Consider the following 56,467-nt stretch of genomic DNA (forward strand, 5'->3'; position numbering starts at 1 on the left):
CAGCCCGGACGAGCGGCAGATCGACGGCCTCGGCGGGGCGCATCCGCTCACCAGCAAGGTCGCCGTGATCTCGCCCTCGACCGATCCACGGGCCGACGTCGACTATCTCTTCCTCCAAGTCGCCGTCGACCGTGCGGTAGTGAGCGATCGTCAGAACTGCGGGAACATCCTCGCCGGCGTCGGCCCGTTCGCCGTGGAGCGCGGGCTGGTCCCGGCGGGGGAGGAGGAGACCTCGGTCCGCATCCGCATGGTCAACTCCGGGGACCTCGCTACGGCGACCTTCCCGACGCCCGGCGGCCGGGGCGAGTACACGGGTGACGCCGAGATCTCCGGGGTGCCGGGCACCGCCGCCCCCATCGTACTCGAATTCCCGCCCGGCGACAGGAAGTTGCTGCCCACCGGCAACGTCCGGGACATGATCGACGGCATCCCCGTGACCTGCGTGGACAACGGCATGCCGACCGTCCTGGTCCATGCGGACGACCTCAAGGTCACCGGCCACGAGTCGCCGAAGGAGCTGGAGGTGGACGCCGCGTTGGCCGACCGTCTTCGTGAACTCCGCCTGAATGCAGGCGAGTTGATGGGCCTCGGCGACGTGTCCGACACCACCGTCCCCAAACTCACCCTCCTGGCCCCACCCCGCCACGGCGGCGCGATCACCACCCGCACCTTCATCCCGGTCCGCTGTCATACGTCGATAGGCGTGCTCGGTGCGGCAAGCGTCGCCGCGGGCCTGCGCATGGCGGGCGGCGTCGGCACGGACATCGCACGGCTCCCCGACGGCGACCGCATCCGCATCGAACACCCCACAGGCTTCCTCGACATCGAGAGCAGCCTCGGCACCGACACCACCGGCCTGCCCACCGCCCGCCGTACGGCAGTCGTCCGTACGGCACGCAAGATCTTCGACGGCACCGTCTTCCCCAGGGCCGTCGCCCGACCCACGGGAGGTCACCGATGACCCCGCCCCTCGGCGACATCGCCCACATCGGCCACACCCAGCTCTTCACCCCCGAACTGGACGCCAGTGTCGCCTTCTTCACCGACTATCTGGGTCTGACGGTCAACGGCCAGGACAGCGACACCGTGTACCTGCGCACCTACGACGACTACGAGCACCACAGCCTGGTCCTCACCGCCCGCGACCGGCCCGGCCTCGGCCGGCTCGCCCTGCGCACCTCCAGCGAGGAGGCACTTCACCGCCGTATCAAGGCGGTCGAGGAGTCGGGCGGCACCGGAAAGTGGGTCGAGGACGAACCCGGACTCGGCAGGCTCTACGTCACCGCCGACCCGGACGGCCACGAACATGCCCTCTACTGGGAGAGCGAGCACTACCGGGCCCCCGAGGAACTCAGGCCCGCGTTGAAGAACCAGCCGCAGGCCAAGCCCAACAGGGGAGTCGGCGTACGGCGGTTGGACCACATCAACTTCCTCGCCGCAGACGTGCTCGCCAACGCCGAGTTCCAGGAGCGGGTGCTGGGGGCCCGCCCCACGGAGCAGATCCGGCTCGACTCCGGGAAGATCGGGGCGCGCTGGCTGACCTTCACCGACAAGTCGTACGACGTCGTCTACACCGCGGACTGGACCGGTTCCGCCGGTCGCCTGCACCACATCGCCTTCGCGACCGACACCCGCGAGGAGATCCTGCGTGCCGCCGACCTCGCCATCGACTCCGGCGTGTTCATCGAGACGGGCCCGCACAAGCACGCCATCCAGCAGACGTTCTTCCTGTACGTCTACGAGCCCGGCGGCAACCGCATCGAGCTGTGCAACCCGCTCACCCGCCTCGTCCTGGCCCCGGACTGGCCGCTGATCACCTGGACCGAGGCCGAGCGGGCCAAGGGGCAGGCGTGGGGTCTGAAGACGATCGAGTCCTTCCATACGCATGGGACCCCGCCGGTCGCCTGAGACGGCCCAAGCCCTCTTTCCGGACGCCACATTCAAGGATGCCGGATTGTCGCTGAGATTGTTGACAAAACTGTTGACTCTCTCGCTCCCGGCTCCTTAGCGTCTGGCGCACAACGCACGAGAGGAAAACAAGGATGTCCTCCGCCCCCTCCCCGACCGCTCGCATCGGCAGGCTGGCGATACTCGCCGTGGGCCTCTGCTGGCTGGCCGTCCTCTTCGACGGCCTGGACATGTTCATCTACGGCTCGGTGCTGCCCCACATGCTGGCGGAGAAGGCCCTCGGTCTCACCCCCGACCAGGCCGGTGACCTGGGCAGTTACGCCACCTTCGGCATGCTGGTCGGCGCCCTGACCGCGGGGACCGTGGCCGACCGGATCGGCCGCAAGAAGCTGATGGTGGCCTGTGTGGCGCTGTTCTCGCTGGCCTCGGGGCTGTGCGCGATGGCGACCAGTGTCGGCGTGTTCGGCCTCGGTCGGACGCTCGCCGGCATCGGCCTCGGCGGTCTGCTGCCGACGGCGATCAGCATGGTCTCCGACTACGCCCCACGCGGTCGCGGCGCCCTCGCCATCGGCATGCTGATGACCGCCCACCACGCGGGCGGCATCCTCTCCGCCTACGTCGCCCTGTGGGTCGTGGAACCCCTCGGCTGGCGGGCCGCGTTCTGGTTCTGTGTGCTCCCGCTGCTGTTCGTGCCGGTGCTCGCCCGCTCCCTGCCCGAGTCACTGAGCTTCCTGGTCGCCAAGGGCCGCACGGAGGAGGCGCGCGAGTTGGCCGGCCGTTACGAGGTCGAACTGCCCGTCGCCCCGGCCGACAAGCAGGCCACGGGCGACCGCTGGACCTCCCTCGCCAACCTCTTCCGGGGCGGCGAGTGGACCCAGACCCTCCTCTACTGGCTGGCCTCCTTCGGCGGCCTGCTCCTCGTCTACGGCGTGGCCACCTGGCTGCCCACCCTGATGCGCGGCGAGGGCTACAACCTCGGCTCGGCGCTGACGTTCGTGGTGCTGTTCAACCTCGGCGGCATCGTCGGCATGCTCGTCGCCGGACGCGCCTCCGACCGGTTCGGCGCCCCGCGGATCTCGGCGATCTGGTTCGCGCTGACCGCCGCCGGAGTCTTCCTGCTCAGCGTCCACATGCCACTGGCGGTCACCTTCACGGTGGTGTTCCTGACCGGCGTGTTCCTCAACAGCGCGCAGACCATGATCTACGCCACCGTCTCGATCGGCTCCCGCCCCGACAGCCGCGCCACCGCCGTGGGCTGGACCTCCGGAATGGGCCGCTTCGGCGCCGTGTTCGGGCCGTGGCTCGGCGGCCAGTTGCTGGCCGCCGACAAGGGCGACTGGGGCTTCACCGCCTTCGCCCTCGCGGGTCTGTCGTCCATGGTCTTCATCGGCATCGCCGCACTGCGCGGCGCGAGGCGGACGACCGCGAGCGACCGCGACCAGCAACTGATCGGCGCGCACTGACCGACGGATGCCGAACTCGGGAACGAGGCCGGACACCGTCATATCTATTGGTCCGTCATATGTACTGATGGTCCGAACTGGGATATTCGACGCTCTCGCGTATTGTTGCGTCATATGCCCGCTGTGACGCGTGGCGGCTCTCGGGATGTCCGGGGCAAGTGAGTTGAACGGTGAAGGGGGACGGGGGACGTGGTGGCACTTCTCGCGGTGGTGGCCGTCGTCGGATACATGGCCAAGGCAGGCCTGCCCTGGTGGGTGGTGGCCATGGTGGCCCTCCTGACGGCGGGCTTCGCCGCGGGGGTGAACGGGAGCCCGACCCGGGGGACCAGGAACCCCACCACGTCCGGCGCGGCGGATCAGCACACGATCCCCGTGTTCGACCACGAGCCGACCGCCCCGCCCGTCTCCGTGAACGCGGGGACCGCCGGCCCGGACGACTGGGACGTCCAGGCGCCGGCCGGCACGGCGGACCGCGCTCTCAGGTGAGGCGACTCCCCGTGGCCTCGCGCAGGTGCCGGGCGATCAACGCATAGGTCTCCCGCGCCTTCACGTCGTCGTTCCCGTCGTATCCATGATCGGCGCCGGCCACGTCATGGTGCCCGACCAGCGCCCCCGCCGCCCGCAGCCGCCCGGCATACCGCTCGCCCTCGGCCCGGAGCAGATCGTGCTCGGCGGTGATCACCAGCGCCGGTGCGATGCCCTTGAGGTCCGCGGTGTCGGAGGGGTGGGCGGGCGACACGAGCGGGTCGCTGCGCCGCCGCACATCGGGGACGTACGAGGTGTCGAAGACGTCGGCCATCCAGGGCCGCAGCATCGGCCTGGCGATGGCGGCACGCTTGTCCCGGGCGTCCGTCGCCAGATCGAGCGGGGGATAGTGCAGCACCTGGAGCGCGACCGAGGGCCCGCCCTCGTCGAGCACCTGCCGCGCCACGGCCGCCGCGAGCCCACCACCGGCGCTCTGCCCGCCCACGGTGAGCCGCCCACCGTCCCACCCCTGCTCGGCCCCCTGCTCAGCGACCCACCGCACGATCTCGTACGCCTGCCGGGTCGGTGCCGGAAACGGATGCTGCGGCGCCACGACATAGTCCACGTTGACCACGACCACCCCCGCCTCGGCGGCGAGGAACCGGCACAGCGGGTCGTCCACCTCGGTCAGCGTCATGACGTAGCCGCCACCGTGGAAGTTGATGTGCACCGGCGGCGCGGCCTCGGCGGTCTCAGGGGTCTGAGGGGCCTCGGGGAGATACACGGTCGCCCGTGCGGGTGCGACCGATGTGGGGATCGTCAACTCGCGCACTCTGCGCGGGAATTCGGGGAACCGCGCATGCGAGGCGGCGGCGGAACCCCGTCCTGCGGAGCGCCGGTCCGCCATGACGGTCGCACGCTGCATCGCCTTGGCGACGAAGTTGGCCACCGCGGGCCGGGCCAGGAGAGACATGGGGCTCCAGAGGTATATTGAGTTCGGCAATTGTAGGTGACGACAATTATTGGTCAAGGGGTCGGTCCGGGCGGGGTCGGAGCACGCATGAGGTAGGGTTGACCTGCATGATCACGCGGTTCTCCGCGGGACACGCACCGGGACGTGGCGCAGCTTGGTAGCGCACTTGACTGGGGGTCAAGGGGTCGCAGGTTCAAATCCTGTCGTCCCGACTTTACGAAGTCGCAGGTCAGGGCCGTTTCAGAGAAAATCTGAAACGGCCTTTCGGCTTGGCGTTCCAGCGGCGCGGTGCCACGCTCCCGACAGGTGCCGGGTGACGACCGCGCTGAGTGTGCGCACGCCCCGGGTCGAGCCGGGGTCGATGCCCGTGAGTTCGCGGACCCGGCGCAGGCGGTAGTCCAGGGTCCGGGTGTGGACGTTGAGGGCGTTCGCCGCGGCGCCTCGGTGCATGTCGTGGTGGTAGTACGCCTCGAGAGTGGCGAGGAGGTCGGGGCCGGTCTCCAGGTGACGGGCCACCGTGCGGAGCCAGTCGTCGATGAACGGTACGTCCGTGACGGCGAGTTCGACGAAGACATCTGCCAGGGTGTGCGGCCGCAGCCGGGTGGACGACGCCCGGCGCAGCGGGGCTGCCCGACTGATCCGGCGGGCGCGGTCCAGGGCGTCGGTCAGCTCCGGCAGTGGTGCGGTGGCCGTGCCGACGGCGCAGGGGCGGCCGAGGGCGTGGGCGAAGCCCTGCACGAGATCCGGCAGGTGGGCGGGGGTGAGGTCGGGCAGGAGGTCGGAAGCGACGTGTGGTGGTGCGTCTTCCGTAGCGGTGGCGCCCGAGAACAGGGGAAGCAGGGCGATCAGCTCGCCGCTCCCGTCGCGGCCCTCCGGTCCCCATATGACCGGCGCCTGGTGGCTCTTTATCAGTGCCTCGATATCGTTTTCCAGGAAACGATCGATGGTGGGCCGGTCCGGAAGCCGGAACACCGTCACCGCGTAGTGATCCGGCAGTTCCATGTCGACGGCCGCGGCGAGTTCCGTCGAAATCGGATCTCCGTTCAGCAATGACCGGGCCAGCAGGGCGACCTGCTCGGCATACGGAATTCGGCGGCGCAGTACGCGCACGAATCCCTGGCGGTAGGCGTCGATGCCGCGTTCGCCCTGTGGGGCGAACCAGGTCATCATGCGCATGAGTTCGTCGACATCTCCGCCGTGCTGGGTCTCGGTCGCCTCGTTGATCTCGCGCAGCATGAGTGCGGTGTGCACGCGTAGCACCCGCTGCCGCGCGTCGAGCGACAGTCCGGCATCTGCTCGCAGTTCGCCCATCGACGCGATGTAGCCGAGATCCTCTCCGGTCAACTCGCTGTTGTGTGGCGACAGTTCGACGGTACGGCGCCGCAACCACATCGAGTGTTCCAGCGTCTCGGCCCGTGCCCGAGGGTCCTTGTCCAGGAACCCGAACTCCGGGATCTCGCGTGTGTATGTCTCGACCTCACGGCTGGCGTTGGTCGACGCCTGCCGGGCCAGCTCGGCGAAGAGGCTCCCCATGAATGTGAGCATCTCATTCAGGGGTGATGGGTCGGCAGGGGGGATTCGGACGGCGTTCATCACTCCGCACAAAACGGTGGCAAGTATATCGACCAGGCTTTTGTCACAGTGCGCAAAATTCCCGGATCGGGGCGTTCTCGCCGACCCTTCTCCTTGTGAAGGAAGTGTGAAGCGGCCTTAATGGGGGCCCGTGGGGAATTCTCAGCCGGGCGCCTCGAGCGGCGCTCGCCCAAACGGGAGGGAAACTTCGATGAAAGCAGGCACGCGAAAGAGAATCATGGCGGCGGTCGCGGTCATGGCCACGTCGACGGCACTCATGCTCGGCACACCGGGCACCGGCTCGGCCGCCCCCGCCGCCACACTCAGCCTGCGTGCGTTCGGCATCAGTGGCGACGGCACCCTGATGGCCACGTTCACGACCGACCGGCCGCAGGTCCTCGACTGGGTCAGGACCGTCACCGGCCTCAGCAGTGACACGGGCCTGATCGGGATCGACTTCCGGGTGCAGGACGGCCTGATGTACGGCGTCGGCAACAAGGGCGGCATCTACACGATCAAGACCCCGCCGGCCACGACGGACGTCGTCGTCACCAAGGTGTCCCAGCTCCAGTACGCGCTGCACGGCGCGAACTTCGGCGTCGACTTCAACCCGGCGGCCGACCGGCTGCGTGTGATCAGCGACAACGGCCAGAACCTGCGGCACAACCTCAACGACCACACCACCATCCAGGACCTGAACCTCACCACCCCGCCGACCGAGGGCACGACCAAGGGCGTCTCGGCCGCCGCCTACACGAACAACGACCTCAACGCGGCCACCGTGACCACACTGGCCGACATCAACACGAACACCGACCAGGTCGTCCTCCAGTCCCCGGCGAACAACGGCACCCTCGCCCCGACCGGCAGCCTCGGCGTCGACGCCGGGATCAACGCCGGCATGGACATCTACAGCACCCTGTCCGGCGGGAAGACGGTCGACAACGCCGCCTTCGCCTCCCTCACCCCGTACGGCGCCACCACGCCCTCGCTGTACAGCATCAACATCTTCACCGGCCAGGCCACCTCCATCGGCCAGTTCCCGCTGAACATCACGGACCTGGCCATCTCCCTCACCGGATCCTGATCCCCGGCCGTCGGCCACACCCTCGCCGCGGCCCGGCCACCACCGGACCGCGGCGAACCGGCATGGTGGACGGGGCATGCCCCGATCCGATCCAGGCCCTTGATCGTTTGCCGTCTCAGGCTCAGGCTCAGGCTCAGGCTCAGTCTCGGTCGAGCGGCAGCTCCGCCCAGCGTCGGCTCGTCCCGTCGGAGTGCACATGGACGCCGCAGTGGGCCGACAGCGAGGTGACGATGTCCAGGCCGCGACCGTGCTCGTCCGGGTCGAGCGGGGCAGTCGGCAGGCAGCCCACCGGGGTCGCGGGGCCCATGTCGGTCACTTCGACGCGTACGGCCTCGTGGTTGTCCGGGTAGCTGCGTGAGAGCCGCAGCGTCGCCGGGGGCAGGGCGTGGACGATCGCGTTGGTGAGGAGCTCCGAGACGACGAGGAGTACGTCATCGGCGAGGTCCGTGGCCAGGTTCCAGTCGGCGAGGACCGTACGTATGCGGCGACGTATGCTCGACACGGCCCCCGGGGCGTGCGGCAGGGCGAAGACGTGCTCGGCTTCCCCGCGCGGCGCGGCGTCGAGCTGCGCTGTGATCATGTGTCCTCCTCCGGGGAAGCTGCGCCGGCCGCCCACCGGCCGACTAGGAACGCTAAAGACGGAAATGTGAGCCGTCAACGAACATCGGTCGGCATTACCGAACGACAGTCCCGAATCGGCCCCAGCGGGACTACCATCGGCTCATGGCGGGCCCAGTCCAGTCGATAGAGCGGGCGGCGGCGATCCTGCGGCTGCTCGCCAGCGGGTCCCGTCGGCTGGGCCTCGGGGAGGTGGCGTCGTCGCTGGGGCTCGCCAAGGGCACCGCCCATGGCATTCTGCGCACCCTGCAACACGTGGACTTCGTGGAGCAGGACCCGGCGACCGGGAAGTACCAGCTCGGGGCCGCTCTGCTGCACCTCGGCACCAGCTATCTCGACGTCAATGAACTGCGCTCGCGCTCCATCAACTGGGCCGACGCCCTGGCCGCCCGCAGCGGGGAGGCCGTCCGGCTGGGCACACCCCTGGAGGGCAGGGTGCTCGTCATCCACCACGTCTTCCGGCCCGACGACACCCTCCAGACCCTGGACGTCGGCGCACTGCTGCCGCTGCACGCCTCATCCCTCGGCAAGGTCCTGCTGGCCTTCGGCGTCACCCCCGTCGACCCCCTGCTGGAGGCCGAACCGGAGGCGTACACCCGGCACACCCTGGTCCACCCCGAGCAGCTCAACCGGGCGCTGGGCGAGATCCGGGATCTCGGCTGGGGCGCCGAGGTGCAGGAGATGAGCATGGGCGAGGCCGGAATCGCCGCGCCGATCCGGGGACAGGGCGGCCTCGTGGTGGGCGCGATCGGGGTGTCCGGTCCCGTCGAGCGGATCTGCGACACCAAAGGCCGGCCGCTGCCGGCCCTGATCACCGTGCTCCGGGAGGCGGCACGCGCGATCTCCAGAGACCTGGGCGCGGCCCGCTGGTAGGTCTGCGGCGGCTGAGCGACACATCGGAAGGCAGGGCCGATCATGGTTGACCGGTATGTGATGTCCATCGACCAGGGCACCACCTCCACCCGATGCATCCTGTTCGACCACGGAGGGCGCCTGGCCGCGGTCGCGCAGCGCGAGCACCAGCAGTACTTCCCCCGGCCCGGCTGGGTCGAGCACGACGCCGTCGAGATCTGGCGCAACCTCCAGCGCGTCGTACCCGAGGCGCTCTCCAACGCGGGCATCGACGCCGGGCAGATCTCCGCCATCGGCATCGCCAACCAGCGTGAGACGTCCGTGCTCTGGGACCGGCGCACCGGCGTCCCCCTCGGCCACGCCATCGTCTGGCAGGACACCCGCACCGCGCCGCTCGTCGAGGAACTCCTACAGGACCCGGGAGCCGACTTCTTCCTCGAACACTGCTGTCTGCCGCCCTCGACCTACTTCTCCGCGCCCCGTATCCGCTGGCTGTTCGACAATGTCGAGGGGCTTGAGCAGCGCGCCCGTGACGGCGAGGTGCTCTTCGGCACCATCGAGAGCTGGCTCATCTGGAACCTCACCGGCGGCCCCGACGGCGGTCTGCACATCACCGACGCCACCAACGCCAGCCGCACCATGCTCATGGACATCCGCACGCTGACCTGGGACGACGCGCTCATGGACTTCTTCGGCGTGCCGCGCGTGATGCTGCCGGAGATCCGTTCCTCCGCCGAGCGCTACGGCGAGGCCCGCGCCCTGCTGCCCGGCGTGCCCATCACGGCCGCCCTCGGCGACCAGCAGGCGGCCCTGTTCGGACAGACCTGCTTCTCGCCGGGCGAGGCGAAGTGCACCTACGGCACCGGCAGCTTCCTGGTGATGAACACCGGCACCGACCTCGTACGGTCCCAGCACGGGCTGCTCACCACCGTCGCGTACAAGATCGGGGAACAGCCGACCGTCTACGCCCTCGAAGGCCCCATGGCCGTCACCGGCTCGCTCGTGCAGTGGTTCCGGGACCGGCTCGGCCTGATCCACAGCGCCCCCGAGATCGAGACGCTGGCGCGCACCGTCGAGGACAACGGCGGCTGCTACATCGTCCCCGCGTTCTCCGGACTCTTCGCACCGCATTGGCGCAGCGACGCACGCGGCGTCATCGTCGGCCTCACGTCGTACATCACCAAGGGCCATCTGGCCCGCGCCGTCCTGGAGGCCACCGGCTGGCAGACCCGCGAGGTCGTCGACGCCATGAACGCCGACTCCGCGCTCGCCCTGAAGCAGCTCAAGGTGGACGGCGGCATGACGTCCGACCACCTGCTCATGCAGATCCTGGCCGATGTGCTCGACGTGCCTGTCGTACGGCCCCTCGTCCACGAGACGGTGTCGCTGGGCGCGGCCTACGCCGCCGGGCTCGCGGCCGGCTACTGGCCCGACCTGCAAGTCCTGCGCCGCAACTGGCACATGGCCGCCCAGTGGCTGCCGGACATGGATGCCGAACGACGGGAGTGGGAGTACGAGAGCTGGAAGCTGGCCGTCGAGCGTTCGCTGGGGTGGGTCCGGTCACCGCGGCGGCCCTGACGAGCCGGTGGTGGTCCGTGCGACGGTTCGGCCCAGCGGGTCTGCCACCGTCCGCAGACCCGCTGGGTGCACGCCCCCTCAACTCGCTCAGCGAGCGACCAGCAGCCCCCGGCCGCGCAACACCCTGCGCTCCAGCGGGCTGAAGATCAGCAGGTCGATGGCGATGCCGACGAGCAGGATCAGGAAGATCGCCAGGAACACCTGGGACATGCTGCTGTTGTTGCGGCCGTTCTCCAGCAACTGGCCGAGCCCGACACCGAGATCGGGCGAGGAGGCGATGATCTCGGCGGCCATCAGTGATCGCCAGGAGAACGCCCAGCCCTGCTTCAGACCCGCCAGGTACCCCGGCAGCGCCGCCGGCATCACCACGTGCCGCGCCTCGCGCAGACCCGTCGCGCCCAGGGTGCGCCCGGCGCGCAGGAACAGCGGCGGGATCTGGTCGATGCCCGCGACCAGGCCGTTGGCGATGGACGGGACCGCGCCGAGCAGGATCACCGCGTACATCATCGAGTTGTTCAGGCCGAGCCAGAGCACGGCCGGCGGCACCCAGGCCACCGACGGCAGCGACTGGAGACCGGACAGGATCGGCCCGATCGCCGCGCGCACGAACCTCACCCGTGCCACCAGCAGACCCAGCGGCGTCCCGATGGCCAGCGCCAGCAGGAAGCCGAGCAGGCCGCGTGAGACCGACGTCCAGATGTAGTCGAGCAGCGTGCCCTGGAGCCAGGACTCACGCACCTCGCCCCAGACATCGCCCGGCGACGGCAGTTTGTACTCGGGCACCACCTCGGCCCACACCAGCAACTGCCAGACCACCAGCACCAGTGCCACGGCGGTGACGGGCGGCAGCACCTTGCGGACCAGGGTCTCGCGCAGCGACGTACGGCCGACCTGCACCGAGTCCAGCGCGTCGAGCCCGGCCTCAAGCCCGGCCAGATCCCCGTCGCCGTCCTTACCGGCGTCCTTGTTGTCGACGTTGATGTCAGTGCCGGCCATGGCGGCGGATCTCCCCACGCAGTTCTTCGGTGATCTCGGTGGACAGCTCGGCGACCGCGGTGTCCTCCAGGCGGCGGGGCTGCGGGATGTCGACCGTCCACTCCCGGGCGATACGGCCCGGACGCGAGGACAGCAGGACGACTCGCTGGGCCAGCTTCACCGCCTCACGCACGTTGTGCGTCACGAACAGCACCGACAGGCCGGTCTCCCGCCAGATCCGGGTCAGCTCGTCGTGCAGCACATCCCGAGTGATCGCGTCCAGCGCGGCGAACGGCTCGTCCATCAGCAGCAGTCGGCTGTCCTGGGCGAGCGCCCGCGCCAGGGCGACGCGCTGGCGCATACCGCCGGACAGCTCGTGCACCCGCTTGCCGTACGCCCCCTTCAGCCGCACCAGTTCGAGGAGTTCCTCGGCACGAGAGCGCCGCTCCGCCTTGGCGACCCCGCGCAGCTTCAGGGCGAGTTCGATGTTCTTGCCCGCGGTCAGCCACGGGAACAGCGCGTGCTCCTGGAACATCAGGGCGGGCCGCCCGTCCGTGCCGATCGAGCCGGCGGACGGCAGGTCGAGACCGGCGACCAGGTTGAGCAGCGTGGACTTGCCGCAGCCGGAGGCTCCCAGGAGGGTGACGAACTCGCCGGGCGCGACATCGAGGCTGATGTCGTCCAGGACGAGCTGCCGTCCGGCCGGGCCGGCGAAGGACTTCGAGACGTGGTCGATACGCGCGGCGTACTCCACGGACGCATCCGTGGCGGTGGCCTGGGCGAGGGTGGTGGCCATGGTCGTCACCTCCTGAGAACTCTGCGGATGGGGCTTACTTGGCGCCGAGACCGGCGTCGTCGACCTCGGGTTCACCCTCGGCCTTGAGGACCTTGTTCAGCGGCGCGAGGTCGTAGATGCCCTTCAGATCGGGCTGCTCCAGCAGTCCGGCCTTGACCGCGTGCTGCGCCTCCGAGTCGAGGGTGGCGGCCAGCGGGTCGTCCAGGAAGGTGATCGACTTCCAGGCCGGGTCGATGACCTCGGCGGGCAGCGCCTTGCCGGAGAGCTTCTCCAGGGCCTTGTTCGCGGAGGCCTTGGCCTTGTCCGGGTTGGCGTTGATCCACTTGTTGGTCTTCACCGAGCCCCGCAGCACGGCCTCGACGACGTCCGGGTGCTCCTTCAGGAAGCTCTGCGACACGATGATGTTCGTGATCACGAACTTCTTGTCGGGCCACAGGTCGGACTCGTCGAGCAGCACCTTCGCGCCCTCGGCGACCAGCTTCGAGGCGGTCGGCTCGGGCACCCACGCACCGTCGATCGAGCCCGACTTGTAGGCGTCCGGGGTGACCTTGTTGTCGGTACGGACGACGGAGACATCGCCCTTGCCGCTCTCCGCGTCGACCTTCCAGCCCTGCTCGGAGATCCAGTTCAGCAGCGCCACGTCCTGGGTGTTGCCGAGCTGAGGGGTGGCGATCTTCTTGCCCTTGACGTCCTTGAGGGACTTGATCTTCTCCGGATTGACGACGAGCTTCACGCCGCCCGAGGCCGAACCGGAGATGATCCGCAGGTTCTTCCCGGCCGCCTTGGTGTAGCCGTTGATGGCGGGGGAGGGGCCGATCCACCCGATGTCGATGGACCCGGAGTTCAGCGCCTCGATCTCGGACGGGCCGGCGTTGAACGTCGACGGCTTGATCGTGGTGCCCCCGAGCTCCTTCTGGAACAGGCCCTCCTGAACGCCCACCAGCGCGGTGGCGTGCGTGAGGTTGGGGAAGTAGCCGATCTTCACCTCGTCGACGGAGAGCTTCTTCGCGTCCGCCGCGACCTGGGTCTGCTTGTCGTCGGCGGTGGACTCGGCGCCGTAGCCGCAAGCGGTCAGCAGCAGGGGGAGCGTCGCGACGACGGCGAGGGTGCGCAGGGCGGGGAGCGGTCTTGCGGCAGACACGGAGGTGTCCTCTCGATGGTGAGCGATCAGGGACGTACGTGGACGGGCTCAGCGGACGGACTCAGACGAGTCGACAGATGGCGCTGGACGTACGGCCGAAGTCGATATGGCGACGAGAGGTCAGACCGGGCAGCGGCGGAGCTGTGCGACGGCTCGTGCGCATGACTGCCCCACCCCCACTGTTTCCTAGTTTTCCTACCTGGTTGATGGGGATCGTGGCAGAAGGTTGCGCTCACCCCAAGAGGCTGTTCATATAGTGGACATCATCATCTCATCCCCCGAGAAGCGAGAGCTCAGGGCACGCAGCAGCGCCCGCGCCACCGCGTCGTTCTGCCGGAAGGCGGGCGCGTCGGTACGAGGGCGGGCGAACGCGGCGACGGCCCGGCTGTTCGTCGGGGCGCCGAGGGCGATACGGCGGGGGTGGCTGCCGCCGAGGGACGGGTCGAGGACATGGCCGTCCGTGGGGGAGACGGCGAGCAGTCCGGAGCGGTGGGTGTGGGCGAAGTCGGCGATGACCTCCTCGGTGAGGGCGCCGGCTCGGTGCAGGGCCCGCAGCAGCGGGTCCTCCGTGCGGTCCAGGGCAGGGCCCGGCAGATACGCCTCGATCAGGGCGGTGGCCCGGACGGTGTGCCCGGGCACGGTGGGACTGGTCGCGGTGAAGGTGCCGGTCCCCTCGTCCGTGCCGATCTGGACATGCGCGCCCAGGAAACGGACGATCCCCGCCCGGGACAGGGCCAGCAGCTGGCGCAGCCGGAAGCCGGGCGGGCCGGAGGCCAGGAAGCTGAAGAACCCGCGCCACCAGCCGTCGAGTTCGTCGGCGACGGACCGCGCGGTCAGCCGCCCGGCGGCGACGAGGCGCGGCAACTGCCCGTAGATCGAGAGCAGGGCCAGGAACGCCCCGAGATCGGCGCTGAACTCCGCGTCCTCGCGACGGGCGACATCCTGGGCGATGTATTCGCGCAGGTGGTCCTGGAAGGCGTCCGGCGTCGGGAAGGCCAGGCCGTCCAGGGGATGGTCCAGCGCCTCGAAGTCCAGACGGTCCGCCGGATCCGGTACGGCCCCCGCGACCAGGGCGGTCATCTCCATGCCGTACCAGTCCAGACGGTCGTACGCGGCGAGGAACTCCGGCCAGGGGAGGGCGGTGCGCTCCGGGTGTGCGTGGAACAGCTCGTGATAGTGGCCGAAGCCGATCTCCTTGGCCATCAGCGGCCACACGTCCCGCCGCAGATCCAGCGGCCGGTCCTCGGCGAGCAGCGCGTCGACCGCCTCGGGCCCGAAGTGACGCGGCAACGGCGGCCGGGGGCCCTGGAGCCGGTAGCGGGTCTTGGAGTGGTACGGCACTCCCCGCCGCGATCCGACGTGCAGCACCGGCTCACGGCCGGACGGGAGGTAGGTGAGGGTGCCGTCGGGCCCGGTGCGGAAGGTGCCGCCGCGGCCCTCGGTGAGCAGGGACATCAGATCGACGAAGGCGAGCCCGAAGCCGCGCAGGATGACATCCTCGCCGGGGCGCAGGGCGGACAGGTCGGCGTCGGCCGAGAACTCCGGCGGCAGATGGAAGCGGCCGTGGCGACGGGCGAACGCGGCGTGCTCGCGGTGCTCGGCGGCGGGCGTCGAGCCGATGTGCCCCTGGGCGAGAACCACCAGGTCGGCGACGAGCGGCGCGGCCCGGTCGGCCAGGTGCACCAGCTGTGCGCCGTCCGGCGGACCGGTGACGGCGGTCGCGGTGGTGCGGTGCCACTCGACCGTGACGGTGGCCGGCAGCTCGGCCAGCGCCCTGCGGAACACCCAGTCCAGATAGGCGCTCTGGGCACGGCGGGTGGCGAAGCCGGCCCCGTCGAGCGTGCGCAGTTCGGCGAGCACCTCGGGGTCGGCGGGCTCGGCGTACGGCGCGTGGCGCGGGCCCCGGCCGGCGAACTGGGCCGCCCACTCGGCGAGCGAGGGACCCGGCCGTACCGGTCCCTCGATCGTGGACGACTCGTCGGTGAACATGGTCACGTCCTCCGCCATGGAGTTCATCCGCAGCAGTGCCGACTGCTCCTGGCGCCAGATCCGCCCGGGGCCGGGGGGATGCGGGTCGATCAGATGGATGGCCAATTGCCCTGCGGAGTCCCACAGTTCGGGGGCGTTGGCGGCGATGCGCTCCAGCAGACCCGTGGCGCGCGGGCCCGCGCCGACGACGACCAGGACGGCCGCGGCGGGGGTGCCGCTCATCGGTCACCGCCGATCACCAGGCGTGCCGCGGTAGCCTGGGCCGCCTCCGTCTGCCCGGCGTCCACGGAGAGGATGCCGCCACGTACGACCTCGGCGGCGTAGGCGCTCTCGTGCAGGGTCAGGCCGATGACGGTCAGCCACAGGGAGAGCAGCAGGCCGTCGAGGACGGCGGCGGTGGTGAAGTAGCGGCCGACGACGTCCCATTGGAAGGCGTCGTTGCGGACGACGGAGTTCAGCAGCATCGCGAAGAGCAGCAGGGCGAGGGCCGCGGTCAGCCATCGGCCGGGGTGTCGGCGTGGCACGATCCGTGGCAGGTCGTCGGGGGTTTCAGGTGGCCGCGAAGTCTTCGTGGCAGGGCGGGGCGTGACTTCGGGTGATGTGACCATGGGGTGGCTCTCCGGGGGGAGGGAAACGCAGGCGTGGGTGACCCGGGGCAGCGGGCTCCCGCCGGGCATGGGTGTCGTCACGCTTGCCGCGTCCCTCAACGCGGCCGAAGAGGCGACCGCCGAGGGCGGTGCCGATCCGCCGTCGATCGTATGTGCCCCCGGCACATAAGTGTCAACAGGGGGATGTGAGGTGGTCCGGGATCCGGGCGCCGCTTGACGCCCGCCACGATGTACTGCTCAATTGATCGCATGAACGCCCAGCAGCGCTTGGTCACGCGCGATCACATCGATTTCGGTCGAGTGTGGTCCGCGGCGTGTTGCGTCTGACTCGGCAGCGGGCCGTCTGACCGGTCCTTCCCTCCCTCGGTGACCCCGTCGCGGGCCGAGCTCCCTCTCCACGCGCGCTGCCGCAAGCCCTCATCGACGTCCGCCGTCGTCACGCCCTCACCGTCCACCGTCTGACGGCTCATCACCCATGCCCGCACACAGGGCGGTTCAGCCACGCCTTGTCGTCCGCCCGTGCGCCCGCATTCCCGAAAGGTCACGTCCATGCCCGTGGAGTTCCTCGGCATCGCCGCCACCAACGACGGCTCCGAAACCACGCCGCGCTCCGGCGCCGCCTTCGACAAGGACTACACACTCCGGCTCGCCCGGGCACACGAGGACCACGACTGGGACCGGGTGCTGTTCGCCTACGGCTCCGGCTCGCCGGACCCCGCACCGGCCGCCGCGTACATCGCGAGCAGGCTGGACCGGCTCCAGATCCTGCTCGCCCACCGCCCGAACGTCTCGTACCCCACCTTCGCCGCCAAGACCTTCGCCACCCTCGACCGCATCAGCGACGGCCGGCTGACCGTGCACTTCATCACCGGCGGCAACGACCACGAACAGGGCCGCGAAGGCGACACCCTGACCAAGGACGAGCGCTACGCCCGCACCCTGGAGTACATCCGCATCGTCAAGAAGATCTGGACGACCCACGAGCCCTTCGACCACGAGGGCGGGCACTACCGCTTCCACGACTTCGTCAGCGATGTCTTCCCCGTCCAACAGCCCCGCCCCGGAGTGTCGTTCGGCGGCTCGTCGCCCGCCGCGTACGCCGCCGGAGGCGCCGAGGCCGACATCTACTGCCTGTGGGGCGAGCCCCTCGCCGAGACCGCCGCGCAGATCGAGAACGTCAAGGCCGCCGCGAAGGCCGCGGGCCGCACCGACGTCCCGCGCATCCAGGTCGCCTTCCGCCCGATCATCGCCCCGACCGAGGAACTGGCCTGGGAGAAGGCCCACCGCACGGTCGGCGCCATCCGCGAACGGCGAGAGGCCGGACTCGTACGACACCACCGCAGCGGCGCGCCCCAGAACACCGGTTCGCAGCGGCTGATCGCCATCGCCGAGGCGGGTGAGCGCTACGACCGTGCCCTGTGGACCCCGACCGCCGCAGCGACCGGAGGCGCGGGCAACTCCAACGCCCTCGTCGGCACCCCGGAGACGGTCGCCCAGGCCCTCCTCGACTACTACGACCTCGGCGTCGACATCCTCTCCGCACGCGGCTACGACCTGCTCGGCGACGCCATCGACTTCGGCCGGCACGTCATCCCGATCGTCCGCGAGGAGGTCGCCAAGCGCGACGCCGAACGCGCGGTACGCCTCTCGGCGGTGAACGCATGACCTCCGCACCTGAGTTGACGGTCATTCAGGTGCCCGTCTCCGACCCGCGCGTCGAGCCGCTGCTGCGCGAACTCGGCCACGAATACTCCACGCGCTACGGCAAGGACGCCCACGCCGAGATCGCCCGCTACCCCGACGAGGAGTTCACCACGCCGTACGGCGGTCTGCTCCTGCTGTTGCTGGAGCGCGGCGAGCCGGTGGCGGGCGGTGCCTTCCGGCGCCACGACGCGGCCACGGCCGAGCTGAAGCGCATCTGGACCCACTCCGCCCACCGGCGCCGGGGACTCGCCCGGCGTGTGCTCGCCGAGTTGGAGCGCGAGGCCCGCGCACACGGCTACCGCCGCGTCTACCTCACCACCGGCCCACGCCAGCCCGAGGCCCGCGGCCTCTACCTCGCCACCGGCTACACACCCCTCTTCGACACCGAGGCCGACCCGGAGACCATCGGCCCACTGCCCTTCGAGAAGCACCTCGCGGTGCGGGAACGCACGGGAAAGGCCCCCGACCAGTGAACATCCGCACGATCAGAGCCCGATTGCGCGGCGCCGCCGCCCAGGCCGCGCCCACCGACGACCCGGTCGCCGCCGTACGCGAGGCGGGCACGCCAAGGGTCGGCAGCTCGGTCGGGTTCCCGCCGGGGGCGTACTACCCGAACGGCACGGACAAGGGGCCCGCCGGTCAGGACATCGACCTCGCCGATGCCGTGGCCAAGGTGCTCGGCGTGCGGCTGGAGCGCCAGGACGCCTCCTTCGAGACGATCCTGCCCGCCCTCGGCAGCGGCAAGTACGACTTCGGTACCGGCAACTTCGGGGTGACGAGCGAGCGCCTCAAGACCATCGACTTCGTCACCTACATCAACGACGGCCAGGGCTTCGCGGTGAAGAAGGGCAACACCGAACTCAAGTCGAAGGTCACCTACCCGCCCGAGCACACATGAGTGCCGTCCTCGCCGACCACACCGCCAAGCTCTGGGCCGCCGAAGCGCCGGCCGACGCCGTGGCCGCCGAGGGGCGGAAGCTGCACGACGACCCGGACGCGGTCACCTGGCAGGCGCGCGGCGAGTTCGAGGTCGGGTGGCCGCGGTCAAGGCCCGCGCCACCGCCTCCGCCGAGGGCCTCGACCGCTTCTGGCGCAACGTCCGCACGCGCCCACCCGTCGCCCGACCCCCGCTGAAAGGTCCTCCCATGGCCACCATCCTCTCCGTCTCCGGCAGCCCCTCCGCCACCTCCCGCACCGCCCGCCTGCTGCGCCACCTGGACGACCGGCTCAGCGCCCAGGGGCACGACGTGATCCCGCTCGACGTCCGCACCCTCCCGGCCGAGGCCCTGCTGCACGCCGACTTCCGGCACCCGGCGATCGTCGAGGCCACCGCCCTGTTCGAACGCGCCGACGGCATCGTGATCGGCACACCCGTCTACAAGGCCGCGTACTCCGGCCTGCTGAAGTCGCTCCTCGACCTGCTCCCGCAGTACGCGCTCGCGGGCAAGACCGTCCTGCCGCTGGCCACCGGAGGGACGACCGCCCATGTCCTCGCCATCGACTACGCCCTGCGCCCGGTGCTGAACTCCATGGGCCCCGCCCACATCACCCCGGGCTGGTTCACCCTCGACAAGGACATCAGCGTCGGCGACGACGGCAGCCTGGCCGTCGCGGCGGGCCCCGCCGAGGCCCTGGCCCAGGTCACGGACCAGTTCTCGGTCGTCCTCGGTGGCCGTCCGACCCTGCTGGCGGCCACAGGATGAGCGCCGCGACCGTGATCGCCGACGACGCCGAGGCCCTCGCGGTCGCCGCTGAACCGGCCGCCGAGTTCCGCAGGGACGCCGCCGAACGGGACGCGCGACGCCGACTGCCGCACCCGGAACTCCAGCGGCTGTCCGCCTCCCGGCTGCTCGGGGTGACGGTGCCCGCGGAGTTCGGCGGCGCGGACGTCCGTACGGAGACACTGGCCGAGGTCTTCCGGGGCGGGCACGACCCATGTGCAGGACATCCGCACCCGGCTCCGGCGGCGCCCCGACGGCTCGTCCGTCCTCGACGGCGTCAAGCACTACTCGACCGGCGCGCTGTTCGCCGACTGGATCCCCGTCCTCGCCCGCGCCGACGACGACAACCTGCATGTGGCGTATGTGCCGCAGGACGCGCCCGGCCTCACCGTCCAGGGGCTCCGACTCCACGGCGCGGTCGCCCAGTTGCTGCACGCCGCCATCGACGCGGGCATCGCCTCCGGCGTGCTGTCCGAGGCCGTGGAGTTCGTCCGCACCAAGAGCCGCCCGTGGTTCGAGAGCGTCGGCGAAGGACACGCCACCGCCGCCGAGGCCTCGATCGCCGTGGCCACCGCCAAGGTGACAGCCGCGGAGGCCGCCGTGGAGGCCGGCAGCACCCTATTCGAGGTCGTCGGCACCCGGGCCGCCCTCGACTCCCGCGGCCTGCACCGCCATTGGCGCGACGCCCGCACTCACACCCTGCACGGACTCCTGTAAACCCGCGAATCCTCCAACGTGAGCCGCGAACCCCTCGATCGGAGAACCCCCATGTCCCTCACCTTCCACTGGTTCCTGCCCACCAACGGCGACAGCCGCCACGTCGTCGGCGGTGGCCACGGCACCCCCGCCACGGAGTCCGGGCGTGACCGGCCGCCGACGGTGGCCTACCTGAGCCAGATCGCCCGCGCCGCCGAGGACCTGGGCTTCGTCGGCGCCCTCACCCCGACCGGCGCCTGGTGCGAGGACGCGTGGCTCACCACGGCCATGGTCAGCCAGAACACCGAGCGCCTGAAGTTCCTGGTCGCCTTCCGGCCCGGCTTCGTCTCGCCGACGCTCGCCGCGCAGATGGCGTCCACCTTCCAGCGGCAGAGCGGCGGACGGCTGCTGCTGAACGTGGTGACGGGCGGGGAGAGCCACGAGCAGCGGGCCTACGGCGACTTCCTCGACAAGGACGACCGCTATCGCCGTACCGGCGAATTCCTCCAGATCGTGCGCGGGCTGTGGGAGGGCAAGACCGTCGATCTGCACGGCGAGCACCTCCAGGTCGAGGACGCGCGGCTGGCCCGCGTGCCCGACCCGGTGCCCGAGGTGTACTTCGGGGGCTCCTCGCCCATCGCCGGGGAGATCGCCGCCCGGCATGTCGACGTCTATCTCACCTGGGGCGAGCCGCCCGCGCAGGTCGCGCAGAAGATCGCCTGGATCCGGGGGCTGGCGGCGCAGCAGGGGCGCACCCTGCGCTTCGGGATCAGGCTGCACGTCATCACCCGTGACACCTCGGAGCAGGCCTGGGCCGAGGCGAACCGGATCCTCGACGGCTTCGCCCCCGAGGACATCCGCGCCATCCAGGCCGGGCTGGCCCGCAGCGAGTCCGAGGGACAGCAGCGCATGCTCGCCCTGCACGGCGGCGGCAACCGCGAACGGCTGGAGATCCACCCCAACCTATGGGCCGGTATCGGGCTGGTGCGCGGTGGCGCGGGCACCGCCCTGGTCGGCAGCCACGACGAGGTCGCCGAGCGGATCAAGGAGTACCACGCCCTCGGCATCGACGAGTTCGTCCTCTCCGGCTATCCGCACCTGGAGGAGGCGTACTGGTTCGGCGAGGGCGTCCTGCCCAGGCTCCAGGCGGAGGGCCTGTGGCAGCACCCCTTCGGGAGGCAGGCCACCCCCTCGGCACAGATCCCCTTCGCCGAAGCACGGTCGCGAACGCGCCGTACGGGAGCGTGAATTGGCCAGGCCGGGACCGTATCCCTAGTTTTCCTACCGAATTACTAGGGAAGTATTGACCCCCGTCCGCGGAGCGAGTGAGGATGACGCCATGACGATCGCCCCACCGGCCCCGCCCGCTCCGTTCGGCGACCCCGAGCGGAGCGCGGGTGTGACGCCGGACGGGACGGTCGACTGGAGCGCCGGGCCCGGCGACTGGCCGCACATCGCGCGTGAACTGGCCGACGATCTCGCCACGGACGCCGTCGAGCGTGAACAGGCCGGCAAGCTCCCGCTCGACGAGATCGCGCGGCTGCGTGAATCGGGGCTGCTGACCCTGCTCGTACCGGCCGAGCGCGGCGGGGCGGGCGTGGACTGGCGGACCGCCTACACCGTCGTACGGACCGTCACCGCCGCGGACGGGGCCGTGGGCCATCTCCTGGGCAGCCACTACTTCCTGTCCCACTGCGCCCGGTTCTTCGCCGCACCCGACCGTGTCGCACGCATCGAGCGGGCGTCCGCGGCGGGGCAGTGGTTCTGGGGCGGCGGCATCGCCTCACAGGAACCGCCGCTCCTGCTGGCGCCCGCGGCGGGCGGCTATCTGCTGGACGGGCAGCAGCGCTACGGCTCCGGAGTCGGCGTCGCCGACCGGCTGCTGGTCCGCGCCGCCGTACCCGGCACCGGCGAGCCCCTCGCCGTCCTCGTCGACCCCGCCCACCCGGGCCTGGTGAGCGGAGGAGGCGGCGACACCTTCGGTCGGCGTCTCGCCGCGGCCGGCGGCGTGGCGTTCGACTCCGTGCCGGTCGCGCACGACGACGTACTCGGCTCGCTCTCCGCCGACGACGGTGCCCTGTCACCCTTCGCCGGCCTCGCCGCGCCCACGGCACGGCTGGTGTCGGCCCAGTTCTGTCTCGGCGTCGCGGAAGGGCTCCTCGGCGAAGTCCGGGAGCACGGACGGGCGGTGACATCACAGGGACCGCCTTTCTCACCCCAGCCCTGGCAGGGCGGCGGCCTGTCGCAGGACCCGTACCGGCAGGACCCGTACCGGCCCGACCTGTACGTGGTCACGGCCTACGGCGAACTCGCCGTCACCGCACGTGCCGCATCCGCCCTCGCCGACCAGGCCGTCGACGCCCTGACCCGTGGCCTCGCGCGCGGTGAGAACCTCGATGACGAGGAGTGCGCGGAGATCGCCGTCCTCGCCAGCGCGGCCGAGGCCGCCGCCGCCCGTGCCGCGCAGGACATCACCACCCGTGCGCTGGACGCCGTCGGCACGTCCGCCGCCCTCACCCGGCACGGCCTCGACCGCTTCTGGCGCGACACGCGCACACACACCCTGCGCGAACCGGTCGCCCACCGGCTGCGCGAGGTCGGGGACTACTTCCTCAACGGCGCGCACCCTCCGTTCAGCCTCCCGGCCTGACTGACCCGGGGGCGGCCGGTGGGGACCGGCGCGGCGGTGAGGGATAATCTCGGCATGCGGATCTCGGCCAGAGCGGACTATGCGGTGCGGGCGGCGTTGGAGCTGGCCGCGGCGGGAGACGACACCCCGCTGAAGGCCGAGGCGATCGCCGACGCGCAGGGCATCCCGCACAAGTTCCTGGAGGGCATCCTCGGCGATCTGCGCCGGGGCGGCCTCGTGGTCAGCCAGCGGGGCGGCAAGGGCGGCTACCGGCTCGCCCGTCCGGCGGACTCGATCGCCATCGCCGAGGTGATCCGTGTGGCGGACGGCCCCCTGGTCTCGGTGCGCGGCGTGCGCCCGCCCGACCTCTCCTACATCGGCCCCGCGGAATCCCTGCTGCCGCTGTGGATCGCCGTACGCGCCAACGTCCGCAAGATCCTCGGCGAGGTCACCCTGGCCGATGTCGCCGCGGCCAAGCTCCCCGACGACGTACTGCACCTCGCCGACGATCCCGAGGCCTGGACCAACCCCTGACCTCTGGCGCGCTCCTCAGCCGCCCGGCTTCTCCCACACCGACACGTGTCGGCCGCTCTCACTGGTGAACGGCTCGCGCTTCCAGCTCTCCCACCGGTCGCGCAGACGCAGGCCGGCGAGCCGGGCCATCAGGTCCAGCTCGGCCGGCCAGACGTAGCGGAACGGGATGGACCAGTGCTCGGCACGGCCGTCGACGATGGTGACGTAGTTCGAGCTCATGGCCTGGGTGGCGACGTCGTAGGTGTCGAACGCCCAGCGCGTGTCGCTGATGTGGAACGGGACGGCGCTCTGCCCGGGAGGCAGTCGCCGCAGATCGGGCATGCCCACCTCGACCACGAAGCTTCCGCCGGGCCGCAGATGCGCGGCCGCGTTGCGGAAGCAGTCGACCTGGGCGTCCTGGGTCGTCAGATTGCCGATGGTGTTGAAGACCAGGTAGGCCAGCGTGAATTCGCCCGCCACCCGCGTCGTCGCGAAGTCCCCGATCGTCACCCCGATGGCGTCGCCGCCGGGCTTGGCGCGGAGCCGGTCCACCATCGCGCGGGACATGTCGATGCCGTGCACCGGAATCCCTCGGGCGGCCAGCGGCAGCGCGATCCGGCCGGTGCCGACGCCGAGTTCGAGCGCCGGTCCGTCGCCGGCGAGCTCGGCCAGCAGGTCGACCGCCGGGTCCACCGCGTCGGGCCGGAACATGTCCGCCGCCGAGTCGTCGTAGCCGGCCGCGATGTTCTCTCCGAAGTAGCCGTCGTCATCGATCACGCCGGGACAGTACTGCCGACCGCCGTGCGACGGCACGCGATTTTCGGGGTGCTGGCACCACCGCGATCCGGGGGCTGGGACGACTGCCCCGCACGCCCTCGCGCCCTAGCTTCATGACTGTCGAGAGCGAGGCGAGACGAGGAGCTGTGATGAATGCGTTGAGCAGGAGGAACGTGCTGCGCGGCGGCGTGGTCGCCACGACGGCGGGGGTCGTGGCGCCCGGGCTGGGCACGGGGATCGCGGCGGCGGCCGGGGAGGGGACACCCTGCCCCGCACCACCCGGAGCGGCCATGGTCGGACGCGGCGAGCCGCGGTACCGGTCCCTGGCGTCCCGGGGCTACAACCGGCGGTTCGTGGGCAGCCCGGAGCACGTCTGGGTCGTCGGCACGACCGCACATGTCGTAAGGGCCGTGCAGCAGGCGGTCGACAGCGGCCGGCGGATCACCGTCCGCAGCGGCGGCCACGGCTTCGAGGAGTTCGTGGGCGACCCGGCGGTGGAGGTCGTAGTCGACATGTCCGCGATGACGGATGTCTCGTACGACCCGGGCCGCCGCGCCTTCGCCGTGGAGGCCGGTGCGTTGCTGGGCGAGGTGTACCGGCGGCTGTATCTCGGCTGGGGAGTGACGGTCCCGGCCGGCTGGTGTGCGGACGTCGGGGTCGGCGGGCATGTGCTGGGCGGCGGGTTCGGTCCGCTGTCCCGGCTGATGGGGCTGTCCGTCGACCATCTGTACGCGGTCGAGGTGGTCGTCGTGGACCGGGCGGGCCGGGCGCGCAGTGTGGTGGCCACACGTGAACCCTCCGATCCGCACCGGGACTTGTGGTGGGCGCACACCGGCGGCGGGGGCGGCAGCTTCGGCATCGTCACCCGCTACTGGTTCCGGACCCCCGGCGCCTCCGGCGACGACCCGTCCCGCCTGCTGCCCGCACCGCCGTCCGGGGTGCTGAGCTTCTCGCTCACCTGGGACTGGGCACGGCTGGACCAGGCGTCGTTCGCCCGGCTGGTCCGCAACCACAGCGAGTGGGCCGAGCGGCACAGCGCCCCCGACTCCCCGTACCTCGCCCTCTACAGCGAACTCGCCCTGACCCGCCGGGTGTCGGGGACGGTCCTCATGATCGGGCAGGTGGCGGCGGACTCCGGCGCCCAGCGGATGCTGGACGAGTACCTCGCCGCGGTCAACCGGGGCGTGCGGGTCCAGCCGGTGCGCACGCTGCGGAACCAGTCCTGGCTGGCCGCCGCCCTGGCCGGCTCGCCCGGCGACCCCGGCCCCGTCTACCGGCTGAAGGTCAAGTCGGGCTATCTGCGCCGCCGTTTCACCGACCGCCAGATCGAGACCCTGCACCACCACCTCACCCGGTCCGACTACGACCACCCGGGCGGCAGCGTCAGCCTCTACACCCACGGCGGCAAGGTGAACACCATGGCCCCGGACGCCACCGCGACACCCCACCGTGGCGCGAGCATCAAGATGTTCTACGCCAACGGCTGGGAGGACCCCAAGGACGACGCCCGGCACATCGGCTGGCTCCGCGAGCTCTACGAGGACCTGTACGCCGACACCGGCGGTGCCCCCGTGGCGGCCGACGGGGCCTTCATCAACTACCCCGACACGGACCTCGCCGACCCCGCCCGCAACACCGGCGCGCCTTGGCAGACCCTCTACTTCGGCGACAACTACCGCCGCCTCCAACGCGTCAAGGCGAAGTGGGACCCCCGTGACGTCTTCCACCACGCCCTCTCGGTCAGGCGAGCGTGACCTCGACCGGCAGCTTCTTGATGCCGTTGACGAAGTTGGACCGCACGCGCGGCACCTCGCCGGCCAGCCGGATGTCGGCGATGCGCGGGATCAGCTCCTCGAACATGATGCGGATCTCGGTGCGGGCGAGCAGATTGCCCAGGCACAGGTGCGGGCTGCCCTTGCCGAAGGTGACGTGGTCGTTGTCGGTGCGGGTGACGTCGAAGTCGTACGGGTTGCCGAAGACCTTCTCGTCGCGGTTGCCGGAGGCGAACCACATGACGACCTTGTCGCCCTCCTTGACCCGCTTGCCGCCGAGGTCGACGTCCCGCGTGGCCGTGCGGCGGAAGTGGTAGACGGGGGAGGCCCAGCGCAGGAACTCCTCGACCGCCGTGGGGATCAGGGACGGATCGTCCTTGAGCCGGGCCAGCTGCTCGGGGTGCTGGAGGAGGGCCAGCATCGAGTGGGAGATGGTGTGCCGGGTGGTCTCGTTGCCGGCCACCACCAGGAGCAGGAAGTAGTTGTCGAAGTCCCGCGGGGAGAGCGGGACGCCGTCGCGCGGGGTCGTGTTGACGAGCTTGGAGATCAGGTCCGTGCCGTCCCCGCCGCGCCGCTGCCGGGCCAGCTCACGGCCGTACTCGAAGACCTCGATGGACGCGGGGGAGCGGAACGGCAGATCGCGGTACTTCTCGCTCTCCTCGCTGTGCAGCAGCACATCCGCGTAGTCCGGGTCGGTGTTGCCGATGATGCGGTTGCCCCAGTCGATGAGCTGCTGGTTGTCCTCCGGCGGTACGTCGAGCAGCCGCGCGAGGACGTTGATGGGGAAGTCCGCGGAGACGTCGGCGACGAAGTCGAAGGTGCCCTTGGCCAGGGCCGTGTCCAGGGTCGTGGCGGTCAGGCCGCGCAGGAAGTCGGCGTAGCTGTTGATGACGCTCGCGCCGAACTGCCGCTGGATGACGCTGCGCAGCGCACGGTGCCGTACGCCGTCCATCTCCAGGATCGAGGCGCGTTTCTTGATCTGGTCGTCGTCGACCTCTTCGAGATTGACGAACCTCGTCGAGGTGAAGGTGTCCGGGTCGCGGTCGACGCGGGCGATGTCGGCGTGCCGGGTCACCGCCCAGAAGCCCGAGTTGGGGGCCTCCTCCGGCTGCCAGTGCACCGGGTCCTCATGGCGCAGGGTGTGGAACATGCGCCACGGCGTCACACCGTCGGTGAAGTTGTCGAGGTCGGCGAGATTCACATCGGCGAGCGGCATCGGCTCGGACGCGGAGGTCATCAGTGGCTCCATGGCATTACAGGTGGTAGGCGTACTCGGTGAACTCCCAGTCGGTGACGTGCCGTTGGAAGCGTTCGACCTCGTTGCGCTTGTAGGTGAGGTACGAGGTGGTGAAGTCCTTGCCGAGCAGCTCGGCGAGGGCGGTGTCCGCCTCCAGCGCGTCGAGCGCGGCGGACAGGTCGGTGGGCAGCAGCGCCGACCGGGCGGTGTCATAGCCGTAGCCCTCCAGCGGGGGCGGCGGCTCCTCGCCCGCGTGGATGCCGAGGAGTGCGGCGGCGAGCGTGGCGGCGACGGCCAGATAGGGGTTGGCACTCGCGTCGCCGAGACGCAGCTCCAGCCGGGCGCCGGCGCCGCGCTCGGGCGGGATGCGGACCATGGCGCTGCGGTTGTCCAGGCCCCAGTCGATCAGCCAGGGCGCGAGGGTGTCCGGGCCGAAGCGTTTGTACGAGTTGACGGTCGGGTTGAGCAGTGCGGCGAGGGCGGGCGCGTGGGCGACGATGCCGGCGATCGCGTGCCGGGCCGCGGCCGAGAGACCGTACGCGCCCGCGGGGTCGTCGAAGGCGTTGCGGCCCTCGGCGTCGTCGCAGGACAAGTGCAGATGGAAGCCGGAGCCGCCGGCGTCGCCGAACGGCTTGGCCATGAACGTGGCGAGCCGGCCCTCCTTGCGCGCCAGCTCCTTCACGGCGGCCTTGAAGCGGAAGGAGCGGTCGGCCGCGTCCAGCGCCTCGGAGTGGACGAGGTTGATCTCGTACTGGCCGCCGTCGAACTCGTGGTTGCCGGTGATCACGCCGATGCCCAGGTCACGCAGGTGCCGCAGGGTGCGCAGCAGATGGTTGTCGGGGTCGGCGCGCAGTCCGGCCGTGTAGACGGCGCCGGTCGTCTCGGGCGAGCGGCGCCAGCCCGTGGGGGTGCCCGGGGCGGGCTCCAGCAGGAAGTACTCCAGCTCCGGACCCACGATCGGACGCAGACCCTGCTCGGCACAGCGCGCCAGCACCGTGCGCAGCAGATCGCGCGGTGACTCCGGGGCGGGGGCGCCGGTCGCCGGGTCGGTGACCTCACCGAGGCAGGTGGCGACGCCCGGCTCCCAGGGCAGCGGGGCGAGCGTGGACAGGTCCGGGCGCACCGTCACATCGGGCAGGCCGGCGTCCAGACCGCCCGCGACCGGGACCACGTCGCCCTGCGGGCTGGTGTGGTAGACGGCCCGGCAGAAGGCCAGACCGTGCGCCTCGGCCGACGGCAGATGGTCCACCAGGACGTCACGGGCGCGGTCGGTGCCGATGAGGTCGGGATAGATCACCCGGACCACGTCCACACCGTCGGCGGTGAGCCGTTCCATGTGGCGGCGGATGTCTGGGATGTCGTGATCGCTCACCGATGTCTCCTCGGGGCGGATGGGAAAGGGGGGTGTCCGGAAAAAAAGGGGGTGTGCGGACGACCTGAGCACAGGGTGCGGAGTGGGGGAGGGCGACCCGGGGTCGTCGTCGTTTGAACCCGAACGGTATGGAGAGGTTCGCCGTCCCGCAAGGGGGCGGCCCCAAAAATTTATCCACCTGGACAGGTATTGACCAGGGCCCGGCTGCTTCCTATGTTGTTTGAAGCCAAACGAGTCAGGGGTGCGGCTCTCGCACCCCTTTGGCCACGGGGCCCGGCCGCAGACCGGCCGGGCCCTCCATCCCCTTCGTCACCGCTCCGACGCCCTCACTCCCAGGAGGACCGGCCATGAAGGTCGTAGTCGACATGAACAAGTGCCAGGACCACGGCCAGTGCGTCTTCGCGGCCCCCGACGTCTTCTCCATGGACGACGACGGACGCCTGGTGTACGTCTCCGACCCCGACGACGCCCTGCGCGACGAGGTCGAGGAAGCCGCCGACGTCTGCCCGCTCCAGGCCATCCGGATCGAGGGCTGAGCCCGATGACCGGACGCGTAGTCGTCGCCGGCGCCTCGATGGGCGGCCTGCGCGCGGCCGAGCAGCTGCGCACGGCCGGCTGGACCGGCGCGATCACCGTCGTGGGAGACGAGCCCCACATGCCCTACAACCGGCCTCCGCTGTCGAAGGAGGTCCTCGCCGGCAAAGCCCCCTTCGCATCACTGGCCTTCACACCGAAGGCGGCCGCCGCCGACGTCGAGTGGCGACTGGGCACGAAGGCCGTCGCGGCGCGGCTCGCCGAGCGGACCGTCGTACTCGACGACGGTTCCCAGCTGCCGTACGACGGACTGGTCGTCGCCACCGGCATGCGGCCCCGGCGACTGCGCTGCCCCGGCCCGCTCGCCGGACGCCACACCGTCCGCACCCTCGCCGACGCCCAGGGCCTGCGTGACGAGCTGACCCGCCCCGGCGTCCGCGTGGTCGTGGTCGGCGCCGGGTTCATCGGCTGCGAGGTCGCCGCCACCGCCGCAGGGCTGGGTGTGCGTGAGGTGACCGTGGTCGACCCGCTGGCTCTGCCCATGGTCGGGCCGCTCGGGGAACTGCTCGCGCGGGCCCTGCTGAAGCGCCACGAGGAGCGCGGGGTGCGTTTCGCGCTCGGTACCGGGGTCGCCGGGTTCGAGGGCGAGGAACGGGTCACCGGGGTCGTGCTCTCCGACGGGCGGGTGCTGCCCGCCGACGTGGTCGTCGAGTCGGTCGGGTCCGTCGCCAACACCGAGTGGCTGGACGGGAATGGGCTCGATCTCGCTGATGGTGTGCTGACCGATGGGCAGTTGCGGGTCGGCGGCCGGCCGGAGGTCGTGGCCGTCGGTGACGTGGCCCGATTCCCCAACGCCCGCTATGACGGGGTGTCCCGTCGTGTCGAGCACTGGTCCATTCCGACCGATACGGCCAAGCATGCGGCGCGGACGCTGGCCGCTCATCTGGGGGGTTCTGACGTCGATTTGGCTCCCTTCGCGCCCCTGCCCACCTTCTGGAGCGACCAGCACGACTTCCGGTTGCAGTCGTTCGGTGCGCCCGCTCTCGGCCTCGGTGACGTACGTGTCCTGGACGGCGACCCGGACGGTGACGTCCTCGTGGGTTACCACGCCGACGGCCGGCTGGTCGGTGTCGTCGCGCTCGGTGGGCAAAGTGCCGCCATGGGGGCCGCCCGCTATCGCGCCCAGCTGCTGAAGCAGCCCGCCCTCACCGCGTAAGGAATTCCGTCATGTCCTCAGTTCGTGGTTACTTCCATCCCAAGACCGGCAGCGGTGTCTCGTCGCTGATTCCATCGCCCCCGTGGCGCTACTCCGGTGACCTGCTGACCGTCGAATACCGCACGGATCCGGCGCGGGTGCGTGAACTCCTGCCGGAGCCTTTGGAATTGGCGGATGACGATCCCGGCGCGGTTGCTCTGATCTGGGCCGACTGGCAGTCGTGCTCGGAGTCCGGGGCGGAGCTGCTCGATCCCGTGCTGTCCCAGTACAAGGAGGCCTTCGCGGTCGTCCGGTGCAAGTACCGGGGACAGACCTATTCGCGGTGCGTCTACATCTGGGTCGACAAGGACTTCGCCATCGCTCGTGGGCTGCATCAGGGGTATCCGAAGAAGCTCGGGTCCATTCATCAGACTCGGCCGCATCCTTATGGGCCCGCTCCTCGGATCGAGGCGGGGGCGCGGTTCGGAGCGACGCTTGCTGCCGCGGATCGCCGTCTTGCTCAGGCTGTCGTCACCCTTCGGGAGCCGGCCGATTCGAATGGGTTCGTCAACGCGCATGCGATGGCTCATCACCGGTGGCTTCCCTCCATCGAGAAGGGGAAGGGGCTGGCTCTTGATGAGTTGATCGAGTCGGGGGCGGCCTCTTTTGAGGGCGGGCAACCGTGGGTGGGGGACGCGGAGTTGGAGCTCTTCGAGGCGCCTACCGAGGAGCTTGCTCGGTTGGAGGTTCGTGAGCCTATCGCCGCGTATTACCGGCAGGTCGGGGTGGTTTGGGATGGGGGGCGGCTGTTGGAGGTCGGTATGTCGGACGCGTCTGCCGAGTAGTGCCGGTGGCGGGCTGCGGGTCCGTCGTGGTTTGTCCCGCCCACGCGGCGGAGCCGCAAATCGATACAGCCCCGCGCCCTTGGGGAATTGCAATCCCTCTCTTATGAATGGAGCCCTTCTCATGCTTGAGAAAATCACCGTTGCCGGTGTCTCCGTCGACACCCGGCACTGGATCGGCGGCAAGCGTGTCGCCTCCGGCGACACCTTCACCGACACCTCTCCCATTGACGGCAGTGTCATCGGTGAGGTCGCCCGCGGCGGTCCCGCCGAAGCCGAAGCCGCCATCGCCGCCGCCCGCGAGGCTTTCCCCGGCTGGGCCGCCACCTCCCGCGCCGAACGCGCCCGTATCCTGCACGCCATCGCCGACGGCGTCGAGAAGCGGATCGAAGAGCTCGCCATCGTCGAGACCACGGACAATGGCGCGCTCCTGCGTTCGCACCGGCGTGGTGTCATGCCCCGTGTCGCGCACAACTTCCGGTTCTTCGCGGACTGGTTGCTGACGCTCGGCCATGAGGACTTCGAGACCCGCGGGCACACCAACCAGGTCTCGTGGGACCCCGCCGGGCCCTGCGTGCTGATCACCCCGTGGAACGCCCCGCTCATGCTGGCCACCTGGAAGGTCGCCCCGGCGCTCGCCGCCGGTGACACCGTCGTGCTGAAGCCCGCCGAGTGGTCGCCGCTCACCGCCTCGCTCCTCGTCGACATCGCCGCCGAGGCCGGCCTTCCCGCCGGTGTCCTCAATGTCGTCCAGGGCTACGGCTCCGAGATCGGCGACGCCCTCACCTCCCACCCGGACGTACGCCGGATCAGCTTCACGGGCTCGGTCCCCACCGCCAAGCGCATCGCCGCCTCCGCCGCCACGAACCTCACTCCGCTCAGCCTCGAACTGGGCGGCAAGTCACCGCTGTTGGTGTTCGCGGACGCCGATCTCGACCTCGCCGTCGACCTCGCCGTGGAGCAGTACGACAACGCGGGGCAGGTCTGTCTCGCCGGGACGCGGCTGCTGGTGGAGGAGACGATCGTCGAGGAGTTCACCCGCCGGTTCGTCGCGAAGGCGGGGGAGCTGCGGCAGGGCGATCCTCGCGACGAGGCCACCGACATCGGGCCCAACATCCATCCGCGGCAGCTGGAGAAGATCGACGGGTTCGTGCGGCGGGCCGTCGAGGGTGGTGCCCGTGCCGTCATCGGTGGGCGGCGCCTGGACGGGCAGTACTACGCGCCGACCCTGCTCACCGACGTCGCCCAGGACTCCGAGATCGTGCAGGAGGAGGTCTTCGGGCCGGTCCTCACCCTCCAGACCTTCGCCGACGAGGACGAGGCCGTACGCCTCGCCAACGACACCCGGTTCGGACTCGCCGCCACCCTCGCCACCGGCGACCCCGAGCGCGCCGAGCGTGTCACCGCGCGGCTGGTCGCCGGCACCGTCTGGGTCAACTGCTTCTTCGTCCGCGATCTCCAGGCCCCCTTCGGCGGCTCCCGCCAGTCCGGTGTCGGGCGTGAGGGCGGCACCTGGAGCTTCGACTTCTACTGCGACCTGAAGAACACCGTGACCGCCCCGGAGGGATGGAGCCAGAGCCATGGGTGAGATCGTCGGGGCCGGGCTGCTCGCCCACGTCCCCACCATCGTGCTGCCGGAGGCCGACCGGCTGGAGCTCAACGAGGGCAAGGAGATCACCCTCGTCACCGGGCTGCAGGAGCTCCGTGAGGACGTCTTCGCCCGGGACGACTACGACACCGTCGTCGTCCTCGACTCCCACTGGGCCACGACCGTGGAGTTCGTCGTCACCGCACAGCAGCGCCGGGCGGGCCTGTTCACGTCCGAGGAACTGCCGCGCGGGATGTGCAGGATGCCGTACGACTTCCCGGGCGATCCCGAACTCGCCCGCAACATCGAGAAGTTCGCGGACAGGCACGGCACCTGGATCACCGCGATCGAGGACGACCATCTGCCGATCTACTACGCCACCATCAACCTCTGGAAGTTCCTGGGGGAGGGGCTGCCGGACAAGCGGTGGGTGACCATCGGGGTCTGCCAGACCGGGGACATGGAGGATCATCTGCGGCTCGGGCGGGCTCTTGCCGACGGGATCGCCGCCACGCCGGGGCGGCGGGTGCTGCTCATCGCCTCCGGTGCCCTGTCGCACACCTTCTGGCCGTTGCGCGAACTGCGCGACCACGAGTCGAGCGACCCGGCGCACATCTTCACGCCCGAGGCCCGTGCCGCCGACCATGAGCGCATCGGCTGGTTCAAGGAGGGCCGGCACGACAAGGTCCTCGACACCATGGACGAGTTCTGGAAGTACAAGCCCGAGGCGAAGTTCTTCCACTATTTGATGATGGCCGGTGCCCTCGGCGAGCAGGCCTGTGTCGCCAGGGCCCGCCAGTACGGGGAGTACGAGAACTCCATCGGCACCGGTCAGGTCCACCTCTGGTTCGACCGCCCCGCAGAGGGCTGGACCGGCACCGGTCTGCCCAAGTCCCCGCGCACCCCTCACAGCCGTAGCTAGTCGTTTCCAGGAGCCCTCATGCCCGAATACCGCCGCCTCCTCCTCGACGGCGCCACCGTCCAGGTCACCGTCGACGGGGACGAACTCGTCGCCGGTGACGGCCGCCGCGTCAAGATCGAGGACGCACAGCATCTGCCGCCGGTCGTTCCGTCCAAGGTGATCGCCGTTCACCTCAACCACCGCAGCCGGGTGGACGAGTTCGGGATCGAGCTGCCGGACACCCCGACCTACTTCCACAAGCCGACCTCGTCCCTCAACTCCCACCAAGGTGCGATCGTCCGGCCCGAGGGCTGCAAATGGCTCAACTACGAGGGCGAGGTCGCCATCGTGATCGGGCGGACCGCGCGGAACATCTTCCCGGCCGAGGCGGGGGAGTACATCGCCGGGTATACCGTCGCCAACGACTACGGGCTGCACGACTTCCGTGACACCGACGCCGGGTCGATGCTGCGGGTGAAGGGGTCCGACACCCTCTGCCCGCTCGGGCCCGGCCTGGTGACCGACTGGGACTTCCACGGCAAGCGGCTGCGGACGTACGTCAACGGTGAGGTCGTACAGGACGGTTCGACCGACGAGATGAAGTGGGACATGCACTACCTCGTCGCCGACATCGCCCGCACGATCACGCTGTACCCGGGGGATGTGCTGCTGTCCGGCACCCCGGCCAACTCCCGTCCCGTCCAGCCGGGCGACGTGGTCGAGGTGGAGGTCGAGGGGCTCGGGCGGCTCACCAATCACATCGTCACCGGCCCGACCCCGGTTCGTAGCGACGTGGGCGCCCAGCCGACCGAGTCCGAGGAGGTGCTGTCCACCGCGCTCGGCGGGGACTGGGAGTTCCGCGGCATCCGGCCGCCCCGGCGTTGACCGGCCGGACCGGGGTGTCGGACCCGGCGGGTAAGGTCGCGAGCATGACCGCATCCGCCGAGGGAGTCGAGGGCTCCGACGGCCCCGAGGGCCCGGGTGACCGCAAGCCGCGCCGGCGCATGAACTACGGCGAGGGCCGCGAAGCCCTGCTCAACGCCGCCGTGCGGGTCGTGGCGCAGGGCGGGCTGCGCAAGCTCACCTACCGGGCGGTCGCCCAGGAGGCCGGCACCACCCACGGCCTGGTCGTCCACCACTTCGGCTCGCGCGACGCGCTGATCGCGGAGGCCCTCGCCCACGCCATCCGCACCTCGCTCAACACCAGCGCGCTCGAACCGGGCACCGGCAAGGTCGCCGACTTCTCGGTCGGCGTCTCCGACATGGTCATCGCCGATCCGGGCATCCAGGCCTTCCAGTACGAGCTGCTGCTGGAGGCCCGGCGCCGCCCGGAGCTGCTGCCGCAGATCCGTGCCCTCTACGACGCCTACTTCGACGCCACCCGGCGCGAGCTGTCCCGGATGCTCCCCGAGGACGCCGGACGCCCGCTGACCCGGCTGATCTTCGCCGCCCTGGACGGGCTCGTGCTGCACCAGCTCGTCTTCGGTGAGCCCGAGACCACCGACGCCGCGATCGAGGAGCTGCGCGGGCTGCTCCGACTGCTCGTCGCCGATGGCCACGAGACGCCGGAGAATGACGGCTGACCTGCGGTTTTGAGGACCCCGGGCTGCTGTGGCCCGGGGTCCTTTCGCGTGGGCGCACAAATCTCGGCGGCACCCCTTGCCAAACGGATAGTTCCAGCCCACCATAAGGCAACTCGTTTGGCCTGAAACGAAATCCTCCTTTCCCCTGGCAGGTGATCCGAGTGGACAGTCAGACGGCGGTCCCGAACAACCAGACCGCGCCCGACGCCTCCACCGCAGGCAAGCTCAAGCCCAACTCTCTCGGCGTGCTGGGCATCCTCTTCTTCGTCCTCTCCGCCCAGGCGCCGCTGACCGGCGTCGCGGGCGCCGTCCCCATCGCGGTGGCCATCGGGAACGGGGCCGGTGCCCCGGCCGCGTATCTCGCCGCGGGCCTGATCATCCTGCTGTTCTCCGTCGGCTTCGTCGCCATGGGCCGGCACGTGGTGGACGCCGGGGCCTTCTACCGGTACATCGGCAAAGGCCTCGGCCGCGACCTCGGCAACGGCAGCGCGGGGATCGCCCTCTTCGCGTACTGCGCGATCCAGGCCGCCATGTACGGCCTCTACGGCGCCACCGTGAACGGGCTGCTGGCGCACCACGCCGGCATCGATGTGCCCTGGTGGGTGTGTGCCCTGGTCACCATGGTGATCGTGCAGGTGCTCGGTGCCCTGGGCATCGAGATGGGCGCGAAGGTGCTGGCCGTGTTCGTGCTGGCCGAATTCAGCATCCTGAGCGTCTTCGCCCTGGTCACCCTCGCCAAGGGCGGCGGGCCCGAGGGGCTCGGCTTCACGGACACCTTCTCCCTGGGCGCGGCGCTGGACGGGGCGCCGGGTGTGGCGCTGATGTTCGCCGTCGCGTCGATGATCGGCTTCGAGGCCACCGCGATCTACGGCGAGGAGGCCCGCGAGCCCCGGAAAACGGTGCCCCGCGCGACCTACGCGGCCGTCGCCCTCGTCACCGGCTTCTTCGCCTTCGCCTCCTGGATGCTGATCTCGTCCTACGGCGCCTCGAAGGCGGCCGGGGCCGCCGGACAGGCCCTGGAGAGCGGTGACTCGACGGCGTTCGTCTTCGCGCCGATCGCCGCGCAGTTCGGTACCTGGGTCAACGACGTGCTGCCGATCCTGCTGGCCACGTCCCTCTTCGCCGGCATCCTCGCCTTCCACAACTCGGCCAACCGCTATCTGTTCTCGCTCAGCCGCGAGGGCCTCCTGCCGCGCAAGCTGTCGGAGGTCAACCGCCGGCACTCGCCCGGCGCCGCGGGCTTCGTGCAGACGTCGATCGCCGCCCTGCTGGTGATCCCGTTCGCGCTGGCAGGCAAGGATCCGGTGCTCACCCTCTTCTCTTGGGGCAGCGGTATCGCCGTACTCGCGATCATGCTCCTGTACTTCCTGACGTCGGTCTCGGTCGTCGCCTTCTTCCGGCGCGAGCGGGTCGACACGCGGATGTGGAACACGGCGATCGCGCCGGTGCTGGGGGCCCTCGGGATCGCCGGGGCGATCTGGCTGATCGTCGAGAACTTCACGACCCTCATCGGCGGCGACCGGACCACCGCGCTGTGGCTCCAGGCGGCGGTTCCGGCGGTGCTGGTGCTGGGTGTCGTGGCCGGTCGGCTGACGCGCTCGGCGCGGCGGCTGTAGGTCGTAGGGGTGCGCATCTGCCTGTCACTGGAGCGGGTGCGCACCTGTCTGTCATTTCGAGACACTTTGGAGGCCCCGCATGTCGGCCGTCACCCACGAAGAGTGGCTGAGTCGTGCCAAGTCCCTGCACCTGTCCGGCGCTCATCACATCGACGGCGCCGACGAGCCGGGCGGGGGAGGAACCTTCGCGGCCGTCTCGCCCCGGGACGGCCAGGTGCTGGCGCAGGTGGCCGACGGGGGAGCCGCCGAGGTGGACGCCGCCGTCGCCGCGGCCCGGCGGGCCTTCGACGCCGGGCCCTGGCCACGCCTCGCGCCCGTCGAGCGCGGCCGGGTGCTGCTGCGCCTCGCCGACCTGCTGGAGGAGCGGCGCGCGGAACTGGCGCTCACCGTCAGCCTGGAGATGGGCAAACCGATCACGGACGCGTACGACATCGAACTGCGCGCCGCCATCAACACCTTCCGCTGGTACGGCCAGCTCGCCGACAAGCTCACCGACGAGTCCCCGCACACCGCCCCCGACGCCCTAGCCCTGGTCACCCGCGAACCGGCCGGTGTCGTAGGCGCCGTCGTGCCCTGGAACTTCCCCCTGACGCTGGCGGGTTGGAAGGTCGCCCCGGCCCTCGCGGCCGGCTGCACGGTCGTACTGAAACCGTCCGAGAACTCCCCGCTGTCCGCCCTGCTGCTCGGCCGGCTGGCGACCGAGGCCGGGCTGCCGCCCGGTGTGCTCAACGTGGTGAACGGCAACGGCCCCGTCGCCGGACGCGCCCTCGGACTCCACCCCGACGTCGACGTCCTGGCCTTCACCGGCTCCACCGCCGTGGGCCGCCACTTCCTGCACTACGCGGCCGACTCCAACCTCAAGCGCGTCTGGCTCGAACTAGGCGGCAAGTCGCCGAACATCGTCCTGCCCGACGCTCCCGACCTGGAGCGGGCCGCCGCCACCGCGGCCTGGGGGATCTTCTTCAACCAGGGCGAGATGTGCACGGCGCCCTCGCGGCTCCTGGTGCACTCCTCGATCGCCGACCGGGTCACCGAGTCGATCGTCCGGCGGGCCCAGGAGCTGCGGGTCGGTGACCCCCTCGACCCGGCCACCGAGATGGGCGCCCTGGCCGGCGAGGCCCACCTGGGGCGGGTGCAGGACCACATCGCCACGGGTCTGAGCGAGGGCGCCCGTCTGCTCACCGGCGGCTCCCGCACCCTCACCGACACCGGCGGCAGCTTCCTGCAGCCGACCGTCTTCGACCATGTGGACCCAGGGATGCGGCTGGCCCGCGAGGAGATCTTCGGCCCCGTCCTGTCCGTCCTCGCCTTCGACGACCTGGACGAGGCGGTACGGCTGGCCAACGCCACCGAGTACGGCCTCGCCGCCGGCCTGTGGACCTCCGACCTGTCCACCGCCCACCGCGTCTCCCGGGCCCTGAAGGCGGGCACGGTCTGGGTCAACTGCTACGAGGAGGGCGACCTCACCGTCCCCTTCGGCGGCATGAAGCAGTCCGGGAACGGCCGCGACAAGTCCGCGCACGCCCTGGAGAAGTACACCGAGCTCAAGACGACCTGGATCCAGCTGTGACCCGTCCCCTGATCGCCGTACCCGCCCGCTTCTCCGCCACGACCTCCGCCTTGCGGTACGCCGCCGAGGTCAACGCCCGTGCCCTGATCGAGGCGGTCTGGCGGGCGGGTGGCGAACCGGCGAGCATCCACCCCGCGGCCGGTGACGTCGCCGGACGTCTCGCCCGCTTCGACGGCGTCCTGCTCCCGGGCGGCGGCGATCTCGCCCCCCACCGCTACGGCGCCACCGAGACCCACGCGGCCGTCTACGACGTCGACGACATCCAGGACGACTTCGATCTCGAAGCCGCCCGGCGGGCGCTGGACCTGGGCATCCCCCTGCTGGCGATCTGCCGTGGCCTACAGGCCGTGAACGTCGCCCTCGGCGGCACCCTGGAGCAGGACATGGGCGGCCCTGAACGCGAGCACCGGCACCTCGTGCACCCGGTGGCGATCGAGCGCGGCACCCTGCTGGAGGGTGCTCTCGGCGCGGAGAAGGCCGAGGCCTCCTGCTACCACCATCAGCGCGTCGACCGCCTCGGCACCGGCCTGACGGTGACCGCCCGCGCCGCCGACGGAACCCCGGAAGGGCTCGAACTCCCGGGCGCGCAAGGGTGGTTCACGGCGGTGCAGTGGCACCCCGAGGACACGGCCGACCGCGACCCGGCACAGCAGGCGCTCTTCGACGCCCTGGTGGGGGCGGCACGCCAACGGCGCTGAGCGCTCCGTCAGCCGTCGTTCCTGGCCCGGCGCCCGCTGCGGCGAGGCGCCGGTTCGGCTCCGTCGAGCAGGGTGAGGCGGCGTTCCTCACCCTGCTCCTCGACCTGGAGGACCACCCGGCGCAGCCCTTCCGCCACACTCCGGCACTCCTCGTCGCTGAGCCGCCCGGCGACGAAGGCCTCCTCCTCGTTGAACGCCGGGAACAGCCGCCGCATCAGCTCCTCGCCCTCCTCGGTGAGGCTGAGCAGCACAAGGCGGCCGTCACTGGGGTGCCCGGCACGCTGCACCAGCCCCCGGCCCTCCAGCGTCCGCGCCACGCCGGTCAGCGTCCCCTTGGAGATCCCGGCCTCCTCCGCGATGTGCCGGGTCTCCGATTCGCCCCACACCCAGACCACCCACAGCACCACGAACGCCGTCCAGGTCAGATCGGCCCCGCGCAGCACGGAGTTCTCCAGGTGCTGGCGGACCGTCGAGGCGGCCCGATAGATGTTGGCGACCACGGCCATCTGCTCCCGGTGCAGCGGAATACCGCCGAGCTTGGCCTCGGCCAGCTTCTCGGCGGCGGTGATCGATCGTTGGCCGGGCATGGCACTCTCCTTTGGCCGCGGCGTCGGACAGGCGGTGTCGGACGGGGGAGCGGACGATTGTCGTTCGGGTTCAAATTGTACGGAAGGGTCCGCCGATTCCCGGACCCTGGACGCCCTCTTGACGCCGGCCGCACACGGACCGACACTCGATCAGGATTCCTAGTGAATTGGTAGGGAAGCATGGGGCGTCTTGAGTCGGTCACCGGTCGAGTGAGCCGTTCGCCCCTTCTCACGTCCCGCCGTCACATCGATCTGCTCCGCGTATGCAGCGCGATCAGCCCCCTGGGCTGAACACCCACGTCGCCTCAGCCGACCGCGTTCGTCCACACGCCTGCCCCGGGGAGAGTCATGTCCGTCACACCGCTGGCCGCCCATGTGTCCACACCGTCCGCCCCCGCCTTCCGGGGCCGTATCGGCCGGGACGCGCGCAGCGGCCACTACGCCGTGCCGCGCCGCTACCGCCTCCACCTCTCCACCGCCTGCCCGGACGGCCTGCGCATCGCCGTCGCCCACACCCTGCTGGGCCTCGACGACAGCTGTCCCGCGACCTTCCTGCCCCCGGTCCCCGACACCTCCGACGGCGGACACGCCGTGCTGCGCCCGCTGTACGACGCCAGCGCCCACCGGTACTCCGGACCCGCCCTCGCCCCCGTCCTCAGCGACGACTGGTCCGGGCGCATCGTCAGCACACACGCCCCCGACATCATCCGAGACCTCGCCCGACGCTTCGGCCACGGCCGTCTGGAGCTCTACCCCCGCGGCGCGGAGTCCGAGATCGAGGCCGTCGAGCGCATGTGCGCCCAGGGCATCGAGGAGGCCGCGCAGCGTGCAGGGGCAGCGGGCGCCGATCCGGCGGAGCGCGACGAGGCGCTCGGGACCCTGCTGCGCTCACTGGGTGCGCTGGACCGCTGGCTCGACGGCCGTACACACATGATCCGACATCAGATCACCGCTGCGGACGTCGAGTTGTGGGTCACCCTGGTCCAACTCGACACCGTCCACCGGCACCACCTGGACGCGGCGGCCGTGCAGCGCATCGCCGACCACCCCGCCCTGTGGGACTACGCCCGGCGGCTCACCGCCGACCCGGCGTTCGGCGCGCACCTCGACCTCGACGCCATCTCCCGCCGCCACCACGCCCGTTGCCAGGGCCTGGAGGCCGCCGGAGCCGCCGTCCAGATCCTCGACTGGGCGGCCCACGCGGCAGCCGGTTCCTGAGCCGTTCCACACCGTGGACCGGCGTTGACATTCGTTCGGGCAACTGTCTTAACTTACGGCCCAGAACGGTCATGAGCGTCAGCGACAAGCCCTGGCTCGCTGACCGGCAACCCTCGCGTCGCGGTGGGGTGCCCCAGGTGACGACCGGACCGGATGACATTCGGTAAGCGCGAGGCCCGGACGGGCCGGAAAAGCGAGTGACGACATGGACGCAGCTCCCAGGACGGCCGAGCGCCGCTCCCAGAGCCGCGTCCTGCTGGTCGCCGACCGGATCGTCGATCTGCTCCGCGTCAACAGCGCACTGTGTACCGCACCGGGCCGTGCCCGCTGTCGTGGCTGACACCTTCTCTGTCCCACGCGCTCCCTGACGAACACCGCCCACGCGGTGTGCCGTCGCCCGCCCAGCCCCCGGTACCCGCGCCTGCCGTGAGACGACGCGCCGCCCAGCGGCCGTCGTCGTCACACCCCACGCCCGGTCCGGGGAATTCCGACTCCTGCCGGAGCCCTCCATGAGCGAACCCCCAGGCGCCGCCGTGTCCCTCGCCGAGGGACCGCCGTCCGCCGACACCCCGTCAAAACCACTGACAGCACAGCGAGTCCTGCCGCTGCGGCGGCCCGGCCGCTGGATCGCCACCGCGGTGGTCCTGGTCCTGGCGGCCCAGTTCCTCCACGGCCTGGTGACCAACCCCTTCTACCAGTGGGACCGCTTCGGCTACTGGTTCCTACGGCCGACCATCCTCGACGGACTCCTCGTCACCCTCGAAGTCACCGCCTACAGCGCGGTGCTGGGCCTCCTCGGCGGCATCCTGCTGGCACTCGCCCGGCTCTCACGGAGCCCGGTGCTGCGGGCGGTCAGCTGGATCTACGTCTGGGCATTCCGCTCCGTCCCGCTCATCGTGGTGCTGCTGTTCCTCTACAACTTCAGCGCCCTGTACAGGACCCTGAGCGTGGGCGTGCCCTTCGGCCCCGCCTTCTTCTCCTTCGACGAGTCGAAGCTCGCCACCGACATCGTCATCGCGGTCGTCGGCATCAGCCTCCACGAGTCCGCGTACGCCGCCGAGGTCGTCCGCGGCGGCATCCTCTCCGTCGACCAGGGCCAGCACGAGGCGGCCGCGGCCCTCGGACTGCCCAAGGGCTACCAGTTCAAGCGGATCGTCTTCCCGCAGGCCCTGCGCTCCATCGTCCCGAACTACGTCAACCAGCTCATCGGCCTGATCAAGGGCACCTCGCTGGTCTTCTACGTCTCCCTGCTCGACCTGTTCGGCGCCGCGCAGTCCATGGGCTCCACCTACCCCGGCGACATCGTGCCGCTGCTGATGGTCGCCACCGTCTGGTACCTGATCCTCACCAGCGTCGTCTCCGTCGCCCAGTTCTACGTCGAACGGCACTACGCCCGGGGCGCCACGCGCTCCCTGCCGCCGACCCCGCTGCAGAAGCTGCGCATCGCCATAACCGACCTCAGGGCCCGCGCCCGTAGGGAGGCCGCCGTATGACCGCCGAAACCCTCCTGAGTACGGGCGCCACCGTCGAGGTGCACGACGTGCACAAGTGGTACGGCGCCCACCGGGTGCTCAACGGGGTCGACCTGACGGTGCGGCCCGGCGAGGTCACCGTGATCCTCGGCCCGTCCGGCTCCGGCAAGTCCACCCTGCTCAGGGTCATCAACCACCTGGAGAAGCCCGAGATCGGCCATGTCAGTCTCGACGGCGAACTGATCGGCGTACGCAGGCAGGGTGACCGGCTGAAGGAGCTGAGCGAGCGCGCCATCCTCACCCAGCGCGGCAGGATCGGCTTCGTCTTCCAGAACTTCAACCTCTTCCCGCATCTGACGGTCCTCGACAACGTGGCCGCGGCCCCGGTGGCGACCGGCAGACTCGCCAAGCCCGCGGCCCTGGAACTCGCCCGCGACCTCCTAGCCCGGGTCGGCCTGGCCGACAAGGCCACCGCCTACCCGCGGCAGCTGTCGGGCGGCCAGCAGCAACGCGTGGCCATCGCCCGCGCCCTCGCGCTGCGCCCCGGAGTCATCCTCTTCGACGAGCCGACCTCCGCCCTCGATCCCGAACTCGTCGGCGAAGTCCTCTCCGTCATCAAGGACCTGGCGACCAGCGGCACCACCCTCGTCATCGTCACCCACGAGATCGGCTTCGCGCGCGAGATCGCCGACCGGGTCGTGTTCATCGACGGCGGCCGGATCGTCGAGCAGGGCCCGCCCTCCGAAGTCCTCGACAAGCCCCGGCACGAGCGGACCAGGGACTTCCTCAGCAAGGTCCTCTGACCTCACCTCTCCCCATGCCCACCGAACACCAAGGACGGCCATGCCCAGCCACTTCAACCGACGCAGCCTGCTACGCGGCATCACCGCGGCGACCGCCGTCGCCACCCTCGCCACCGGGCTCGCCGCCTGCGGTGGGGACAGCGACGCCGCCACCCGCACGAACGACACCGCGGGCACCGTCACCGTCGGCACCCTGTCCAACGGCGCCGCCAAGGAGGCCACCCTCAAGGTCTCCGAGGTGAAGTCCATCAGCGACCAGCTGCCCGCCGGCATCAAGAAGAGCGGCAAGCTGGTGATCGGCTCCGGCACCCTGCCCTCCGGCGCCCCGCCGCTCGGCTTCGTCGGCAGCGACCAGAAGACCCTCACCGGCTCCGAGATCGACCTCGCCCGGCTGGTCGCGGCCGTCCTCGGCCTCGAACCCGAGGTCAAGCGGTTCACCTGGGAGAACCTCTTCGTCGGCATCGACAGCGGCAAGGTGAACGTCGGCTTCTCGAACATCACCGACACCGAGGAGCGCAAGCGCAAGTACGAGTTCGCCTCCTACCGCAAGGACGACCTCGCCTTCGAGGCGCTCAAGGACTCGGAGTTCGCCTTCGACGGCGACTACGAGGTGCTCGCAGGCAAGACCGTGTCCGTCGGCGCCGGCACCAACCAGGAACGCATCCTGCTGGAGTGGAAGAGCCGCCTGGAGAAGGAGGGCAAGAGGCTGGCCATCAAGTACTTCCAGGACAGCAACAGCACCTACCTGGCCCTCAACAGCGGCAAGATCGACGCCTACTTCGGCCCGAGCCCCAACCTCTCGTACCACGTCACACAGACCGCGAGCACGCCCACCCCGACGAAGATCGCCGGTCAGTTCTCCGGGGCCGGGGCGAGCCTCCAGGGCCTCATCGCCGCGACCGCCAAGAAGGACAGCGGACTCGCCGAGCCCTTGGCCGCCGCGATCAACCACCTGATCGAGAACGGCCAGTACGCGAAGTGGCTCGCCGCCTGGAACCTGTCCAACGAGGCCGTGGCCAAGTCGGAGGTCAACCCGCCCGGACTGCCGCTCGACAACTCCTGATCGACCGTCGTCCGCTGATCGTCACGGACCTCCAGGAAGGCACCGCCCCGTGTCCCCAGCTCCCTCTTCCCTGCATCTCGCCGTAGCCCTGGACGGCACCGGCTGGCATCCCGCGTCTTGGCGTGAGCCGGTGGCCAGCCCACGCGACCTGTTCACCGCCGCCTACTGGGCCGACCTGGTCACCGAGGCCGAGCGAGGTCTCCTCGACTTCGTGACCATCGAGGACGGCCTCGGCCTTCAGTCCTCCCACTTCCTGGACCCGGACGAACGCACCGACCAGGTACGGGGCCGACTCGACGCCGTACTCATCGCCTCCCGAGTGGCCCCGCTGACCCGGCACATAGGTCTGGTGCCGACGGTGGTGTCGACCCACACAGAGCCGTTCCACATATCCAAGGCGATCGCCACCCTCGACCACGTCAGCACCGGCCGCGCCGGACTACGGGTCCAGCTCACCGCCCGCCCGAACGAGGCCGCCCACTTCGGCCGCCGCGAGATCCCGCGCATCGACGCCTACGACCAGCCCGTGATCCACGACCTCTTCGACGAGACCGCCGACTACGTGGAGGTGGTGCGCCGCCTCTGGGACAGCTGGGAGGACGACGCCGAGATCCGGGACACCGCCACGGGCCGCTTCATCGACTGCGACAAGCTGCACTACATCGACTTCGAGGGCAGGCACTTCAGCGTCAAGGGCCCGTCCATCACACCCCGGCCGCCACAGGGCCGGCCGATCGTCAGCGCCCTCGCCCATGACACCGTCCCCTACCGGCTGGTGGCCCGCGCCGCTGACGTCGGCTACATCACCCCGTACGACGCCGACGAGGCCCGCGCGATCGTCGCGCAGATCCGCGCCGAGCAGAACGTGGCCGGGCGAGCCGCCGAACCCCTGCATCTCTTCGGTGACCTGCTCGTCTTCCTCGACGACGACCCGGGCGCCGCGACCGCACGCCGGGCGCGGCTCGACGCGCTCGCGGGGGAGCCGTACACGAGTGATGCCCAGATCTTCGCCGGTACGCCCTCCCAACTCGCCGATCTGCTCCAGGAGTTGCAGGGCGCGGGGCTCTCCGGATTCCGGCTCCGACCCGCCGTCGCGGGGCACGACCTCCCGGCGATCACCCGAGGGCTCGTCCCCGAACTCCAGCGCCGGGGCGTCTTCCGCCGTGCCTACGAGGCCGACACCCTGCGCGGGCTGCTGGGCCTGGCCCGCCCCGCCAACCGCTACACCGAAGCCTGAGCCGGAAAGGACCGCAGCCATGACGAAACCCCTGAAGCAGATCCACCTGGCCGCCCACTTCCCCGGCGTCAACAACACCACCGTGTGGAGCGACCCGCGCGCCGGCAGCCATATCGAGTTCAGCTCCTTCGCCCACTTCGCGCGGACCGCCGAACGCGCCAAGTTCGACTTCCTGTTCCTCGCCGAGGGACTCAGGCTCCGTGAACAGGGCGGTGAGATCTACGACTTGGACGTGGTCGGCCGCCCGGACACCTTCACCGTCCTCGCCGCGCTCGCCGCCGTCACCGAGCATCTCGGGCTGACCGGCACCATCAACTCCACCTTCAACGAGCCCTACGAGGTCGCCCGACAGTTCGCCAGTCTCGACCACCTCTCCGGCGGCCGCTCCGCCTGGAACGTCGTCACCTCCTGGGACGCCTTCACCGGCGAGAACTTCCGCCGTGGCGGCTTCCTGCCGCAGGAGGAGCGCTACTCCCGGGCCAAGGAGTTCCTCGCCACCGCGAACGAACTCTTCGACTCCTGGCACGGCGACGAGATCCTCGCCGACCAGGAGACCGGCACCTTCCTGCGGGACGCCAAGGCCGGGGCCTTCGTCCACACCGGGCAGCACTTCGACATCCACGGACAGTTCAACGTCCCGCGCTCCCCGCAGGGCCGCCCGGTCATCTTCCAGGCCGGGGACTCCGAGGAGGGCCGCGAGTTCGCCGCCGCGGAAGCCGACGCCATCTTCAGCCGGCACGGCACCCTGGAGGCCGGCCAGGCCTTCTACACCGACATCAAGTCCCGGCTCGCGAAATACGGCCGCCGCCCCGACCAACTGCTCATCCTGCCCGCCGCGACCTTCGCACTCGCCGACACCGACGCCGAGGCCGAGGAACTCGCCCGGGAGGTGCGCCGTCAGCAGGTCAGCGGAGCCACCGCCCTCAAGCACCTGGAGTTCGTCTGGAACCGGGACCTTTCGGCCTACGACCCGGAAGGCCCCCTCCCGGACATCGACCCGGACGTCGGCGACGACCACATCTCCAAGGGCCGCGCCCAGGTCCGTATGTACCGGGATCCGATCGCCACCGCCCACGAGTGGCGCGAACTCGCCGAGGCCAACAAGTGGTCCATCCGCGACCTGGTCATCCACACCGGCAACCGGCAGAACTTCGTCGGCTCCCCGGCCACCCTCGCCCGGACCATCGACGAGTTCGTGCAGGCCGACGCGAGCGACGGCTTCATCCTCGTCCCGCACATCACGCCGACGGGCCTCGACGAGTTCGCCGACAAGGTGGTCCCGCTGCTCCAGGAGAAGGGCGTCTTCCGCACGGAGTACGAGGGCACGACCCTGCGCGACCACCTCGGCCTGGCCCACCCCGAGAACGTGCCCTCGTGAGGTGGTGGGTGCGGGACGCCGGCGTGGCCGGGAAAACGTCACCCTCCCCCGAAGGTGGCGTTTGTCCCGGCCACTTTCCCCGGCGCCGGACTGTGGACCGTCCCGTCCGGGCGCGTCAGCGGCTGTGTACCGTCACCAGCACATGACCGCCGTCTCCCCCGACCCCCAGCCGGCATAGAGGCGCACCCGGACGAAGTAGCGGCGGCCCTTGACCAGGCGCGCCTTGAGCATGGCGTTGTGCGGGGTGCCGCCGTCGTCCCGGCCGGTGAGGTAACGCGGCTCCCCGTCGCGTTCCTCGAAGACCACGACGACGGTGTCGCTGTCGCCGAAGGTGCCCACCGTGTACTCACGGGTCTCCGGCGGCTCGACGACGAAGTCGGCCTGCTCCGCGGGGCCCAGCCGCAGCGGAACCGACCGGAAGGGCACCAGCTCGCGTGGGCCGGGCGCCTGGGCCGGCGGATACCAGCGGCGCACGAACTCCTTGTCGGCCCGGGACAGCACACCCGGCGGATTCAGTCCTCCGCGGAACTGCTCCGGCTCCAGGATCAGCCCGCCCGAGAACGGGTACTCCATGATCGACTGCGGGTCCCAGACGGAACCGTTGACCTCGTTCGCGTCGAGCTTGCGCAGGATGTTGAAGAACGTCTTGTCCCGGCTCCAGAAGTTCGGCGGGCCCGCCAGATCGGCGTACACGGCCTCGTCGTCCCAGTGGATGCCGGCGAACGGGCTCTGGTGCTCGTGCAGCATGCCGAGCGCGTGCCCGATCTCGTGCAGGGCCGTCCCGCGCTCGCCGGGCACGGTCAGATCCCAGCCGAAGTTCATGGTGCGCTCATTGAGGCCGAGCCGCAGCGAGTCCTTGCCGACGGTCGACCAGGAGCCGTCGCCGAGCTGGAACCCGATCCGCAGCTCGGCCTCCGAACGGTCGCGCACCTCCACGAACGACAGCCCGATGCCGAGGCCGTGCCACTCCTGGAAGCACTCGCGCACGACGTCCTGCTGCTCCTTGCTGCCGGTCCACGTCATGTGCCGCATCTCACCGGTCTCCGGGTCGGGGATCGGGGAGACATCCGATTCCCGGTCGAAGAAGTAGTAGTGCAGCACGGTGCCGTTGACCCACATCCGGCGTCCGCTGATGAGCGCGTTGAGCCGCTCGGCGGCCAGCCCTGGGGCGAAGGCGGGCGCCGACTGCTGCGCGAGCGAGCAGTAGCGAGCGGTCATGGCGAACAGGTTGCCGTCGACCCGCCCCGGGCGCCTGAGTCGGGGGCTACTCAAGTACGCGTGTATCAGGTGTGAGTCACCGTGCTCATACTGGCGTGACGATTTTCGAACGCGACGCGAAGACCCTGGATCTGCCTTGGCCGTTCACCGGCCGGGAGGACGAACTCGACCTGGTCCGGGGCGCCCTGGGCGCCGGCCGGCACGGCATCGTGATCACGGGCCCGGCCGGCAGCGGCAAGACCCGCCTCGTCACCGAGGCCGTCCGCGGCGCCGACTTCGCCCGGGTGGCCGGCACGCCCGAGAGCCGCGGTATCCGCTTCGCCGCGTTCGCCCACCTCGTCCCCGAAACGGCGTCCCTGCACGGCGCGTTCCAGCATCTCTCCGACGTACGACTGCTTCTCGTCGACGACGCCCATCTGCTCGACGACGCCTCGGCCGCCCTCGTCCACCAGCTGGCCGTGCACGGCCGCACCCGTCTCCTCGTCGTCACCACCGACGGCACCCCCGCCCCGGGCGCGATCACCCGGCTGTGGACCGGCGAACTCCTGCCCCGTCTCACCCTTGAGCCGCTGCCCCGCGAGGACACGGCCCGGCTGCTGGCCGCCGGCGCCCTTGAACCGCTCACCGTCAACCGGCTGCACCGCCTGTGCCAGGGGGACCTGCGGCTGCTGCGCGAGCTGGTCGGCGCGGTGCGCGAACGCGGACTGCTCACCCGCGTCCCGGACACCGACGAATGGGCGTGGCGCGGCCCGGTGCCGATGACATCGACCGTGCGCGAGCACACCGCGCACCTCCTCGACCGCACCTGCCCCGAGGAGCGCGAGGCCCTCGAACGCCTCGCCTTCGCCGAGCCCCTGCCGCTGGACCTGGAGGCGGACCGACTCGACCTGCGCGCCCTCGAACACCTTGAGGCCGCCGCGCTGGTCCACGTCGACGACCAGGGCACCGTCCGCCTCGCCCACCCCCTGCACGGCCCGGTGCTACGGGCCGCGGCCGGCCGCCTCCGGGCCAGACGCCTGGCCCGCACGCCCGAGCAGTGGGAACCCGCGCTCGACTCCGAGCAGGCCGCGCTGAACCGCCGTATCGACACGGCGGACGTCCGTGCGATGCCGACGCCCGTGGGGGAGTGGCTGGCCGCGGAAGGCACACCGGTACCGGCCGGATACGCGGCCGTACGCGCCCGCTTCGCACGACTGCGCGGCGAGCTGCGGGAAGCGGCTGCCTGGGCCCGGGAGGGCCTGCGCGCCGCCACCGACGACCCCTCCTGCCACCTCGAACTGGCCCTGGCCGCGGAACAGTCGGGCGACACGACAGCCGCGCACCGAATCCTGGGTGGCCGCCCCGACGGGGGTGGGGCGGCCATCCGGTCGACGAGGGCTGGGGGCGGGTCGGTCCTGGGCGTCGTCGGCGGCGACGCCTACGACGCTGTTCGCCTGGGCGCCCCCGAGCAGGCCGCGGCCCGTCTGACCGGGGTGTTCGCCGCACACGCCGACGCCCTGGCCCGCGCCGACGGCCCGGCGCTGGACCGGGTGGCCGAACAGCTGCGGGAGCGCGGCTTCCTGCTCTTCGCGGCCGAGGCGCACGCCCAGGCCGTACGGGCCCACCGTGACCCACGTGCCGCCCGCGCCTCGCGCATGCGTGCCGTGGCCCTGGCCCGCCGCTGCCAGGGCGCCCGTACACCGGCACTGTCCGGCCTGGTCCTCGGCGAACTCACCGCCCGCCAACGGGAGATCGTCACACTCGCGGCGACGGGCCTGAGCAACCGCCAGATCGCCGAGAGGCTCACCCTGTCCGTCCGCACGGTCGGCAACCACCTCTACAGCGCCTACGCCCGCCTCGGCGCCGGCGACCGGGGTGCCCTGCCGTGGCTCGTGGACCAACCGGACGCACAGCCCGCGTGACCTCACGCCTCACGCCTCACGCCGAACCAGCCGTCAGGTCGCGCCGAAGGCCGTGAACGCCCACCCCGTCGCCCGGTGCAGGGCGTCGCCCGGCAGTGACGCCCGGGCGTCGCGGAGGGACTCAGCGAGGGAGAGGCCCTCGCTGAGTGCCTTGTGCAGGGCGAGCATCAGGGGTACGACCGCGGCGTCGTTGACGGGGGCCGTGCAGGCCACCACGCCCGCCGTGCCCAGCGGCAGCAGCGCGGTGACCAGGCCGAGCAGTTCGTCGGCGCCGACCGAGGCGAAACGGGCGGTGTCGCAGCAGGACAGGATGATGCGGTACGGGCTGCGGTCCAGGCGCTCGAAGTCGTGCACGATCAGCGGCCCGTCGGCCATCCGCAGGGACGAGAACAGGGGGCCGTCCGCGCGGAACGTGCCGTGCGCGGCGATATGTGCCAGCGCCGCCCCGTCCAGCTCCTCCAGCACCCTCGGCACACGTGCCTCGGCGTGTTCCAGGACGACGGCACCGCCGTACCGCCCCGCGAGATGCGGCACCTCCGCGCCGCCCGTGGCCAGCCCCGGCCCGCGCACCAGCACCTGACGGCCACCAGGCGGCGGCTCGGTCTCCCGGGCGCGCAGCCAGCCGCTCGCCGACGGGGACACGCTCAGTACGCGGTCGCGCAGCGACGGCAGCAACGCCCAGGGCACCCGGTGCAGTCGGGCGGGCGGCACGACGACCACGGGGCCCTCGCCCAGGTGGGCCGCCGCCGGGCCGAGCAGCAGTTCCTCCAGGCGCCGCCCCGCCGCCTCCACCACCGGCAGCCGCGCCTCCGCACCGGGGTGGGCCAGCCGCCGCAACCCGGCCTGGACATGCTCGGCCTCGGTCTCCGCCTCGGCCAGCAGCCCCGCCTCGAACCGGCGCACCCGTCCCTGCCCGCACAGCAGCACCTGAACCCGCCCGTCCAGCACGGCGAGTTCGAGCAGTCGTACGCCGTCGTCGCCCAGCCGCTCAAGCAGCCGGCCGGGGTCGAAGCGATGGCCGTCGCCGGGTGTGTCGCCGCGCAGATGCAGTGTGCGGGAGCGGATCTCCCGCTCCAGGCGCCGCTGTTCGCGCTCCAGCGCCGGAACCGGACGGGCCTCCCGGCGCGCCTCCTCCGCGCGAGCCGCGATCTCACGGAACGCGGTCAGTTCGCGCTGCAGCTCCGGATCGGCCGGCGGCCGGGTCGGCGGAGTGGACAGCGCCGTGTTCCGCCAGCGCTCGCTCCACACCAGCAGTCTGCGCGGACTGCCCGAGTCGAGGCTGGCCTGCTGGGCCAGCGCGGCCAGTTCGGCACCCTGGGCGGTGGCGCGGGCCCTCAACTCCGAGGCGCCCAGCGTCATCCGGTGCGCGTCGAGCACGTCCAGGCCGCGTCGGCACGCCTCCAGGACCCCGCGCCCCGAACCCGCCGCCCGCGCCCGCAGCGCCTGCGCCGCCCAGCCCGTCATCCGCGCCAGCGGCGGCCCGCTGTGCCTGCTGCGGGCGGCGACGCCCAGATGCCGCTCGGCGTCGGCCCGCCACCCCAGGGTGAGCGCGATCCGGCCCGCGAGGAGCGAGGCCTCCGGCGCGGCCGGCGCGCCGAACGACGCCAGCCGGTCGGCGACCGCCACCGTGTCGGCCACCAGCCGCCCCGAACTGCGCCCCGCCGCCACCCGCGCCTCGATCAGCACCAGCCGGGCATGCGTCTCCCACCAGGAACGCCGCTGCCCCGCGAACAGCCGTACGGCCATGTCGGCGCGCGCGATCGCTGTGTGCGCGTCACCCGCGAGCCGGGCGGCCTGCGCGGCGGCCAACAGCAGCTCCGCCTTGCGGGTGGACTGGCCGCCGATGCCGTCGAGCACGGCGATCGCCGCATCCGCCTCGGCCAGCGCCTCCGGGGCGAGACCGGCCGCCATCAGCACCTCGCAGCGGCGGATGTTCAGCATGAACGTCGGTGTGCCGAGCTTGGCGTAGCGCTCCTCGGCCTCGTCCAGCAGCCGCAGCGCCACCGGGATGTCACCCGACCGGAACGCGGCGAGCCCCCGGCTCTCCACCGCGTCGGCCTTGTCGTGCTCCTGGCCCGTGGTGTCCCACAGCGCCTCCGCCGCCGTGAAGTCGGCGTCCGCCCGGTCCACCGCGCCGAGCGCGAGATGCACGGTGGCGCGCAGCGTCAGCGCCCGTGCCGTCCAGATGACGTCGTCCATCTGCCGCAGCACGGGGATCGCCCGGCGCACGTCCTCCAGCGCCTCCCGGTGATGGCCGAGGACCCAGCGGGCGTAGGCGCGGCGGAACAGCACCCGCGCGCGCGTGTGCCCGCTGCCGCGCTCGATCCCGCGCTCCAGCGCGGCCAGCCCCTGCTGAGTGCGCCCCGCATGCACCAACGCGACCCCGAGCGCCGCCAGGACGTCGGCCTCCCGGTCGGCCGACTCCGAGCGTGCCGCGAGATCCCGGGCACGCCGAAGATGCTGCAGGGCGATCCGCATGTCGCCCCAGTCCCGCTGCCAGATGCCGATCACCTGGTGGGCGACGGAGGCGTGCAGGGGCGAAGGATCGGCGTCGAGCAGCCCCTCCGCCCTCGCCAACGCGTCGTTCGGGGCGGCGAACACCATCGGCAGCAGTTCGAGAACCGAGTCGCTTCCCGCTGTCACTCCACGGATGGTAGTTGCCCCGGAACCATGCCACACCGGTTTGGTGCTGTATCAATCAGCCACTCGCGCGCTCTGACTGACGATTGCTGCCTCAGGGGGAGGACACGCCATGGCACCACAGCGATTCCACGAGCAGTTCGAGCACATGCAGCGCTGCATGCCCGACGTCCCGCTCGCGATGGGACCGGACGACTCCGCCGAGTTCATCTACGAGAAGGGCTACGTCCTCGTCCGCGACGGCGAGGACGCCCGCATCGTCGAGGACACGGTGCGCGCGCACTTCACCGCCGAGCCCGACCTGGTGCAGGACCATGTGCGCCGCGCCAGTCCGCGGACCAACCGCTCGGGCATCACCCGCATCCAGGTCGGCGACCCCGGCGAGGGCGACCGGCGCGGCGACCGCACCGTCGCGCACGCCCTGCGTTCGCTGCGGGAGACGGAGGGCCGCGCGGGACGGCGGCTCGTCAGCCGCAACCACCTCGTGGGCATCACCGGTGTCAACTCCTGTCCCGGTGACGAGCCCGCGCCCGCCCTGTTCGCCGACGGCACCAACCCCGCGGCGGCCGAGGGCGTCCACGACCCGGACAGCGCCGTCGGCGTCCTCGTCGTCGACACCGGCCTCGTGCACGACTACCGCGCCTTCCCGCTGCTGGCCCACACCGAGGGCGACACCCAGGTCCAGGAGTGCGACGACCAGGGCATCCTCCAGCAGTACGTCGGCCACGGCACCTTCATCGCCGGGCTCGTCGCGGCCGTCGCGCCCAACACCAGCATCACCGTCCGCAACACCCTCCATGACGCGGGCGCCATCCTGGAGTCCGAGTTCGGCGAGAAGCTCTTCGAGGCCGTCGACGAGGGCGGCTGGCCCGACATCCTCAGTCTCTCCGCCGGCACCGCCAACGGCCGCACCGACGGCCTGCTCGGTGTCGAGGCCTTCATGCGGGAACTGCGCGACCAGCGCACCCTGCTCGTCGCCGCGGCCGGCAACAACGGCAGCGCCACGCCGTTCTGGCCCGCCGCCTACGCCGACCAGCCCGACTACCAGGACGTGGTGCTGTCGGTCGGAGCGCTGCGCGGCGACGGCGAGTTCGGCGCCTGCTTCAGCAACCATGGCGGCTGGGTGAAGGTGTACGCGCCCGGTGAGCGCCTCACCAGTGCCCTCACCGGCTTCGACAAGCCCGTGCCGTACGTGTACCAGCACTCCACGTACGACGCCTGCCGGTACGGCTTCGGCTATGCCTGCACCTGCGTCTCGCCGAGCCACACCGGCGTGCTGAGCGAGCAGGGCGGCAACGCCAAGCCCGACCAGGTGATGTTCGAGGGGTTCGCGCACTGGAGCGGCACCTCGTTCGCCACGCCCCTCGTGGCCGGCATGATCGCCGCCCATATGACCGCGCAGCGGGAGGGCGACGCGCGGGTCGCCCGCTACAAGATGCTCGCCGCGAACTCCGAGTACGCGGAGGTGCGGGGGGCGCATGTTCCCGCGCTCCGCCCCGCCACCTGGCGTCCTGCCTCCGTCACCCAGCCGGCTCCTCGCTCATGAGGGTCGGAACCATCCCCTCCGCGGCGTACGATGACTTGCCGTACACGAGGGGTGGGACTGTGGACCGTGCAGATGTCGGCGCGTTGGTCCAGTCCGCCGTCGGCGGCGACGCGGCGGCCTGGAAGGCGCTCGTGGAAGGGCTGAGCCCACTGGTGTGGTCCGTCGTGCGCGCGCATCGGCTGGGGGACGCCGACGCCCATGAGGTGTACCAGACCGTCTGGTTCCGCTTCGCCCAGCACCTGGGGCGTATCCGTGAACCGGACAAGGCCGGTTCCTGGCTCGCGAGCACCGCACGGCACGAGTGCCTGAAGGTGCTCAAGTTCTCGAAGCGGCTGACCGTGACGAACGATCCGCAGCTGCTGGACCGGGTCAGCGAGGACCGTACGCCCGAGCAGTCGGTCCTGGATTCCGAGGAGGCCGCCGCCGAGTCGGAGCGCATCCGCTGGATGTGGCAGGAGTTCGAGGAACTCGGCGAACGCTGCCGTCAGTTGCTGCGCGTGCTGATGGCCTCGCCGCCGCCCAGCTACCAGGAGGTGTCCGCGGCACTGGGCATCGCCGTGGGCAGCATCGGACCGCTGCGCCAGCGCTGTCTGCGCCGGCTCCGGGCCCGAATCGACGCACGGGGAGCGCTGTGAACGACGACACGCACGACGACGGGTTCGATGGCGAACTGCTGGAGGAGGAGCTCCGCCAGGCCGCCACCATCCTGGACCCCGTACCGGCGCAACTGCGCCAACTCGCCGTCGAGGCCTTCGCACTGCACGACCTCGACGCCCGTATCGCCGAGTTGACCTTCGACTCGGTGGTGGACGCCATTCCGGTCAGGGGAGCGACGGACGTGCCGCGGATGCTGACGTTCCGCGCGGGCGAAGTGACCGTGGACGTGGAGGTGAGCGCACAAGGCCTGATGGGGCAGGTGCTGCCGCCGCAGCAGGCGCGGATCGACGTGCTCGGCGGTCCGCAGACGGTCACACCGCTCAGCACCGACGACATGGGCCGCTTCACCAGCGAAGCGCCGCCCACCGGCCCGTTCGCCCTGCGGCTGCGGACCGGCGGGGACGTGGTGGTCACGGAGTGGCTGCGGGCCTGAGCCGCCGACGGGTCAGCGAGGGACGGCGTCCACCAGCGCCGCCAACGCCCGCGCGAGCCGGGTGAGTCCGGGACCGGCCGGACCACCCGGCTCCGTCATGTACGTGTCCCGGCGGATCTCGACCATGAGGGCATTGACGCGCGGCTCGGTGCCGTAGAACTCCAACGGCACATAGGTCCCGCCGAACGGACTGTCCAGCCCCGTCTCCCCACACGGTGCGAACGCCTCGCGCGCCGCCGCGAGCAGTTCGGGCGGGGTGTGGAAGGCGTCGGTGCCCAGGCAGACCGGCGGCCGCGGGCCCTCGCCGTGCAGCTCGTAGGGGAGCCGGGCGGCCGGATAGGAGTGGACGTCGATGATCACGGCCCGCCCGGTGGCGGCCAGTCGCCGCGTGACGGCGTCGGTCATCGAGCGGGCGTATGGCTCGAAGTAGCGCGAGACCAACGGCGCGGGGTCGAAATCGTTGGGCCGCAGCGCCTCTCGGTGGCTCGTTCGGGTGTATACGGCGCCCATCCCGACGGCGAGCATCTCCTCCCGCTCGTCCGGGAACCGCTCGGGGTCGACGACCAGCCGCGACAACCGGTTCACGAATCGCCACGGGGTGACCTCCGCCGCCCCGGCCGCCTCCTCCGCCAGCTCCGCGGTGTGCGCGTCGACGATGTGGTCCAGCTCCCGCTCCAGCGCGGCGTCGTCCAGCACGATCCCCGCGCGCACCTCCGGCGGTATCTCCCGCGCCGAGTGCGGCACATGCAGGATCACCGGCGATTCCTCGGCTCCGGGGAGCAACTCGAACGACGGCAGGGCATGGGTCAAGGGGCTGCTCCGGAGGCGTTGTCAGTGGGGTGGTGCACCATCACCGTATGAACTTCAGCAACCAGCAGGTGGCCGCCCACTCGTTCCTGCGCATGCTGTACAAGGACGACTACTACCCCGATCACGTGGTGGACCAAGGCAGGTCGATCCTGCTGCGGCTGTGCGAGCGCGTCGAGGCCGAGCGGCCCGCCGACCTGGCCGCGCTGTACACGCTGACGCAGGCGTCCACGGACGAATTCAACGTCCTTCAGGAGGAGTTCTGGGCCGCGGGGAGCGAACTCGAAACTGTCGCGCGCGAGGAGATAGGCGAGGAGTTCTGGTTCGTGGCCCAGGCCTACGGTTTCACGGACGCGGACCCGGAGGAACTGATCGCCACGAGGGACTGGTGACGCGGGCCCCGGCAGACGGCTCCGCCCCGGCGGACGTGGTGTCGGCCGGGGCGGAGCCTGGGAGCGGGGTGCGTCAGCTCAGGGACGCCAGCGCCTCGTTCCACGTGGCCGACGGGCGCATCACCGCGGCGGCCTTGGCCGG

At 70.9% G+C, this 56,467-nt stretch carries 52 protein-coding genes, 1 tRNA gene, 4 pseudogenes and 1 riboswitch (2 of these 58 only partly in view); of the genes and pseudogenes, 41 read left to right on the forward strand and 16 right to left on the reverse strand.

Annotated elements, in window-relative coordinates; genetic code table 11:
* The 4 genes from IE325_RS42785 to IE325_RS42800 form a co-directional block, all read left to right on the forward strand.
* Positions 1–961 carry the 3' portion of a 4-oxalomesaconate tautomerase gene (locus tag IE325_RS42785; RefSeq protein WP_268256396.1) on the forward strand. 122 nt of this gene lie to the left of the window's left edge, so the window shows 961 of its 1,083 coding nt (coding positions 123–1,083); its start codon lies beyond the left edge, outside the window; its stop codon occupies positions 959–961.
* Positions 958–1,908, forward strand: a complete 951-nt coding sequence (locus tag IE325_RS42790; RefSeq protein ID WP_190075618.1) for a VOC family protein — start codon at positions 958–960, stop codon at positions 1,906–1,908. Before IE325_RS42785 ends, IE325_RS42790 begins: the two co-directional genes overlap by 4 nt.
* Before the next feature lie 134 nt (positions 1,909–2,042).
* Positions 2,043–3,371, forward strand: coding sequence for an MFS transporter (locus IE325_RS42795; RefSeq protein ID WP_190075619.1), 1,329 nt, complete (start codon positions 2,043–2,045; stop codon positions 3,369–3,371).
* Positions 3,372–3,560: 189 nt separating this feature from the next.
* A complete protein-coding gene (locus IE325_RS42800) occupies positions 3,561–3,857 on the forward strand; it encodes a hypothetical protein (protein WP_190075620.1) in 297 nt (98 codons plus the stop codon).
* Here the strand turns inward: IE325_RS42800 and IE325_RS42805 are convergent.
* Positions 3,850–4,809: an alpha/beta hydrolase fold domain-containing protein gene (locus tag IE325_RS42805; protein WP_190075621.1), complete on the reverse strand. Its 960-nt coding sequence runs from the start codon at positions 4,807–4,809 to the stop codon at positions 3,850–3,852. The genes IE325_RS42800 and IE325_RS42805 overlap by 8 nt on opposite strands.
* 138 nt (positions 4,810–4,947) lie before the next feature.
* On the opposite strand from IE325_RS42805, the gene IE325_RS42810 reads away from it, so the two are divergent.
* Positions 4,948–5,021, forward strand: a tRNA-Pro gene (locus tag IE325_RS42810).
* 28 nt (positions 5,022–5,049) lie between these two features.
* Here the strand turns inward: IE325_RS42810 and IE325_RS42815 are convergent.
* Positions 5,050–6,342, reverse strand: a complete 1,293-nt coding sequence (locus IE325_RS42815) for a PucR family transcriptional regulator (protein WP_190075622.1) — start codon at positions 6,340–6,342, stop codon at positions 5,050–5,052.
* A gap of 277 nt (positions 6,343–6,619) precedes the next feature.
* Here IE325_RS42815 and IE325_RS42820 point away from each other — a divergent pair, with 277 nt between their 5' ends.
* The gene (locus tag IE325_RS42820; protein WP_190075623.1) at positions 6,620–7,468 is read left to right on the forward strand and encodes a DUF4394 domain-containing protein; all 849 of its coding nucleotides are present in this window, start codon (positions 6,620–6,622) and stop codon (positions 7,466–7,468) included.
* Positions 7,469–7,607: 139 nt separating this feature from the next.
* On the opposite strand, the gene IE325_RS42825 is transcribed toward IE325_RS42820, so the two are convergent.
* A complete protein-coding gene (locus IE325_RS42825; protein ID WP_190075624.1) occupies positions 7,608–8,048 on the reverse strand; it encodes an ATP-binding protein in 441 nt (146 codons plus the stop codon).
* Positions 8,049–8,191: 143 nt separating this feature from the next.
* Here IE325_RS42825 and IE325_RS42830 point away from each other — a divergent pair, with 143 nt between their 5' ends.
* Both IE325_RS42830 and glpK read left to right on the forward strand, forming a co-directional pair.
* On the forward strand, positions 8,192–8,959 hold the full coding sequence (locus IE325_RS42830) for an IclR family transcriptional regulator (protein ID WP_190075625.1): 768 nt from the start codon (positions 8,192–8,194) through the stop codon (positions 8,957–8,959).
* Positions 8,960–9,001: 42 nt separating this feature from the next.
* Positions 9,002–10,516, forward strand: a complete 1,515-nt coding sequence (gene glpK, locus IE325_RS42835; RefSeq protein WP_190075626.1) for a glycerol kinase GlpK — start codon at positions 9,002–9,004, stop codon at positions 10,514–10,516.
* A gap of 87 nt (positions 10,517–10,603) precedes the next feature.
* On the opposite strand, the gene IE325_RS42840 is transcribed toward glpK, so the two are convergent.
* The 5 genes and pseudogenes from IE325_RS42840 to IE325_RS42860 all read right to left on the reverse strand — a co-directional run.
* Complete coding sequence (locus IE325_RS42840; RefSeq protein WP_190075627.1) at positions 10,604–11,512, reverse strand: ABC transporter permease; 909 nt, start codon at positions 11,510–11,512, stop codon at positions 10,604–10,606.
* Positions 11,499–12,287: an ABC transporter ATP-binding protein gene (locus tag IE325_RS42845; RefSeq protein ID WP_190075628.1), complete on the reverse strand. Its 789-nt coding sequence runs from the start codon at positions 12,285–12,287 to the stop codon at positions 11,499–11,501. Before IE325_RS42845 ends, IE325_RS42840 begins: the two co-directional genes overlap by 14 nt.
* A 34-nt stretch (positions 12,288–12,321) precedes the next feature.
* Entirely contained in the window at positions 12,322–13,428 is a 1,107-nt protein-coding gene (locus IE325_RS42850; protein WP_190075629.1) for an ABC transporter substrate-binding protein, read from the reverse strand.
* 249 nt (positions 13,429–13,677) lie between these two features.
* On the reverse strand, positions 13,678–15,639 hold the full coding sequence (locus tag IE325_RS42855; protein WP_190075630.1) for an FAD/NAD(P)-binding protein: 1,962 nt from the start codon (positions 15,637–15,639) through the stop codon (positions 13,678–13,680).
* Positions 15,640–15,671: 32 nt separating this feature from the next.
* A pseudogene (locus tag IE325_RS42860) lies at positions 15,672–16,025 on the reverse strand (hypothetical protein); the annotation flags it as partial.
* A gap of 549 nt (positions 16,026–16,574) precedes the next feature.
* Here IE325_RS42860 and IE325_RS42865 point away from each other — a divergent pair.
* The 9 genes and pseudogenes from IE325_RS42865 to IE325_RS42905 all read left to right on the forward strand — a co-directional run bounded on the left by IE325_RS42865 (position 16,575) and on the right by IE325_RS42905 (position 23,309).
* Complete coding sequence (locus IE325_RS42865; RefSeq protein WP_190075631.1) at positions 16,575–17,690, forward strand: LLM class flavin-dependent oxidoreductase; 1,116 nt, start codon at positions 16,575–16,577, stop codon at positions 17,688–17,690.
* The gene (locus IE325_RS42870; RefSeq protein ID WP_190075632.1) at positions 17,687–18,202 is read left to right on the forward strand and encodes a GNAT family N-acetyltransferase; all 516 of its coding nucleotides are present in this window, start codon (positions 17,687–17,689) and stop codon (positions 18,200–18,202) included. Before IE325_RS42865 ends, IE325_RS42870 begins: the two co-directional genes overlap by 4 nt.
* Positions 18,199–18,606: pseudogene (locus tag IE325_RS42875) on the forward strand (transporter substrate-binding domain-containing protein); the annotation flags it as partial. The gene IE325_RS42870 and the pseudogene IE325_RS42875, both read left to right, overlap by 4 nt.
* 35 nt (positions 18,607–18,641) lie before the next feature.
* Positions 18,642–18,835: pseudogene (locus IE325_RS42880) on the forward strand (acyl-CoA dehydrogenase family protein); the annotation flags it as partial.
* A 39-nt stretch (positions 18,836–18,874) separates the two neighbouring features.
* Positions 18,875–19,432 carry an NADPH-dependent FMN reductase gene (gene ssuE, locus IE325_RS42885; RefSeq protein WP_190075677.1) on the forward strand — a complete coding sequence of 186 codons (558 nt, stop codon included), beginning with the start codon at positions 18,875–18,877 and terminating at the stop codon, positions 19,430–19,432.
* A pseudogene (locus IE325_RS42890) lies at positions 19,429–20,155 on the forward strand (acyl-CoA dehydrogenase family protein); the annotation flags it as partial. The gene ssuE and the pseudogene IE325_RS42890, both read left to right, overlap by 4 nt.
* 63 nt (positions 20,156–20,218) lie before the next feature.
* Positions 20,219–21,394 (forward strand): LLM class flavin-dependent oxidoreductase, encoded by a 1,176-nt coding sequence (locus tag IE325_RS42895; RefSeq protein WP_190075633.1) that lies wholly within the window; start codon positions 20,219–20,221, stop codon positions 21,392–21,394.
* Between the two features lie 91 nt (positions 21,395–21,485).
* Positions 21,486–22,796, forward strand: a complete 1,311-nt coding sequence (locus tag IE325_RS42900; RefSeq protein WP_190075634.1) for an acyl-CoA dehydrogenase family protein — start codon at positions 21,486–21,488, stop codon at positions 22,794–22,796.
* A 54-nt stretch (positions 22,797–22,850) separates the two neighbouring features.
* Positions 22,851–23,309 (forward strand): RrF2 family transcriptional regulator, encoded by a 459-nt coding sequence (locus tag IE325_RS42905; protein ID WP_190075635.1) that lies wholly within the window; start codon positions 22,851–22,853, stop codon positions 23,307–23,309.
* Between the two features lie 15 nt (positions 23,310–23,324).
* Here IE325_RS42905 and IE325_RS42910 read toward each other — a convergent pair whose 3' ends face one another.
* On the reverse strand, positions 23,325–24,065 hold the full coding sequence (locus IE325_RS42910; RefSeq protein WP_190075636.1) for a class I SAM-dependent DNA methyltransferase: 741 nt from the start codon (positions 24,063–24,065) through the stop codon (positions 23,325–23,327).
* A gap of 149 nt (positions 24,066–24,214) precedes the next feature.
* On the opposite strand from IE325_RS42910, the gene IE325_RS42915 reads away from it, so the two are divergent.
* Positions 24,215–25,819, forward strand: coding sequence for an FAD-binding oxidoreductase (locus tag IE325_RS42915; protein WP_190075637.1), 1,605 nt, complete (start codon positions 24,215–24,217; stop codon positions 25,817–25,819).
* Here IE325_RS42915 and IE325_RS42920 read toward each other — a convergent pair.
* Entirely contained in the window at positions 25,806–27,074 is a 1,269-nt protein-coding gene (locus IE325_RS42920; RefSeq protein WP_229912465.1) for a cytochrome P450, read from the reverse strand. The genes IE325_RS42915 and IE325_RS42920 overlap by 14 nt on opposite strands.
* Before the next feature lie 16 nt (positions 27,075–27,090).
* Positions 27,091–28,410, reverse strand: coding sequence for a glutamine synthetase family protein (locus tag IE325_RS42925; RefSeq protein ID WP_190075678.1), 1,320 nt, complete (start codon positions 28,408–28,410; stop codon positions 27,091–27,093).
* 383 nt (positions 28,411–28,793) lie between these two features.
* Between IE325_RS42925 and IE325_RS42930 the strand changes: the two genes are divergently transcribed.
* The 10 genes from IE325_RS42930 (at position 28,794) to IE325_RS42975 (ending at position 38,973) form a co-directional block, all read left to right on the forward strand.
* Positions 28,794–28,982: a ferredoxin gene (locus tag IE325_RS42930; RefSeq protein WP_190075639.1), complete on the forward strand. Its 189-nt coding sequence runs from the start codon at positions 28,794–28,796 to the stop codon at positions 28,980–28,982.
* A 5-nt stretch (positions 28,983–28,987) separates the two neighbouring features.
* Positions 28,988–30,196, forward strand: coding sequence for an NAD(P)/FAD-dependent oxidoreductase (locus tag IE325_RS42935; protein WP_190075640.1), 1,209 nt, complete (start codon positions 28,988–28,990; stop codon positions 30,194–30,196).
* Between the two features lie 11 nt (positions 30,197–30,207).
* On the forward strand, positions 30,208–31,020 hold the full coding sequence (locus IE325_RS42940) for an acetoacetate decarboxylase family protein (protein ID WP_190075641.1): 813 nt from the start codon (positions 30,208–30,210) through the stop codon (positions 31,018–31,020).
* 121 nt (positions 31,021–31,141) lie between these two features.
* Positions 31,142–32,605 (forward strand): aldehyde dehydrogenase, encoded by a 1,464-nt coding sequence (locus IE325_RS42945; protein WP_190075642.1) that lies wholly within the window; start codon positions 31,142–31,144, stop codon positions 32,603–32,605.
* A complete protein-coding gene (locus tag IE325_RS42950) occupies positions 32,598–33,527 on the forward strand; it encodes a 3,4-dihydroxyphenylacetate 2,3-dioxygenase (RefSeq protein WP_190075643.1) in 930 nt (309 codons plus the stop codon). The genes IE325_RS42945 and IE325_RS42950 overlap by 8 nt, the downstream gene beginning before the upstream one ends.
* A gap of 18 nt (positions 33,528–33,545) precedes the next feature.
* A complete protein-coding gene (locus IE325_RS42955; protein ID WP_190075644.1) occupies positions 33,546–34,391 on the forward strand; it encodes a fumarylacetoacetate hydrolase family protein in 846 nt (281 codons plus the stop codon).
* Positions 34,392–34,435: 44 nt separating this feature from the next.
* A complete protein-coding gene (locus IE325_RS42960; protein WP_190075645.1) occupies positions 34,436–35,089 on the forward strand; it encodes a TetR/AcrR family transcriptional regulator in 654 nt (217 codons plus the stop codon).
* 161 nt (positions 35,090–35,250) lie between these two features.
* Positions 35,251–36,705, forward strand: a complete 1,455-nt coding sequence (locus IE325_RS42965; protein ID WP_190075646.1) for an APC family permease — start codon at positions 35,251–35,253, stop codon at positions 36,703–36,705.
* Between the two features lie 79 nt (positions 36,706–36,784).
* Positions 36,785–38,275, forward strand: coding sequence for an aldehyde dehydrogenase (locus IE325_RS42970; RefSeq protein ID WP_190075647.1), 1,491 nt, complete (start codon positions 36,785–36,787; stop codon positions 38,273–38,275).
* Complete coding sequence (locus IE325_RS42975) at positions 38,272–38,973, forward strand: gamma-glutamyl-gamma-aminobutyrate hydrolase family protein (protein WP_190075648.1); 702 nt, start codon at positions 38,272–38,274, stop codon at positions 38,971–38,973. Before IE325_RS42970 ends, IE325_RS42975 begins: the two co-directional genes overlap by 4 nt.
* Positions 38,974–38,981: 8 nt before the next feature.
* Here IE325_RS42975 and IE325_RS42980 read toward each other — a convergent pair whose 3' ends face one another.
* A complete protein-coding gene (locus IE325_RS42980) occupies positions 38,982–39,560 on the reverse strand; it encodes a MarR family winged helix-turn-helix transcriptional regulator (protein ID WP_190075649.1) in 579 nt (192 codons plus the stop codon).
* Between the two features lie 180 nt (positions 39,561–39,740).
* Between IE325_RS42980 and IE325_RS47185 the strand changes: the two genes are divergently transcribed.
* The 8 genes from IE325_RS47185 (at position 39,741) to IE325_RS43010 (ending at position 46,731) form a co-directional block, all read left to right on the forward strand.
* Positions 39,741–39,851 carry a putative leader peptide gene (locus IE325_RS47185; protein ID WP_350896821.1) on the forward strand — a complete coding sequence of 37 codons (111 nt, stop codon included), beginning with the start codon at positions 39,741–39,743 and terminating at the stop codon, positions 39,849–39,851.
* A 57-nt stretch (positions 39,852–39,908) separates the two neighbouring features.
* On the forward strand, positions 39,909–40,778 hold the full coding sequence (locus IE325_RS42985; RefSeq protein WP_190075650.1) for a glutathione S-transferase C-terminal domain-containing protein: 870 nt from the start codon (positions 39,909–39,911) through the stop codon (positions 40,776–40,778).
* A gap of 67 nt (positions 40,779–40,845) precedes the next feature.
* Positions 40,846–40,954: riboswitch (SAM riboswitch) on the forward strand.
* Between the two features lie 29 nt (positions 40,955–40,983).
* Complete coding sequence (locus IE325_RS46775) at positions 40,984–41,118, forward strand: hypothetical protein (RefSeq protein WP_268256397.1); 135 nt, start codon at positions 40,984–40,986, stop codon at positions 41,116–41,118.
* Positions 41,119–41,287: 169 nt separating this feature from the next.
* The gene (locus IE325_RS42990; RefSeq protein WP_190075651.1) at positions 41,288–42,271 is read left to right on the forward strand and encodes an amino acid ABC transporter permease; all 984 of its coding nucleotides are present in this window, start codon (positions 41,288–41,290) and stop codon (positions 42,269–42,271) included.
* Complete coding sequence (locus IE325_RS42995) at positions 42,268–43,053, forward strand: amino acid ABC transporter ATP-binding protein (RefSeq protein ID WP_190075652.1); 786 nt, start codon at positions 42,268–42,270, stop codon at positions 43,051–43,053. Before IE325_RS42990 ends, IE325_RS42995 begins: the two co-directional genes overlap by 4 nt.
* A 40-nt stretch (positions 43,054–43,093) precedes the next feature.
* A complete protein-coding gene (locus tag IE325_RS43000; RefSeq protein ID WP_190075653.1) occupies positions 43,094–44,116 on the forward strand; it encodes a transporter substrate-binding domain-containing protein in 1,023 nt (340 codons plus the stop codon).
* A 49-nt stretch (positions 44,117–44,165) separates the two neighbouring features.
* Complete coding sequence (locus IE325_RS43005) at positions 44,166–45,353, forward strand: LLM class flavin-dependent oxidoreductase (protein ID WP_190075654.1); 1,188 nt, start codon at positions 44,166–44,168, stop codon at positions 45,351–45,353.
* Positions 45,354–45,372: 19 nt separating this feature from the next.
* On the forward strand, positions 45,373–46,731 hold the full coding sequence (locus IE325_RS43010) for an NtaA/DmoA family FMN-dependent monooxygenase (protein ID WP_190075655.1): 1,359 nt from the start codon (positions 45,373–45,375) through the stop codon (positions 46,729–46,731).
* Positions 46,732–46,863: 132 nt separating this feature from the next.
* On the opposite strand, the gene absR1 is transcribed toward IE325_RS43010, so the two are convergent.
* Positions 46,864–47,949 carry a beta-glucuronidase AbsR1 gene (gene absR1 / locus IE325_RS43015; protein ID WP_190075656.1) on the reverse strand — a complete coding sequence of 362 codons (1,086 nt, stop codon included), beginning with the start codon at positions 47,947–47,949 and terminating at the stop codon, positions 46,864–46,866.
* 95 nt (positions 47,950–48,044) lie between these two features.
* Here absR1 and IE325_RS43020 point away from each other — a divergent pair, with 95 nt between their 5' ends.
* A complete protein-coding gene (locus IE325_RS43020) occupies positions 48,045–49,850 on the forward strand; it encodes a LuxR family transcriptional regulator AbsR2 (RefSeq protein WP_190075657.1) in 1,806 nt (601 codons plus the stop codon).
* Positions 49,851–49,883: 33 nt separating this feature from the next.
* On the opposite strand, the gene IE325_RS43025 is transcribed toward IE325_RS43020, so the two are convergent.
* Entirely contained in the window at positions 49,884–52,454 is a 2,571-nt protein-coding gene (locus tag IE325_RS43025; protein WP_190075679.1) for a CHAT domain-containing protein, read from the reverse strand.
* A 148-nt stretch (positions 52,455–52,602) separates the two neighbouring features.
* Between IE325_RS43025 and IE325_RS43030 the strand changes: the two genes are divergently transcribed.
* Genes IE325_RS43030 through IE325_RS43040 form a run of 3 tightly spaced genes read left to right on the forward strand, consistent with a single transcriptional unit; the run spans position 52,603 to position 55,126 of the window.
* On the forward strand, positions 52,603–54,036 hold the full coding sequence (locus IE325_RS43030) for a S8/S53 family peptidase (protein ID WP_190075658.1): 1,434 nt from the start codon (positions 52,603–52,605) through the stop codon (positions 54,034–54,036).
* A 59-nt stretch (positions 54,037–54,095) separates the two neighbouring features.
* Complete coding sequence (locus tag IE325_RS43035; RefSeq protein WP_190075659.1) at positions 54,096–54,671, forward strand: RNA polymerase sigma factor; 576 nt, start codon at positions 54,096–54,098, stop codon at positions 54,669–54,671.
* Complete coding sequence (locus IE325_RS43040; RefSeq protein ID WP_190075660.1) at positions 54,668–55,126, forward strand: hypothetical protein; 459 nt, start codon at positions 54,668–54,670, stop codon at positions 55,124–55,126. Before IE325_RS43035 ends, IE325_RS43040 begins: the two co-directional genes overlap by 4 nt.
* A gap of 12 nt (positions 55,127–55,138) precedes the next feature.
* Here the strand turns inward: IE325_RS43040 and IE325_RS43045 are convergent, their stop codons facing one another.
* On the reverse strand, positions 55,139–55,936 hold the full coding sequence (locus IE325_RS43045; RefSeq protein ID WP_190075661.1) for an N-formylglutamate amidohydrolase: 798 nt from the start codon (positions 55,934–55,936) through the stop codon (positions 55,139–55,141).
* Positions 55,937–55,983: 47 nt separating this feature from the next.
* On the opposite strand from IE325_RS43045, the gene IE325_RS43050 reads away from it, so the two are divergent.
* Positions 55,984–56,325 carry a DUF5713 family protein gene (locus IE325_RS43050; RefSeq protein ID WP_190075662.1) on the forward strand — a complete coding sequence of 114 codons (342 nt, stop codon included), beginning with the start codon at positions 55,984–55,986 and terminating at the stop codon, positions 56,323–56,325.
* 73 nt (positions 56,326–56,398) lie between these two features.
* Here the strand turns inward: IE325_RS43050 and IE325_RS43055 are convergent, their stop codons facing one another.
* On the reverse strand, positions 56,399–56,467 hold the end of the coding sequence (locus IE325_RS43055) for an NADP-dependent isocitrate dehydrogenase (protein ID WP_190075663.1). The gene runs 2,151 nt beyond the window's last position; only the last 69 of its 2,220 coding nucleotides appear in the window; the start codon falls outside the window, past its right edge; its stop codon occupies positions 56,399–56,401.

Origin of the sequence: Streptomyces lanatus (assembly GCF_014655715.1) — a bacterium.
GTDB lineage: Bacteria > Actinomycetota > Actinomycetes > Streptomycetales > Streptomycetaceae > Streptomyces > Streptomyces lanatus.

Bases quoted from the DNA above. Each gene is read 5' to 3' on its own strand.
- IE325_RS42790 (WP_190075618.1), top strand. From the start codon at position 958: ATGACCCCGCCCCTCGGCGACATCGCCCACATCGGCCACACCCAGCTC.
- IE325_RS42795 (WP_190075619.1), top strand. From the start codon at position 2,043: ATGTCCTCCGCCCCCTCCCCGACCGCTCGCATCGGCAGGCTGGCGATA.
- IE325_RS42805 (WP_190075621.1), bottom strand. From the start codon at position 4,809: ATGTCTCTCCTGGCCCGGCCCGCGGTGGCCAACTTCGTCGCCAAGGCG.
- IE325_RS42815 (WP_190075622.1), bottom strand. From the start codon at position 6,342: ATGGGGAGCCTCTTCGCCGAGCTGGCCCGGCAGGCGTCGACCAACGCC.
- IE325_RS42820 (WP_190075623.1), top strand. From the start codon at position 6,620: ATGGCGGCGGTCGCGGTCATGGCCACGTCGACGGCACTCATGCTCGGC.
- IE325_RS42825 (WP_190075624.1), bottom strand. From the start codon at position 8,048: ATGATCACAGCGCAGCTCGACGCCGCGCCGCGCGGGGAAGCCGAGCAC.
- IE325_RS42830 (WP_190075625.1), top strand. From the start codon at position 8,192: ATGGCGGGCCCAGTCCAGTCGATAGAGCGGGCGGCGGCGATCCTGCGG.
- glpK (WP_190075626.1), top strand. From the start codon at position 9,002: ATGGTTGACCGGTATGTGATGTCCATCGACCAGGGCACCACCTCCACC.
- IE325_RS42840 (WP_190075627.1), bottom strand. From the start codon at position 11,512: ATGGCCGGCACTGACATCAACGTCGACAACAAGGACGCCGGTAAGGAC.
- IE325_RS42845 (WP_190075628.1), bottom strand. From the start codon at position 12,287: ATGGCCACCACCCTCGCCCAGGCCACCGCCACGGATGCGTCCGTGGAG.
- IE325_RS42855 (WP_190075630.1), bottom strand. From the start codon at position 15,639: ATGAGCGGCACCCCCGCCGCGGCCGTCCTGGTCGTCGTCGGCGCGGGC.
- IE325_RS42865 (WP_190075631.1), top strand. From the start codon at position 16,575: ATGCCCGTGGAGTTCCTCGGCATCGCCGCCACCAACGACGGCTCCGAA.
- IE325_RS42870 (WP_190075632.1), top strand. From the start codon at position 17,687: ATGACCTCCGCACCTGAGTTGACGGTCATTCAGGTGCCCGTCTCCGAC.
- ssuE (WP_190075677.1), top strand. From the start codon at position 18,875: ATGGCCACCATCCTCTCCGTCTCCGGCAGCCCCTCCGCCACCTCCCGC.
- IE325_RS42895 (WP_190075633.1), top strand. From the start codon at position 20,219: ATGTCCCTCACCTTCCACTGGTTCCTGCCCACCAACGGCGACAGCCGC.
- IE325_RS42900 (WP_190075634.1), top strand. From the start codon at position 21,486: ATGACGATCGCCCCACCGGCCCCGCCCGCTCCGTTCGGCGACCCCGAG.
- IE325_RS42905 (WP_190075635.1), top strand. From the start codon at position 22,851: ATGCGGATCTCGGCCAGAGCGGACTATGCGGTGCGGGCGGCGTTGGAG.
- IE325_RS42915 (WP_190075637.1), top strand. From the start codon at position 24,215: ATGAATGCGTTGAGCAGGAGGAACGTGCTGCGCGGCGGCGTGGTCGCC.
- IE325_RS42920 (WP_229912465.1), bottom strand. From the start codon at position 27,074: ATGACCTCCGCGTCCGAGCCGATGCCGCTCGCCGATGTGAATCTCGCC.
- IE325_RS42925 (WP_190075678.1), bottom strand. From the start codon at position 28,410: ATGGAACGGCTCACCGCCGACGGTGTGGACGTGGTCCGGGTGATCTAT.
- IE325_RS42930 (WP_190075639.1), top strand. From the start codon at position 28,794: ATGAAGGTCGTAGTCGACATGAACAAGTGCCAGGACCACGGCCAGTGC.
- IE325_RS42935 (WP_190075640.1), top strand. From the start codon at position 28,988: ATGACCGGACGCGTAGTCGTCGCCGGCGCCTCGATGGGCGGCCTGCGC.
- IE325_RS42940 (WP_190075641.1), top strand. From the start codon at position 30,208: ATGTCCTCAGTTCGTGGTTACTTCCATCCCAAGACCGGCAGCGGTGTC.
- IE325_RS42945 (WP_190075642.1), top strand. From the start codon at position 31,142: ATGCTTGAGAAAATCACCGTTGCCGGTGTCTCCGTCGACACCCGGCAC.
- IE325_RS42950 (WP_190075643.1), top strand. From the start codon at position 32,598: ATGGGTGAGATCGTCGGGGCCGGGCTGCTCGCCCACGTCCCCACCATC.
- IE325_RS42955 (WP_190075644.1), top strand. From the start codon at position 33,546: ATGCCCGAATACCGCCGCCTCCTCCTCGACGGCGCCACCGTCCAGGTC.
- IE325_RS42960 (WP_190075645.1), top strand. From the start codon at position 34,436: ATGACCGCATCCGCCGAGGGAGTCGAGGGCTCCGACGGCCCCGAGGGC.
- IE325_RS42970 (WP_190075647.1), top strand. From the start codon at position 36,785: ATGTCGGCCGTCACCCACGAAGAGTGGCTGAGTCGTGCCAAGTCCCTG.
- IE325_RS42980 (WP_190075649.1), bottom strand. From the start codon at position 39,560: ATGCCCGGCCAACGATCGATCACCGCCGCCGAGAAGCTGGCCGAGGCC.
- IE325_RS47185 (WP_350896821.1), top strand. From the start codon at position 39,741: ATGGGGCGTCTTGAGTCGGTCACCGGTCGAGTGAGCCGTTCGCCCCTT.
- IE325_RS42985 (WP_190075650.1), top strand. From the start codon at position 39,909: ATGTCCGTCACACCGCTGGCCGCCCATGTGTCCACACCGTCCGCCCCC.
- IE325_RS46775 (WP_268256397.1), top strand. From the start codon at position 40,984: ATGGACGCAGCTCCCAGGACGGCCGAGCGCCGCTCCCAGAGCCGCGTC.
- IE325_RS42990 (WP_190075651.1), top strand. From the start codon at position 41,288: ATGAGCGAACCCCCAGGCGCCGCCGTGTCCCTCGCCGAGGGACCGCCG.
- IE325_RS42995 (WP_190075652.1), top strand. From the start codon at position 42,268: ATGACCGCCGAAACCCTCCTGAGTACGGGCGCCACCGTCGAGGTGCAC.
- IE325_RS43000 (WP_190075653.1), top strand. From the start codon at position 43,094: ATGCCCAGCCACTTCAACCGACGCAGCCTGCTACGCGGCATCACCGCG.
- IE325_RS43010 (WP_190075655.1), top strand. From the start codon at position 45,373: ATGACGAAACCCCTGAAGCAGATCCACCTGGCCGCCCACTTCCCCGGC.
- absR1 (WP_190075656.1), bottom strand. From the start codon at position 47,949: ATGACCGCTCGCTACTGCTCGCTCGCGCAGCAGTCGGCGCCCGCCTTC.
- IE325_RS43025 (WP_190075679.1), bottom strand. From the start codon at position 52,454: ATGGTGTTCGCCGCCCCGAACGACGCGTTGGCGAGGGCGGAGGGGCTG.
- IE325_RS43030 (WP_190075658.1), top strand. From the start codon at position 52,603: ATGGCACCACAGCGATTCCACGAGCAGTTCGAGCACATGCAGCGCTGC.
- IE325_RS43050 (WP_190075662.1), top strand. From the start codon at position 55,984: ATGAACTTCAGCAACCAGCAGGTGGCCGCCCACTCGTTCCTGCGCATG.